Origin of the sequence: Paraburkholderia silviterrae, from assembly GCF_004353915.1 — a bacterium.
GTDB lineage: Bacteria > Pseudomonadota > Gammaproteobacteria > Burkholderiales > Burkholderiaceae > Paraburkholderia > Paraburkholderia silviterrae.
Genome location: NZ_SMRP01000015.1, coordinates 85575 through 142657 on the forward strand (window position 1 = coordinate 85575; position 57083 = coordinate 142657).

51 protein-coding genes and 1 pseudogene (1 of these 52 only partly in view) are annotated in these 57083 nt (G+C 62.7%); 31 read left to right on the forward strand and 21 right to left on the reverse strand.

Annotated features, from left to right (window positions below; all coding sequences use genetic code 11):
• Positions 1-905, forward strand: a pseudogene (locus EYW47_RS42050) (electron transfer flavoprotein-ubiquinone oxidoreductase); the annotation flags it as partial.
• Between the two features lie 76 nt (positions 906-981).
• Positions 982-2145, forward strand: coding sequence for an iron-containing alcohol dehydrogenase (locus tag EYW47_RS25595; protein ID WP_133197633.1), 1164 nt, complete (start codon positions 982-984; stop codon positions 2143-2145).
• Between the two features lie 21 nt (positions 2146-2166).
• On the opposite strand, the gene EYW47_RS25600 is transcribed toward EYW47_RS25595, so the two are convergent.
• From EYW47_RS25600 to EYW47_RS25610, 3 genes are read right to left on the reverse strand one after another with little or no spacing between them, the layout of a single operon-like run.
• Positions 2167-3180, reverse strand: coding sequence for an NAD(P)H-dependent flavin oxidoreductase (locus tag EYW47_RS25600; protein WP_133197634.1), 1014 nt, complete (start codon positions 3178-3180; stop codon positions 2167-2169).
• 9 nt (positions 3181-3189) lie between these two features.
• Positions 3190-3933, reverse strand: a complete 744-nt coding sequence (locus EYW47_RS25605; protein WP_165976674.1) for a 2-hydroxychromene-2-carboxylate isomerase — start codon at positions 3931-3933, stop codon at positions 3190-3192.
• 19 nt (positions 3934-3952) lie between these two features.
• Positions 3953-5584 (reverse strand): AMP-binding protein, encoded by a 1632-nt coding sequence (locus EYW47_RS25610; RefSeq protein ID WP_133197636.1) that lies wholly within the window; start codon positions 5582-5584, stop codon positions 3953-3955.
• Positions 5585-5983: 399 nt separating this feature from the next.
• On the opposite strand from EYW47_RS25610, the gene EYW47_RS25615 reads away from it, so the two are divergent.
• From EYW47_RS25615 to EYW47_RS25635, 5 genes are all read left to right on the forward strand, one after another.
• Positions 5984-6565 (forward strand): TetR/AcrR family transcriptional regulator, encoded by a 582-nt coding sequence (locus tag EYW47_RS25615; protein WP_133197637.1) that lies wholly within the window; start codon positions 5984-5986, stop codon positions 6563-6565.
• A gap of 621 nt (positions 6566-7186) precedes the next feature.
• Complete coding sequence (locus EYW47_RS25620) at positions 7187-8812, forward strand: amino acid adenylation domain-containing protein (RefSeq protein ID WP_133197638.1); 1626 nt, start codon at positions 7187-7189, stop codon at positions 8810-8812.
• A 47-nt stretch (positions 8813-8859) separates the two neighbouring features.
• The gene (locus EYW47_RS25625; protein WP_133197639.1) at positions 8860-9138 is read left to right on the forward strand and encodes an acyl carrier protein; all 279 of its coding nucleotides are present in this window, start codon (positions 8860-8862) and stop codon (positions 9136-9138) included.
• A 20-nt stretch (positions 9139-9158) separates the two neighbouring features.
• The gene (locus EYW47_RS25630) at positions 9159-10985 is read left to right on the forward strand and encodes an alpha/beta hydrolase (protein WP_240763915.1); all 1827 of its coding nucleotides are present in this window, start codon (positions 9159-9161) and stop codon (positions 10983-10985) included.
• Positions 10986-11184: 199 nt separating this feature from the next.
• Complete coding sequence (locus EYW47_RS25635) at positions 11185-11922, forward strand: DUF6875 domain-containing protein (protein ID WP_133197640.1); 738 nt, start codon at positions 11185-11187, stop codon at positions 11920-11922.
• A gap of 72 nt (positions 11923-11994) precedes the next feature.
• On the opposite strand, the gene EYW47_RS25640 is transcribed toward EYW47_RS25635, so the two are convergent.
• From EYW47_RS25640 to EYW47_RS25660, 5 genes are all read right to left on the reverse strand, one after another.
• Positions 11995-12429, reverse strand: a complete 435-nt coding sequence (locus tag EYW47_RS25640; RefSeq protein ID WP_133197641.1) for an SRPBCC family protein — start codon at positions 12427-12429, stop codon at positions 11995-11997.
• Positions 12430-12448: 19 nt separating this feature from the next.
• Entirely contained in the window at positions 12449-13447 is a 999-nt protein-coding gene (locus EYW47_RS25645; protein WP_133197642.1) for an aldo/keto reductase, read from the reverse strand.
• Between the two features lie 87 nt (positions 13448-13534).
• Positions 13535-14656 carry an alkene reductase gene (locus EYW47_RS25650; RefSeq protein WP_133197643.1) on the reverse strand — a complete coding sequence of 374 codons (1122 nt, stop codon included), beginning with the start codon at positions 14654-14656 and terminating at the stop codon, positions 13535-13537.
• Between the two features lie 75 nt (positions 14657-14731).
• The gene (dkgB, locus tag EYW47_RS25655; protein ID WP_133197644.1) at positions 14732-15538 is read right to left on the reverse strand and encodes a 2,5-didehydrogluconate reductase DkgB; all 807 of its coding nucleotides are present in this window, start codon (positions 15536-15538) and stop codon (positions 14732-14734) included.
• A gap of 106 nt (positions 15539-15644) precedes the next feature.
• Entirely contained in the window at positions 15645-16892 is a 1248-nt protein-coding gene (locus tag EYW47_RS25660; RefSeq protein WP_133197645.1) for an MFS transporter, read from the reverse strand.
• Positions 16893-17059: 167 nt separating this feature from the next.
• Here EYW47_RS25660 and EYW47_RS25665 point away from each other — a divergent pair, with 167 nt between their 5' ends.
• On the forward strand, positions 17060-17962 hold the full coding sequence (locus tag EYW47_RS25665) for a LysR family transcriptional regulator (protein ID WP_133197646.1): 903 nt from the start codon (positions 17060-17062) through the stop codon (positions 17960-17962).
• Positions 17963-18280: 318 nt separating this feature from the next.
• Here EYW47_RS25665 and EYW47_RS42055 read toward each other — a convergent pair whose 3' ends face one another.
• Positions 18281-18469 (reverse strand): hypothetical protein, encoded by a 189-nt coding sequence (locus EYW47_RS42055; RefSeq protein WP_240763927.1) that lies wholly within the window; start codon positions 18467-18469, stop codon positions 18281-18283.
• On the opposite strand from EYW47_RS42055, the gene rpoD reads away from it, so the two are divergent.
• The gene (gene rpoD, locus EYW47_RS25670) at positions 18383-20236 is read left to right on the forward strand and encodes an RNA polymerase sigma factor RpoD (protein ID WP_240763924.1); all 1854 of its coding nucleotides are present in this window, start codon (positions 18383-18385) and stop codon (positions 20234-20236) included. The two genes, EYW47_RS42055 and rpoD, sit on opposite strands and share 87 nt — an antisense overlap.
• Before the next feature lie 371 nt (positions 20237-20607).
• Here the strand turns inward: rpoD and EYW47_RS25680 are convergent, their stop codons facing one another.
• From EYW47_RS25680 to EYW47_RS25690, 3 genes are all read right to left on the reverse strand, one after another.
• Positions 20608-20859, reverse strand: a complete 252-nt coding sequence (locus EYW47_RS25680) for a hypothetical protein (RefSeq protein ID WP_133197648.1) — start codon at positions 20857-20859, stop codon at positions 20608-20610.
• 75 nt (positions 20860-20934) lie between these two features.
• The gene (locus EYW47_RS25685; protein WP_240763917.1) at positions 20935-21246 is read right to left on the reverse strand and encodes a hypothetical protein; all 312 of its coding nucleotides are present in this window, start codon (positions 21244-21246) and stop codon (positions 20935-20937) included.
• A gap of 626 nt (positions 21247-21872) precedes the next feature.
• A complete protein-coding gene (locus EYW47_RS25690) occupies positions 21873-22124 on the reverse strand; it encodes a DUF1488 family protein (RefSeq protein WP_133197719.1) in 252 nt (83 codons plus the stop codon).
• A gap of 539 nt (positions 22125-22663) precedes the next feature.
• Between EYW47_RS25690 and EYW47_RS25695 the strand changes: the two genes are divergently transcribed.
• Both EYW47_RS25695 and EYW47_RS25700 read left to right on the forward strand, forming a co-directional pair.
• Positions 22664-22870 (forward strand): hypothetical protein, encoded by a 207-nt coding sequence (locus EYW47_RS25695; RefSeq protein WP_133197649.1) that lies wholly within the window; start codon positions 22664-22666, stop codon positions 22868-22870.
• Positions 22871-22924: 54 nt separating this feature from the next.
• Positions 22925-23338, forward strand: coding sequence for a response regulator transcription factor (locus tag EYW47_RS25700; RefSeq protein WP_240763918.1), 414 nt, complete (start codon positions 22925-22927; stop codon positions 23336-23338).
• A gap of 61 nt (positions 23339-23399) precedes the next feature.
• On the opposite strand, the gene EYW47_RS25705 is transcribed toward EYW47_RS25700, so the two are convergent.
• From EYW47_RS25705 to EYW47_RS25720, 4 genes are all read right to left on the reverse strand, one after another.
• Complete coding sequence (locus EYW47_RS25705; protein ID WP_205710157.1) at positions 23400-23870, reverse strand: DUF892 family protein; 471 nt, start codon at positions 23868-23870, stop codon at positions 23400-23402.
• Between the two features lie 175 nt (positions 23871-24045).
• Entirely contained in the window at positions 24046-24333 is a 288-nt protein-coding gene (locus EYW47_RS25710) for a hypothetical protein (protein ID WP_133197651.1), read from the reverse strand.
• Between the two features lie 223 nt (positions 24334-24556).
• The gene (locus tag EYW47_RS25715; RefSeq protein WP_133197652.1) at positions 24557-25462 is read right to left on the reverse strand and encodes a polysaccharide deacetylase family protein; all 906 of its coding nucleotides are present in this window, start codon (positions 25460-25462) and stop codon (positions 24557-24559) included.
• 54 nt (positions 25463-25516) lie between these two features.
• Positions 25517-26992 (reverse strand): purine-cytosine permease family protein, encoded by a 1476-nt coding sequence (locus tag EYW47_RS25720; protein ID WP_133197653.1) that lies wholly within the window; start codon positions 26990-26992, stop codon positions 25517-25519.
• 369 nt (positions 26993-27361) lie between these two features.
• On the opposite strand from EYW47_RS25720, the gene EYW47_RS25725 reads away from it, so the two are divergent.
• The 9 genes from EYW47_RS25725 (at position 27362) to EYW47_RS25765 (ending at position 36435) form a co-directional block, all read left to right on the forward strand.
• Positions 27362-28285 carry a polysaccharide deacetylase family protein gene (locus tag EYW47_RS25725; RefSeq protein WP_133197654.1) on the forward strand — a complete coding sequence of 308 codons (924 nt, stop codon included), beginning with the start codon at positions 27362-27364 and terminating at the stop codon, positions 28283-28285.
• 58 nt (positions 28286-28343) lie between these two features.
• The gene (locus EYW47_RS25730; RefSeq protein ID WP_165976675.1) at positions 28344-29615 is read left to right on the forward strand and encodes an aromatic ring-hydroxylating oxygenase subunit alpha; all 1272 of its coding nucleotides are present in this window, start codon (positions 28344-28346) and stop codon (positions 29613-29615) included.
• A gap of 100 nt (positions 29616-29715) precedes the next feature.
• Positions 29716-30672, forward strand: a complete 957-nt coding sequence (locus tag EYW47_RS25735; RefSeq protein ID WP_133197656.1) for a PDR/VanB family oxidoreductase — start codon at positions 29716-29718, stop codon at positions 30670-30672.
• A 52-nt stretch (positions 30673-30724) separates the two neighbouring features.
• Positions 30725-32128, forward strand: a complete 1404-nt coding sequence (locus EYW47_RS25740; protein ID WP_133197657.1) for an APC family permease — start codon at positions 30725-30727, stop codon at positions 32126-32128.
• Between the two features lie 120 nt (positions 32129-32248).
• Entirely contained in the window at positions 32249-32986 is a 738-nt protein-coding gene (locus EYW47_RS25745; protein WP_133197658.1) for an SDR family NAD(P)-dependent oxidoreductase, read from the forward strand.
• A gap of 6 nt (positions 32987-32992) precedes the next feature.
• Positions 32993-33826 carry an IclR family transcriptional regulator gene (locus EYW47_RS25750; protein WP_133197659.1) on the forward strand — a complete coding sequence of 278 codons (834 nt, stop codon included), beginning with the start codon at positions 32993-32995 and terminating at the stop codon, positions 33824-33826.
• Positions 33827-33925: 99 nt separating this feature from the next.
• On the forward strand, positions 33926-34834 hold the full coding sequence (locus EYW47_RS25755; RefSeq protein WP_133197660.1) for an NAD-dependent epimerase/dehydratase family protein: 909 nt from the start codon (positions 33926-33928) through the stop codon (positions 34832-34834).
• 39 nt (positions 34835-34873) lie between these two features.
• Positions 34874-35656: a creatininase gene (locus EYW47_RS25760; RefSeq protein WP_133197661.1), complete on the forward strand. Its 783-nt coding sequence runs from the start codon at positions 34874-34876 to the stop codon at positions 35654-35656.
• Positions 35653-36435, forward strand: a complete 783-nt coding sequence (locus tag EYW47_RS25765) for a hypothetical protein (RefSeq protein ID WP_133197662.1) — start codon at positions 35653-35655, stop codon at positions 36433-36435. The genes EYW47_RS25760 and EYW47_RS25765 overlap by 4 nt, the downstream gene beginning before the upstream one ends.
• Positions 36436-36629: 194 nt before the next feature.
• Here the strand turns inward: EYW47_RS25765 and EYW47_RS25770 are convergent, their stop codons facing one another.
• A complete protein-coding gene (locus tag EYW47_RS25770; RefSeq protein WP_165976676.1) occupies positions 36630-37403 on the reverse strand; it encodes an IclR family transcriptional regulator in 774 nt (257 codons plus the stop codon).
• Positions 37404-37634: 231 nt separating this feature from the next.
• Here EYW47_RS25770 and speB point away from each other — a divergent pair, with 231 nt between their 5' ends.
• The gene (speB, locus tag EYW47_RS25775; RefSeq protein WP_133197664.1) at positions 37635-38612 is read left to right on the forward strand and encodes an agmatinase; all 978 of its coding nucleotides are present in this window, start codon (positions 37635-37637) and stop codon (positions 38610-38612) included.
• Between the two features lie 49 nt (positions 38613-38661).
• Here the strand turns inward: speB and EYW47_RS25780 are convergent, their stop codons facing one another.
• Positions 38662-39600 (reverse strand): LysR family transcriptional regulator, encoded by a 939-nt coding sequence (locus tag EYW47_RS25780; RefSeq protein ID WP_133197665.1) that lies wholly within the window; start codon positions 39598-39600, stop codon positions 38662-38664.
• Between the two features lie 136 nt (positions 39601-39736).
• Here EYW47_RS25780 and EYW47_RS25785 point away from each other — a divergent pair, with 136 nt between their 5' ends.
• From EYW47_RS25785 to EYW47_RS25805, 5 genes are all read left to right on the forward strand, one after another.
• Positions 39737-40873 carry a branched-chain amino acid ABC transporter substrate-binding protein gene (locus tag EYW47_RS25785; RefSeq protein ID WP_133197721.1) on the forward strand — a complete coding sequence of 379 codons (1137 nt, stop codon included), beginning with the start codon at positions 39737-39739 and terminating at the stop codon, positions 40871-40873.
• Between the two features lie 274 nt (positions 40874-41147).
• Entirely contained in the window at positions 41148-44573 is a 3426-nt protein-coding gene (locus EYW47_RS25790; RefSeq protein WP_133197666.1) for an adenylate/guanylate cyclase domain-containing protein, read from the forward strand.
• A 214-nt stretch (positions 44574-44787) separates the two neighbouring features.
• Positions 44788-45717 (forward strand): glutarate dioxygenase GlaH, encoded by a 930-nt coding sequence (gene glaH, locus EYW47_RS25795; RefSeq protein ID WP_240763919.1) that lies wholly within the window; start codon positions 44788-44790, stop codon positions 45715-45717.
• A gap of 85 nt (positions 45718-45802) precedes the next feature.
• Complete coding sequence (locus EYW47_RS25800; RefSeq protein ID WP_133197667.1) at positions 45803-47041, forward strand: alpha-hydroxy acid oxidase; 1239 nt, start codon at positions 45803-45805, stop codon at positions 47039-47041.
• A gap of 226 nt (positions 47042-47267) precedes the next feature.
• Positions 47268-48326 (forward strand): beta-keto acid cleavage family enzyme, encoded by a 1059-nt coding sequence (locus EYW47_RS25805; RefSeq protein ID WP_133197668.1) that lies wholly within the window; start codon positions 47268-47270, stop codon positions 48324-48326.
• Between the two features lie 39 nt (positions 48327-48365).
• Here EYW47_RS25805 and EYW47_RS25810 read toward each other — a convergent pair whose 3' ends face one another.
• Positions 48366-49394, reverse strand: a complete 1029-nt coding sequence (locus EYW47_RS25810; protein ID WP_133197669.1) for an AraC family transcriptional regulator — start codon at positions 49392-49394, stop codon at positions 48366-48368.
• 53 nt (positions 49395-49447) lie between these two features.
• Between EYW47_RS25810 and EYW47_RS25815 the strand changes: the two genes are divergently transcribed.
• Positions 49448-50359, forward strand: coding sequence for a LysR family transcriptional regulator (locus EYW47_RS25815; RefSeq protein ID WP_133197670.1), 912 nt, complete (start codon positions 49448-49450; stop codon positions 50357-50359).
• 400 nt (positions 50360-50759) lie between these two features.
• A complete protein-coding gene (locus EYW47_RS25820; RefSeq protein WP_133197671.1) occupies positions 50760-51941 on the forward strand; it encodes an acetyl-CoA C-acyltransferase in 1182 nt (393 codons plus the stop codon).
• A 234-nt stretch (positions 51942-52175) separates the two neighbouring features.
• On the opposite strand, the gene EYW47_RS25830 is transcribed toward EYW47_RS25820, so the two are convergent.
• A complete protein-coding gene (locus EYW47_RS25830; protein WP_133197672.1) occupies positions 52176-53081 on the reverse strand; it encodes a LysR family transcriptional regulator in 906 nt (301 codons plus the stop codon).
• Positions 53082-53152: 71 nt separating this feature from the next.
• The gene (locus EYW47_RS25835; protein WP_240763920.1) at positions 53153-54145 is read right to left on the reverse strand and encodes an AraC family transcriptional regulator; all 993 of its coding nucleotides are present in this window, start codon (positions 54143-54145) and stop codon (positions 53153-53155) included.
• A gap of 174 nt (positions 54146-54319) precedes the next feature.
• Here EYW47_RS25835 and EYW47_RS25840 point away from each other — a divergent pair, with 174 nt between their 5' ends.
• The 3 genes from EYW47_RS25840 to EYW47_RS25850 form a co-directional block, all read left to right on the forward strand.
• Positions 54320-55378: a beta-keto acid cleavage family enzyme gene (locus EYW47_RS25840; protein ID WP_133197674.1), complete on the forward strand. Its 1059-nt coding sequence runs from the start codon at positions 54320-54322 to the stop codon at positions 55376-55378.
• A gap of 98 nt (positions 55379-55476) precedes the next feature.
• Positions 55477-56646: a porin gene (locus EYW47_RS25845; protein WP_133197675.1), complete on the forward strand. Its 1170-nt coding sequence runs from the start codon at positions 55477-55479 to the stop codon at positions 56644-56646.
• A gap of 30 nt (positions 56647-56676) precedes the next feature.
• On the forward strand, positions 56677-57083 hold the start of the coding sequence (locus EYW47_RS25850) for an MFS transporter (protein WP_377784814.1). The gene runs 913 nt beyond the window's last position; 407 of the gene's 1320 nt are visible here — the first part of the coding sequence; it begins with the start codon at positions 56677-56679; its stop codon lies beyond the right edge, outside the window.

Consider the following 57083-nt stretch of genomic DNA (forward strand, 5'->3'; position numbering starts at 1 on the left):
TTCGTTCCTCTATCACACTGAAAACAACCAGGTGATGGTGGGTCTCGTCGTCGGCCTTGCGTACCAGAATCCGTATCTTTCGCCGTTCGAAGAATTCCAGCGCTACAAGACGCATCCGGTGATCCGCAAGTACCTGGAAGGCGGCAAGCGCGTGTCGTACGGCGCGCGCGCGATGACGGCGGGCGGGCTGTTGTCGCTGCCGAAGCTCGTGTTCCCGGGCGGCGCACTCGTTGGTGACAATGCAGGCTTCCTGAACGCGGCACGCATCAAGGGCAGCCACGCGGCGATCAAGGCCGGCATGCTGGCCGCCGAAGCGGCATTCGATGCGGTGCAGGCTGGCCGCCAGAGTGACGAACTCATCGCGTACCCGGAAGCGTTCAAGCAGTCGTGGCTGCACACGGAACTCTACAAGGCGCGTAACTTCAAGCAGTGGATGAGCAAGGGCCTGTACCTGGGCACGCTGATGGTGGGCATCGAGCAGAAGCTGCTGGGCGGCGGTGCCCTGGACGCTGCATCACCAGCATCGCGACCACGAGATGCTCAAGCCGGCGTCGCAGTGCAAGCCAATCGAATACCCGAAGCCCGATGGCAAGCTCACGTTCGACCGTCTCTCCTCGGTGTTCATTTCCAATACGAACCACGAAGAGAACCAGCCCGCGCATCTGACGCTGAAAGACGCAGCAGTGCCGGTCGGCATCAACCTCAAAACTTACGCAGGTCCCGAGTCGCGATTCTGCCCGGCTGGCGTTTACGAATTCGTGAAAAGCGATTCAAACGAAGATCGTCTGCAAATCAACGCGCAAAACTGCGTGCACTGCAAGACCTGTGACATCAAGGACCCGACGCAAAACATCGTCTGGGTCACACCCGAAGGTGGCGGCGGGCCGAACTATCCGAACATGTAAGCGATCAAGCCCCACCGTAGCAGCCGACCACAAATCGAGTGACCCCGCCCGGATCACCTTTATAGATCACCGCGTAATGCAGCCATTCAGCTTTCGTACTGTTCCTTCGATCGTGGTCGAGTCGGGCGCTGCGCGCCGCCTCGGCGCACTCCTCGCGCAGTCGTTTCCCGGGAAGACGCGCATATGTGTCGTGACCGATGGCTTTCTGCATCGTAGCGGCGTGCTTGACTCCGCGCTTTCGAGTTTGCGGGAGCATGGCTGGGATCTGACCATCGTCGACGACGTCGTTGCCGATCCACCCGAGCATGTCGTGCTGGAGGCAACCGGGAAGGCGCGCCATGCGCAGGTGGAAGTCGTGCTGGGACTCGGTGGCGGCTCGTCGATGGACGTCGCCAAGCTCATCTCGGTGCTCGCATCGGGCACGCAGAAGCTGCCGGAGGTCTACGGCATCGGCAATGTCACCGGCATGAGGCTGCCGCTCGTGCAGATGCCTACCACGGCGGGTACGGGCTCCGAGGTGACCGCGGTCTCGATCGTCACGACCGGCGCGACGACCAAGATGGGCGTGGTTTCGCCGCAACTGGTCGCCGACCTTGCTATCCTGGACGCAGAACTCACAGTGGGCTTGCCGCGGCACGTCACGGCGGCAACGGGCATCGACGCGATGGTGCACGCCATCGAGGCCTTTACGTCGGCGAGGCTGAAGAATCCGGTTTCGGACCTGCTGGCGACGCAGGCGCTGAGGCTGCTCACGCGGCATCTGCTACCCGCTTGCGATCGCGGCACAGACCTGGCCGCGCGTGAAGCGATGTTGCTGGGCGCGATGTACGCGGGCCAAGCGTTCGCGAATGCGCCGGTGGCGGCCGTGCATGCGCTTGCCTACCCGATAGGCGGGATTTTTCACGTGCCGCATGGGCTGTCGAACGCGCTCGTGCTGCCCCACGTCATGCGGTTCAACGCGCCCGTTGCAGCGCATCTTTATGCGCAGCTTGCGGATATCGTGGTGCCCGACCTCGCACGCCACGCAAACGACGATGCGAACGCAGAAGCGTTGATCACCTGCTTCGAGCGTTTGATTGAGGCGACCGGCATTCCCCGTCGATTACGCGAAGTGGGCATCGAGCCTGACGATCTGCCGCGCCTCGCGAGCGATGCGATGCTGCAAACGCGGCTCCTTCTGAACAACCCACGACCGTTAGACGAGCACGCTGCACTGACTATCTATCGCGCTGCTTATTGAGGGCTCTCGCAGGCCTGGCCATTACAGTCGAAGGCCCATTTTTGGCTTCTCGACGCTCGTGGCATCGAGCATCGATCGGAGTCTTGCCCCAATCAGTGTCTTGGCCTCGCCGATAATATCGTCGATCAGTGCCTTCACGGTGGGAACATCATGAATCAAGCCTGCAACCATGCCGCAGCTCCACGCGCCGGAATCCAGCAAGCCGTCGCGCATGACTTTAGGATAAACACCGGCCACCTGGTCAATGATGTCGTCGATACGAAGATCGTTTCCCTTCTCGCGCTCGATCTCCAGAAGACGTTCCACGCCTGCATTGTTGAGCACGCGCTCGGTATTTCTCAGGCCGCGCATGATCAGCCGCGTGTCCAGCTCGGTGGCGCTAACAATCGCCCTTTTTACATTCTCATGAACCGGCGCTTCCTGCGTAGCAACAAACCGGGTGCCCATGCTGATGCCTTCGGAGCCCAGCGCAAGTGCCGCCACCAGACTGCGCCCGTTAGCCATGCCACCCGAGGCAATAGTTGGAATAGCTAACTCTTCTGCAGCACGTGGCAGCAAGATCATATTCGGAATATCGTCCTCGCCTGGATGACCGCCGCATTCGAAGCCATCCACGGTGACCGCATCACATCCTATCTGCTGTGCCTTAAGGGCGTGCCGTATTGACGTGCACTTGTGAAACACCTTGATGCCTGCGTCTTTGAGGCTCGCCATGTAGGGCTCTGGATTGCGCCCCGCGGTTTCTACGATGCGCACGCCACCCTGTTTGATAGCATCGATGTATTCAGGGTACGGAGGGGCCGAGAACGTCGGAAGGAACGTGAGGTTCACGCCAAACGGTTGATCGGTCATCTCCCTGCAGCGTGCAATTTCCTTTGCAAGTAGCTCAGGCGTCTTCTGTGTCAGGGCGGTGATAATGCCCAAGCCGCCGGCGTTGGAAACCGCAGAGGCAAGTTCCGCGAGTCCGACGTAATGCATCCCTCCCTGGATGATGGGATATTGAATTCCGAAAAGCTCGGTGATACGGGTCTTCATGCTGGCTCCTCATGTCCTTTGAGTTTCATTACCGTTAATGTTCGGGGTGAGAGGCGTGAGCGCGGCTGGCACATACTGCGCCCCAGCGCAAAGGTACTGATCGAGTAGCCAAATGCGGTCCCCGCCCCAAAAGAGTTCGTTTCCTGCTGCGAATGTCGGAGAACCAAACACGCCCCGGGAGACCGCGGCTTGGGTCGCCTCGTTGACAGCGCGACGTGATTCTTTCGATTCAATGGTTTCCCGGAACCATTGCTTGTCTATGCCCACGGCCTTGCGGGCAACATCGAACAGGATATCCATGTCACCGAGGTGACGCCCCTCAGCCCAACGTGCACTCAATAGTGCTTTCGCCAGCACCGGTCGCTGTTCAATCGGTTGCGTGTACATCAACTGCTGAGCAGGTACAGGGTCAAACATGGAGAAGTCGTCGGTAAGCGGCATTCCCAGGACTTTTGCGATCCGCGAAGCGTCATGACGGGCATAAGGGCCCTTGAGCGGCGTATCAAGCAGCGGCTTCAGGCCCATTACCTTTACCACCGCAACGCCAAGCCGGAATGGTAACCAATGGAGTTTTTTACCGTGACGGTCTGCCAAAGCCTCAATCGCATTCGATGCGAGGTACGCGTAGGGCGAGACGAAATCAAAATAGAATGCGATCGAATCCATAATTTCATAGCGAAAATTCAGCGTCTTGCACGTATCCTGCGATGCCGGAAAGGTTTGCAATAGCCCGACCCAAGAGGCCGCGATCACCAGGGCGGTAGCTGAAGAATCACGGAGCGCTGTCCAGTGATTTGTCTGTACGGGCCTCTTTGAGGAACTGCTCACGCAGAACATATTTCTGGACTTTCCCCGATGCAGTCTGGGGGAAGTCGTCCACGAAACGCCAGACCCTCGGCGTTTTGTATGACGCGAGACGTGTGCGACAAAAGCTGGTGAGCTCGCTTTCTCCTTCGGCTCGTCCAGCTCTGAGCTGGACAAAGGCAGCGATGATTTCACCCCATTCGGCGTCGGGCAACCCGACCACGCAAGCCCCTGCAACGGCTGGATGGCTAAGCAAAACTTCTTCGATTTCGCGCGGGTATACGTTTTCGCCACCGCGAATAATCATCTCCTTCATTCTTCCCTGGATGGTGAGATAACCGTCGCTTGCCATCGAGCCCAAATCGCCCGTCCGAAGCCAGCCGTCGTCGGTCAGCGCCTGTCGCGTGGCCTCCGCGTTATCGAAGTAACCCCTGGTTACACAACTTCCGCGAGTCCAGATTTCACCCACCGTGCCGACCGGCACCGTTTCGCCGCTTTGTGGATTGGCCACTTTGACTTCGACCTGTGGCATGGGCCGCCCGACCGTCAACGCCCAACCCGTTCGAGACTCGTTTTCGCGCGTATGAGTGATATAGGGCGAGGCTTCCGTTTGTCCGAATCCAATGCCTACCTTGATGCGAAGGGTATGCTCGATCCTCTGTACAAGCGCCGGCGGGACAGGCGCGCCGCCGAGCGTTGCGAGTCTCCAGGAACTCAGGTCGAAGTCTGCCAATTCTGGATGGTCGAGAATACGAACGAGCATCGTTGGAACTGCGGACATCAATGTCCCGCGCTCCGATTCAATCATATCCAGCATCAACGCGGGATCGAAGGTCGGAGGAAGAACATGAGTTCCTCCCGTCTGCAACGCTCCCAACGTCACGAGGCCGCACCCGGCGGTATGAAACAGGGGCATCGGGTTGACCCAGACGTCGCCTTTACGCGCACCGATCACTTGCGCATAGATTCGCCCGTTGTTTGCCAACCCCCGATGGGTTAGCAGCGCGCCCTTGGGAAAGCCTGTGGTGCCAGATGTGTATTGAATTTGGGCTATGGCGCCAGGTTCCACGCGTGGCAACGTGGAGAGCTCTGATGAACCATTGACAAAATCTCCCCAACTCTCCAGCGAAATGATTTCCCGCAAAAGTGGCAATTCAGGTTTGATTTCCTCCACGACAGCGGCGAGTTTTCTTCCGCGATACTCGGGTTCTACGATAATTCCGCTGGCCTGTGATTGCTTGAGGACGTACTTGAGTTCCGAAGCGAGATACGCCGGGTTCACGGTGACAAGCGTAATACCCGCGAGTGCTGCACCGAGTTCGATCTGCACCCACTCCGGGCTGTTCGATGCCCACAGCGCGACGTGCTCTCCTGGGCGAAAGCGGCTTAGAAGTGCGCCCGCCACTGCACGCGATTGCGTTAGCAACTCGCCATAAGTCCAGCGACGCCTGTCGGTCCGGCTGACACCCTCAACCAGCGCGACTTCGTTTTCCCAGCGCTGTGCCGCATTCGTGAGCGCGTCCCCAATGCTGATTTCCAGGAAAGGCTCGCTTTGATCCGCGGGCCAGTACGCCAGGTTTTGTGAATCGGCATGTTCCATGTGACTGCTGTCTCCGTCTATTCATGCACCAAACGTAAGGTGAATGTAATTTAATGCGGCGCAGCATACCGCTCGCCAGGTTGCAATTTGATTACGTCCCTATCATAGGCGGCGCGCTTTCGTGCTTCTATTCGGATTTCGGCGCGCTGATTTCGGTCCGCCACGACGCCTTTATTGCTGGGCGCCGGCGCGACTTGCTGGACATCTACTCGGATATCCCTCGTCCCGAAGTTTCAGGGCACATACATAAGGCTAGAATCGACAGTGCGCAGGTCACGCCGGGTGGTGGCTGTCGCGAGCATTGTTGCCGAGGAGGAAGAGGTGCCTGTCAAAGGTCGGAAATTTGGCGCGAACGCACAGATCGCCGTGCGCCGCAGGCCAAGGCAAGGACGGTCCCTGATGACTGTTGACGCCATTCTCGAGGCTGCGCAACAGCTTCTGATAAGAGATGGTTTCGAAGCCACGAGCACGACTCGCATTGCCGAGGCAGCGGGTGTCAGTGTCGGTTCGCTTTATGAATACTTCACCAGCAAGGAAGCGCTTGTCGCGAAGCTGATCAAACGCCATTGTGACAACCTGCTTGACACCTACGCCAGAGCTTTCAAGGAAGTGGAGGGCAAGGGGATAGCGTCATTGGTCGACGCGTGGATCGATACAAGTGTGGACGCGTATGCAAAAGATCTTGCCCTGCATCGCGTCCTTCTCGATCAGATGGGCAGGGTGAGCAAGACACAGCACCTGCGACGCGTTTCTCTCGCTATTGCCGACCTTCTCGAAACCGCGCTTCGCCAATGCGGGGAGCCGATACCCCGGCCGGACCTGCGGCTCGCGGCTTTTGTCATTGAGTCATCCGGAGAGGCCCTTTTGCATAGGGCCATTCTTTACGGAGACGATCTCCTCAACGATGAGCTGCTACGCGAGTGGAAACTCATGACCCGCCTTTATCTTGCGAGTGCGGACAGTTCGCCCACGCAGACGTGACACCTCCGGGGTCCACCTCGGACGCGCGCGGGCTGGCCGTGCGATCGGACGCCTGCAGAAGCAACAATAAGAGATCGAAATGGAAAAGAAATTGAAAAATTAATCGTGCGGATCAGCGGTTCCCGCAACATGGATACCGACGAATATTACCGAATATCGGCTAGCCAAAGGGATCGAACAGGCTGGCGAGGCTAGCGATTTTCCGTCGATCACCGGCGCTTCGCGTACCTGAAAGCAAGATGCCGGTCGCGTACAGCGCGGATCCACACCTCTTTGATGTGCTCGACGGAACATTCCGTTTGTCGCATGTAAGAAATGTCGTCAGCGTGGAAGAATTGGGTTTGGCGCGTGTCGCGCCGCGGTCCCCAATATTCATGTTCATAGTGCAACGGAAATAACTTCGCATTCCAAACAAAATTATCTCACACCTTGTTACAAGACTATGCTTTTCGCATGGGGCTGACGTCCTCTATGCTTGGTCGCAAGCAATTCGCCGGTTCCGTTGTCGGCAGCGAAGGTTGTCTGTCAGGTCAGTCGATGAAAAAGGGCGGCATGTTGCTTGTTCCGCCGGTGCCTTGATTGCGGCGGGTTCCATTTTCCCGAGAACGACCGGAGTGCCAGATGTTGCATGCCTTCTTCTTCGATTCGGCCGCGGACCGACCGCACAGTCCAGCTTTGTGGGTTGATGGGCGTTCCTATACCTACGCGGAGATTGAGGCTCGGGCACGACACGTATCTTCCGGCTTGGCGGCGGTCGAGCGAGCCGGCGACGCGAGGCGTTGTCTGCTGTTTGCGCATCGGAGCGCCGCAGCCTGTTGGGGTGTGCTAGGCATCCTCGACGCCGGGTTGGCCTATGTGCCGCTTAGCCCGAAGATGCCGGCGACGCGGATCGCGGCCATTATCGAACAGTCCGGTGCGGCGTCGATGCTGGTCGATCGCCATTGCGCTGGAATGCTTGATGAGGTGCTCCCTCTCCTTGAGGCGCATCCGCAAATTTTTCTGCTTGGCGAAGAAGCAAGCGATGCCGATCAGCTTTCCTGCGCCAGCCAATTGCAGCCGCTGCCGGGTGCACCATACGAGAACCGCGGGGGCACCATGGGCGATGTTGCTTACGTGCTATTCACCTCCGGATCGACGGGCGCACCGAAGGGGGTGCCAATCACACATGCGAACGCCAACGCATATATAAACGGCCAATTGCAGTTGCAGGTGGGGGACGCTAACGCGCGTTATATCCAGTTGTGCGAACTGGTGTTCGATCCGTCCGTGCATGACATGTTCGTTTGCTGGGCGAACGGCGGCTGCCTGTACATCCCGGAGACCGTCGATCCCCTGTTCAACGCAGATTTCATCAAGCGTCACCAGATTACCCACTGGAATAGCGTGCCTTCAGTGGCTGGCTTCATGCAGCAGATGCGCAAGCTGGCGCCCGGGGCCTTTCCTAGCCTTCGTGTTTCCATGTTCGGAGGCGAGCCATTGACGCGTTCGCTGGCCCTTGCGTGGATGCGCGCGGCGCCCAACAGCCGGGTCCTGCATATGTATGGGCCGACCGAGGCAACCATCGCCTGCACCTGCTTCGAGGTGGAGCGGGCGTTCCTTGACGACGCGCGCAACGCCGTGATGCCGCTGGGCGGGGCCTTGCCGGGTGTGGAATGGATGATTGTCGATGCCGCGCTCGAACCTGTCGCCTCCGGTGAGCGGGGGGAGTTGCTGGTTGCGGGTCCCCAGATTGCGCACGGCTATCTCATCCCAGACGAAGCGGTCAATAGCCGATTTGTCGAAAAAGACTATCCTGGCCGGCGCGCGCGCCGCTGGTATCGAACACGCGACGTTGCGCGCACAACTGCGACCCATGGACTCGTGTTTCATGGTCGCCTCGATCTGCAGGTCAAGATTCGCGGAAACCGGGTTGAGCTGGAAGAAGTCGAGAATGTCGTGCAAACGTGCAGCCAGGGCACGCAGTGCGCGGTGATTCCGTGGCCGGTTGACGAAGCGGGCCGTGCCGCCGGACTGGTCGCCTTCGTGGCGAGCACCAGGGTCGAGCCGACTCGGGTTCTGCAGGCGTGCCGCCAGCACTTGCCGCCTTATGCGGTTCCGCAGCGCCTCGTTGTGGTCGATTCGCTACCGCGCAATGCGAACGGGAAGATCGACAGAACGGCGCTAGCAGGACAGTTGGTCAATGACACGATTGCCAACCGAACCGTAGAGCGGTCCGGGCAGAGTATGGCGGTCCATCTGCGTGCATGAGCACGTGGACGACATACCCAAATGCACACGGGTTATGGGAGGAATCAATGCAAGCCGCTTTGCGCAGCATCATTTCGGAGTCCGCATGCCTTGACGTGCCGGTCGCAACCTTGAGCGACACCGACAACCTCTACGACGCTGGACTGTCCTCACTTGGCACGATACGCGTGATGCTGGCGATTGAAGAGACGTTGGACATAGAGATACCGGCAGAGCTGATTACGTTCGACCTGTTTCAAAGCATCGAGTCTCTCGCCGGCATGCTCGCTTCGCTGACACAGGAGGGCCGGACGGAGTGCGCGCCGTTCGCGACCGCACAACGATAGTCAAATCAAGGAGGACAGCAATGAAGCGAGCAATGAGGCCGGCAATGAGGCCCGTTACCTTCGATGGCTGTTATGGGGCATTGCACCTGTCGGCAGGAAGCCGCGCCACGACGGCTGTCGTGCTGTGTAGCCCTTTCGGCTACGACGCGCTTTGCGCGCATCGTGGCTGGCGTGAATTTGCGGAAAGATTGGCGGCAGAGGACGGCACGGCGGTGCTGCGCTTCGATTATCCGGGAGCGGGTGATTCGCAAGGCTACGAGGAAGACCCGCAACGCTTGCGCGCATGGGTCGAAAGCATCAAGGCCGCGGCGCGATACTTGCGTGCGGCTACGGGCGCGACACGCCTGATTCTTTGTGGCTTGCGGCTTGGCGCGCTGCTCGCGGTCCTCGCCGCGGAGGAACTGGAAAATGTGGACAGCCTGGTCTTGATGGCGCCGGTCATCGCGGGCAAGCGCTACATTCGGGAGTTGCGCCTGCAGCACGAGAGCTGGATCAAGACTCCAAACGGCCGGACGGCGGCGCAAGCGGATACCGATGCGCAATCGGTGGGCGCATTTGGATTCCAGTTGTATGCCGACACACTCGGCGAACTAGCCGACGTCGACCTTGTGAGGCGCGTGCGTGTCCCCGCGCGGCGTGTGCTGGTGCAGGACGTTTGCAGCAGTGCCCCTTCGCGCCAGCTGGTGGAGCGTTACCGCGAGCAGGGGGCGAGCGCGGACATCCAGATCTTTCCCGAATTCGACAAATATCTGGTTGACTCACGATCCAGTGCGACGCCGCGACGGGCTTTCGACAGTGTGCTCGAGTGGCTTGGCTATCCGCCCAGCTCGCAGCGCAGATTTGCGCCGATATTGCTGCCGCCGGCCGCCGATGCCCAGATCGATTTTGCAGCAGGCCACGAGAAGCCCGTAGTGTTCGGGGAAGGCCAGTATGCGGGCATTTTCTGCAGGCCGCACCGCGCGAAAAATCATGCACCTGCCGTGTTGATCGTCAATACCGGCGGCGTTCATCGGGTTGGTGACGCGAGGCTTGCCGTGCTGATGGCGAGAAGGCTGGCGGGACAAGGCATCGCCTCGTTGCGCATGGACATGCGGGGTATGGGAGATAGCCTGCAACGCGGAACATCCACGACGCTTGAAGACATCTATGCCCGTCATTCGGTCTCCGACGCGGCCGCAGGCGTGGATTGGTTGACGGCGGCTGGATATGAGGGCGTGGTGACGTTCGGCGTTTGCTCAGGCGGATTCGTCGGCATTCATGCAGCCTTGGCTCATCCTCGCGTGGTGGGCTGCATGTCGATCAACTTGCCGTTTTTTTTCTGGAGCGGACCCCAAACGAAACCGAATGCTCAGCGTGTCGAATCGAGCCGCGTGTATTGGCGCTCGGTGCGCAGTCCCCGCAAATGGCTCCGGCTGCTGACCTGGCGGGCAAATGGACGGGCGATCGCCCTGGAATTGGCGCGCCGCTGGTCCGTGCGCCTGACATCACTCGCCAGCAGGCCGTTCGATGGCATATTGGGCGTCAACCCCTCTACAGGCGCTATCCGCAGGCTCTTGATGGACCTCGAGCGCAAGGGTGTGCAGACGTCGCTGGTCTACGGCTCGTCCGATGTGGGGCTTGAAGAACTGGAGATCCGTTTTGGGCGGAACGGGAATGCACTTGGCAAGTTGACGAATATAACCGTCAAGGTACTCGAGAACGTGGATCACTCGCTGTTCTCGCGCAGCGCGCGAGAAATTGTCATGGCTCATTTCGAAGAGTATTTGCGCGGGAGGGCGCTCGGCGCGAGCCGCGGTGAGGCCCTTGATGCAGCAAATCTGGACTCGAGCCCGTTATGCCGCGCGTAGGTTCAAAGCAGTCCGCTCATAGCTGTCCGAATACGACAAAGCTCAATCTCCGCATCGAAGGCGGGCAGTAGCGCGACGCAACCTGACGGCCTGGGGATGCACGTCCGGGTGGCACGTGTCCTGCCGCGTACTGACGCGTACTGATGCGTACTGCCGGCTCATCGTGCGTTCCTGTTTCTCGACGAGTGGATTATTTACCATGGCGACCAATAATGACGCGTATGAATCTCTGCGCCCGGTGTTCGATCCGGAAATTATCAAAATAGAGCGTTCGGCATGCCTGTCGACAGAAATCGAATCCTTGACCGATGAGATAACCCGAAGAATCTTTGATATGGGCCTCGCGTGGCTTAAGGGCTTTATCATGGAGCCTCATGCTGAACTGGGCCGCCGTGGCGCAGTGTGCCCTTTTGCCAGGCCAGTTCATAATGAAGACTCTCTGGTCTTCTGCGCGTGGGACGCAAATAATTTGCGATTTAACGATTTTTTGTGCGTATTGAAGAAGATCCCGGCGTCGTACTACAGACTGCTTGCCTCCATGCAAGGCAATTCGAAATTGTTTTCGATGTGCCTATTTGTGCGGGGCCTCAAGGAGGAGCAGTATGGTAGATACATTGACGAGGCGCACTCCTTGATCAAACCCGCCTTTATGGAGGCGGGATTGATGATTGGGGAGTTTCATCCTTTGAGTATGACGCAAGGCGTTCACTCGGAGACGTTCCTGCCGATGCGCAGTAGTCAGCCTGCGTTTGTTGTGCGGGCAATGTCGCCTCATGACGCACTGTTTATCGATCGGACCGATAGCTCCGCCGACGTACGTCTTCGTGAGTTGACGAATTATCAGCGATGGGTTGGAGACGCTCTGCCGGAGGCGGAGAACGCGAGAATTCGTAACCGGATCGCGGCACTAAGGTCGGCGATAGCCAGGCCAAGTTGATCGGGCGTGCCCGGTTTGCCGCTAGCAGCACTACCGTGGACGGATTGCGGGGCCAGGCGTGATGCGGATGAACTACTGGCGCGCGGACGCTTCCTCCTCGACGAGCGTCTTGAGTCGATCGAGCCCCGTGCGATACAGCACATCGTAATGCCCCACGAGCGACGCGGCCTTTTGCGCATCGAGGGGCTCGAACCGGCTCGACCAGGTGACGGTCGTGACGCCCGCTGAGCGTTGGCGCGCGCTGAGCGTCGCCGTGTAATCGGTCACCGGATCGGGGCCTTCCACGATCGAGTAGCGATAGAACGTGTGCGGCTCGCTATGCTCGAGCAGTGCCTCGACGATGATCTTGCCGTCGATCGTTTCCACATGCCGCAGCCGGCCACCGTTCGAAAGGCGCGAGGAGCGGATGAATTCGAGCCAGCCAGGCAGGCCGTTGAAATCACGGAGTCTCGCCCAGACCGATTCTACGGGAGCCTTCATATCGACAGATACGCTAACGCTTGCCATGTTCGATTGCCTCCGGGATTCACTTCTGCGGCGTCGGCGCGTTCGGGCTGATGACGCCTGCCGATTTCAGCTCGGCCCACAGCGCGGCGGGAATGGGGCTATGGGCGAGCGCGAGATTCTCCGTAATGCGCGCCGGGCGGCTCGCACCGGGAATGATGCCGGCCACCGCCGGATGCGCGAGCGAGAACGCCAGCGCCACCGCGCGGATATCCACCCCGAAGCGCGCGCAGATCGTCTTGATCCGCTCCACGCGCGCGAGCATTTCTGCTGGCGCCTTCTGGTATTCGTAGTACGAGCCTCCGGCGAGCACGCCAGAATTGTAAGGACCACCAACCACAATTCCGAGCCCACGCTGCTGCGCCGCAGGCATCAGCTTGTCGAGTGCGCTCGCGTGGTCGAGCAGCGTATAGCGGCCGGCGAGCAGGAAGCCGTCGGGGTCGGCGCGATCGAGCGCGAGTTCGCACGGCTCGACGCGGTTCACGCCGAGCCCCCATCCCTTGATGACACCTTCTTCGCGCAGTCGCGTGAGGGCCTTGGCCGCGCCTGACATGGCCGTGTCGAATACATCGCGCCATGCGTCGCCGTGAAAGTCCACCGCCGGATCATGAATCCAGACATAGTCGAGATAGTCCGTGCGCAAGCGCTTGAGGCTGTCCTCGATCGAGCGCAGCGTGCCGTCTTCGCTATAGTCGTAGACGATGCGGTTCGGCAGCCCGTGTTCGAACAGGCCGCCCTTTTCGCCCAGATCGCGCGCCGTGGTGGATTCGACCTCGTCCAGAATGAGGCGGCCCACTTTGGTGCCGAGGACATACTCGTTGCGCGGATAGCGTGAGAGCGCTTCGCCGAGGCGCAATTCCGCAAGGCCTGCGCCATAGAGCGGCGCGCCGTCGAAGTATCGAATGCCGCTATCCCAGGCGGCCTGAACCGTGGCAATGGCTTCTTGCTCAGGGATGTTGCGATACATGTTGCCGAGCGGAGCGGTTCCGAAACCGATCCGCGAAGGAATGGTGATACGCATGAGTGTTCCTTTGAATGTTCCAGCTTGAGAGGTGCCGCGCATCTGCGGCAGATGCAGAGGTACCGCAGATGTGCGTATGCACGCCGTTCAGGCGGCAGCCGCGGCGCCGTCGAGCACAGGGTAGTCGGTGAGGCCTTTCGCGCCGCCGCCGAACAGCGTCTCGCGTTGGTGTTGCGCAAGCGGCGCACCGGCGCGCAGACGCTGCACGAGGTCGGGGTTGGCGACAAACGGACGGCCAAACGCGATGAGATCGGCCCAGCCTGCGTCGATGGCGTTGCGCGCACGCTCGCCCGTGTAGCGGCCCGCGTAGATCAGCACGCCGGTATAGGCGGCGCGCAGCTTGCGCTTGAATTCGAGCGGCATGTGAGGCGCGTCGTCCCAGTCGGCTTCCGCGATATGAATATAGGCCACGCCAATCTCGCCGAGCCTTTTGGCTGCCGCGAGATAGGCCGTTTCCGGGTCGGCGTCTTCACAACCGTTGAGGGTGGTGAGCGGTGCGAGGCGGATGCCCACGCGCTGCGCGTCGCCCGTGCCTTCGATCAGCGCGCGCGTGACTTCGTCGAGAAAGCGCAGACGGTTTTCGAGCGAGCCGCCGTATTCGTCGGTACGTGTGTTCGCGTTGGAATCGATGAACTGATTGACGAGATAGCCGTTCGCCGCATGCAGCTCGACGCCGTCGAAGCCGGCCTCGATCGCATTGCTTGCCGCCGTGCGGTACTGGTTCACGATTTCGCGAATCTCGTCGACGGTCAGCGCGCGCGGTTCGGAGGCCTGAACAAAGCCCGGAACGCCGTCGTCGCCGCTGGCGATGAACACGTTCACGCCCTTGGCTTGAAGCGCCGACGACGACACCGGCTGCTGGCCGCCGATCAGGCTCGTGTGGCTCAGGCGGCCCACGTGCCAGAGCTGCGCGAAGATACGGCCACCTTTGGCATGAACCGCATCCGTCACCTTGCGCCATCCCTCGATCTGGCCGGCTGTGTGAATGCCGGGCGTCCACGCGTAGCCCTTGCCGAGCGGCGCGACATAGGTGCCTTCGCTCACGATGAGTCCGGCGTCGGCGCGTTGCGCGTAGTACTCGGCCATCAGCGCGTTGGCTTCGTCGCCGGGCTGGCTCGCGCGCGAGCGCGTCATCGGCGGCATCACGATACGGTTGGGCAGCGTCAGTGCGCCGAGTTTGAGGGGCTGGAAAAGCGGATCATGCTTCACGTTGTATTTCCTGTTCGGGTTCGCGGCGCGCACGCCGCGAACGTTCAGATTTGGCTTCGGGGTTTCAGTCCCGCTTCAATCCCACTGTGGGGCGAGACCTTCGGGGCTCACTTCGCGGCCATTGCGTTCGAGCGCCGCGATATCGGCCATGTCTTCGTCGGTCAGTTGGAGCGTCTGGGCGAGCAGGTTGCTCGCGAGGTTTTCGCGCTTCGTCGACGAAGGAATGACCGAGTAGCCAAGGCGCAGCGCCCACGCGAGCGCCACCTGGGCCGGCGTCGCCTGGCGCCGTTCAGCGATCGAGCAAATGACCGGGTCGCCGAGCACCTTGCCGTAGGCGAGGGTCATGTACGACGTGACGTGAATGCCTTCCTGCTGGAGGAAGGCCACGAGCTTGCGGCTTTGCAGATACGGGCTCAGCTCGATCTGGTTGGTCGCGATGTTCTCTTTGCCGACCACGGCGATCGCCTGCTTCGTGAGCTCGATGTTGAAGTTCGACACGCCGATCTGCTTCGTGAGGCCTTGCGACTTCGCCTCGGCGAGCGCGCTCATGAATTCCTCGAGCGAGACGCCGTTGTCGGGCGCGGGCCAGTGGACCAGTGTGAGGTCGACTTCGTCGGTGCGCAGTTTCTTGAGGCTGTCCTTGAGGCTGGGGATCAGCTTGTTGCGCGAGTAGTTGTCGACCCAGATCTTCGTGGTCAGGAACAGGTCCTTGCGGGCGATGCCCGAGGCGGCGATCGCTTCGCCCACTTCGGCTTCGTTGCCGTAGATCTGTGCGGTGTCGATCGCGCGGTAGCCGGCTTCCAGGCCATTGCGCACGGAATCGATGACGACCTGGCCTTGCAGGCGGAAGGTTCCGAGGCCGAATGCGGGCATGTTGCTCATGATGTTCTCCGGGGCAGTGATGGAAAGGCGATCTCGATGGAGGCATTGTGCCCACTTCGATCTATGCGAAAAACAGCGATAAATGCGAAATACAATTGAACTTAAATCAAATATTGGTTGGCGGGAGATCGCGTGCCGAACGGTCCGGGCCACGTTCGGACTGCTGACGCTGCATGGCCATCTGCACGAACACGAGCGCGAGACCCGAAGCGGCGATCATGGCGCCCACAATGGGCACCGCGGCATAGCTAAAGCCCGCTGAAATCGCCGCGCCGCCGGCCGCCGCACCCACGGCATTGCCGAGATTGAAGGCGCCCACGTTGACCGAGGAGGCGAGCCCAGGGGCCTCCGAAGCGGCACGCATCACGCGCATCTGCAAGGGCGGCACGACGGCGAAGGTGGCGATGCCCCAGACCACGACGGCAATCGCGGTGCCGATGTGATTCTTCGCGAGCAGCGGGAACGTGAGCATGATGGCGACGAGCAGGACCAGGAAGACGATCAGGCTGCCATTGAGCGAACGGTCCGCGAGCCGTCCTCCCGCCACGTTGCCGATCGAGAAACCCACGCCCACGAGCACGAGCATGGCCGTCACGAAGGCGGGCGACGCGCCGGCGAGGTGTTCGAGTGTCGGCGCGATATAGGTGTAGAGCGTGAACATCGCACCGGCGCCGAGCACGGTCGTGGCCATCGCCATCAACACCACCGGGCGGGTGAGCACCTTCAACTCGCCGCGCACGTGCGGCACTTTCCCGGCTTCGCCCTTCGGCAGCGCCACGCGCAGGATCAGCATGGTGATGACCCCGAGCGCCGCGGTCGCGGCGAACGACATGCGCCAGCCGATTGTCTGGCCGAGCCACGTCGCGGCGGGCACGCCGCCAATGTTCGCGATCGTCAGGCCCATGAACATGGTGGCGACCGCGCTGGCCTGCTTGTGACGGGGCACGACGCTCGCCGCGACGAGCGAGCCCAGCCCGAAGAACGCGCCGTGATTGAGGCTCGTGACGAGGCGCGCGAGCAGCAGCGTCGTGTAGTTCGACGAGACGGCCGAGAGCAGGTTGCCGATGGTGAAGATGCTCATCAGCGCGATGAGCGCCGTTCTGCGCGACCAGCGCGAGAAGGCGAGCGTCATCAGCGGCGCGCCGACCATCACGCCAATGGCGTAGGTGGTGATCAGCATGCCGGCGCTCGGGATGGAGACGTGCACGCCCTGGGCGATGACGGGCAGTAGCCCCATCGGCGAAAATTCAGTAGTGCCAATGCTGAATGCACCCATGGCAAGCGCGAGCAACGAAAGCCACGCGCTAGCGGATTGATCCAACTGATCCGGCTTCGATAATTGAGCCTGGCTCATGCTGTTTGCTCCGTCATGTCTTGATGTAAATGGGGAAGGACTTCACTGGCGATTTCGCCGGACGTCTCGTCGGTCCTGGCTTCGAAGAAGACGGGACGAAGTGTGCGCCCTTTACTTTTGATTAAAAACTGGCTTATAAACGAATATGTTTTGATTTGAAGTCAAAAATGAAAGTCACGTTAGACGAGCTGCAGGCCTTTGTGAGCGTAGTCGACAGCGGTTCCATCACGGCCGCTGCGCAGCAACTCGGCCTGACGATTTCGGCCACGAGCCGGACTCTGGGAAGGCTTGAGGACAAGCTCAAGACCACGCTCCTGCGCCGCACGACACGCCGCCTGGAGTTGACCGAGGAGGGGCGGGCGTTCCTGAACGACGCGCGGGCGATCATCGCTTCGGTGGAGGGCGCGGAGGAGCAGATGGCCGCGCGCCGCGAGCGGCCATCGGGCCGGCTGCGCGTGGATGCCGCCACGCCGTTCATGCTCCATGTGATCGTGCCCCTCGTGCAGGGTTACCGCGAGCGCTATCCGCAGGTCGAGCTGGAGCTCAATAGCAACGAAGGGATCATCGATCTGCTCGAGCGGCGCACGGACGTGGCCATCCGGATCGGCGCGCTGAAGGACTCCACGCTGCACGGCAAGCCCGTGGGCCGCAGCCGCGTGCGCATTCTCGCGAGCCCCGCGTATCTGGAAGCCCATGGGCACCCCAGGCGCGTGGAGGACCTCGCGAAGCATGCATTGCTGGGCTTCAATCAGCCCGAGGCGCTCAATGTCTGGCCGCTATCGGGGCCGGACAACGAGCCGTATCGCATCGCCCCGGCCGTCTGGTCGTCGAGTGGCGAGACGCTGCGGCAGCTCGCGCTGGCGGGCGCCGGCATCGTGTGTCTTTCCGACTTCATGACGGCGCGCGACCGGCGCGAGGGGGCGCTCGTGCAGGTGTTCACGCGCCAGACTCAGGATGTCCGGCAGCCGATCAATGCGGTTTACTACCGCAATACCGCGATTTCGGCGCGCATTGCCTCGTTTGTCGATTATCTGATCGAGGCCGTGCGCGGGACGGAGTTCGAGCGCTAGCGGGAAGCACGTGCCCGCGTGGGGGCGTGGCCTTGCGGTTGCCCCTATCTGATGACGTGACCAGGCCGTATCCGTCGGATGTTGCGTCGCACAACACTTTCTGGTATCATTTAGGATTCCCCAATCTGCGCACACCGGATTCCGCCGGAGGCATCCCGCCCTCGATTGTCCGTGCGTTCTTCCACGATTGCGTTCGCGCCCCGACTGGCAGCTTGATCTGCCGTCACGCCTGCGTCGATCGTCGGCCAACCTGTTGAGGAGAACGTATTGGCAAATCCATTGCACGACGATTCAGCACCCCGCGTGGTCGCGGTTAATTCAAAGGCCAGCCGCCGCGCGCCCAAGGCAAAGCCCCGGGCCGTCGAAATACCGCTGGATGTCGAGTCGATGGCACGGCAGGACGAGGAGCGTCAACGCCAGATGCGCGCGCTGATCGCGCTGGGCCGCGAGCGCGGTTATCTCACGCACGTGGACATCAACGATCACCTGGCCGACGACTTTACGCAAACGGCTGCGATGGAGACGATCGTCAGCACGTTCAGCGACATGGGCGTGGCCGTGTATGAGCAGGCGCCGGACGCGGAGACGCTGCTGCTGAGCGGCGCCGTGCCCGCCGTGTCATCCGACGACCAGGCGGCAGAGGAAGTGGAAGCAGCACTGTCGACCGTCGATTCCGAATTCGGCCGCACGACAGATCCGGTCCGGATGTACATGCGCGAAATGGGCGCGAGAGAACTGCTGACCCGCGCCGGCGAAATCGAAATCGCGAAACGCATCGAGCACGGCCAGCAGGACATGATTCAGGCGATCGCCGCATGTCCGTCGGTCGTGGCCGCCATGCTTGGCGAGGTGGACCGCATTGTTGCCGGCGAACTGCGTATCGACGAACTGGTCGCGGGCATCAGCGACCACGTGAGCGAAAGCGACAGCGACAGCGAAATGATGCTGGACGCGGAAGAAGCGGCGGAGCAAGCCTGCGCGGATGCCGATGACCCGGACGGTGACGACGTTCAAACGCAGGCCGAGGATCCGGAGGCAGCAAACACGGCCCGCGTCGAACAACTCACCAGCGACAGTCTCGCGGTTTTCGCGCGCGTGCGTGCGCTGCTCGCGCAGCTGCCGGCCAGCCCCGCTACGAGCAAGGCACGTTGCGCAGCCGTTGCGCGGGTGCGCTCGGAAATCCAGCGCGAGCTGGCGCCGATCCGCTTTACGGCCAAAGCCATCGACCGGCTGTGTGCCAGTGTGCACGAGCAGATTGCGGAGGTTCGCGCGATCGAGCGCAGCATCCTGGAGATCGCCGTCAACCGTTGCGGCATGCCACGCGAGTCGTTTGTCGAGTCGTTCCCGGGCCACGAGACCGACCTTGAATGGACCAGCCGCATGGCGGCGGCTTCGCGGCAGTTCGGCGCGGCGCTCGAGCGACATCTGCCGGCCATTCAGGCCGGGCAGCAGAAACTCGCCGACATCGAGGCCAGGGTCTCGTTGCCGCTCCAGCCGCTCAAGGAGATCAACCGCAGGATGAGCGCCGCGGAGTTGAAAATGCGGCAGGCCAAGCGTGAGATGATCGAAGCGAATCTGCGGCTGGTCATCTCCATCGCCAAGAAATACGTGAACCGCGGCATGCCGTTCCTGGATCTGATCCAGGAGGGCAATATCGGCCTGATGAAGGCCGTGGACAAGTTCGAATACCGGCGCGGCTGGAAGTTTTCGACCTATGCCACCTGGTGGGTCCGGCAGGCTGTCACGCGTGCACTCGCCGATCAGGCGAGGACCATTCGTGTGCCGGTCCACATGATCGAGGCGATCAACAGGCTGAACCGGATTTCGCGCGAAATCCTGCAGCAGACGGGACAGGAAGCGCATCCCGCCGTGCTCGCCGAGCGTATGGAGATGTCCGAGGAAAAAGTGCGCAGCATCCTCAGGATCGCAAGGCAACCTGTGTCGCTTGAAACCCCGATGGGCGAGGATGCCGACACGACGCTCGGTGACATGATCGAGGATATCTCCGCGGGTTCACCGGCTGATGCGGCGATCCACGCGAACATGCGTGCCGCAATCGATGAGGCGCTCAGCGGGTTGTCGCCGCGCGAGGCCAAGGTCCTGCGGATGCGTTTCGGACTCGATACGATCTCCGAGCGCACGCTTGGAGAGGTCGGCGAGCAGTTTGCGGTGACTCGCGAGCGGATCCGCCAGATCGAGAGCAAGGCGATGCGCACGCTGAGGGAACCCAGCCGCGCCGAGAAGTTGCGGCCCTTTCTGGACACGCGGTCTTGATTGCCCGATGCGGGATGTCGATGAAATGCGCGTTGATCGCCAAGGGCTTATCTTTTCTGGTCGGGTAGCGGATTCGTATCTGCGCTGAAACGACGGACGATAGTCGCCGCCCTTGCACGGAGGCGATTATCGAGTCCTTGTGCCAATAGCTCGAGGAACACAGCGAGGTCATCGCAGCCGTATCGCTTCCGAAAATCGCTGACCACGTCAGTGATGGCGGTGTGCTCGCCAACGGCCGACAGCGTACTGGCAATATGCGAGCCTCCCCGCGCAAGCTCGGCCATATACTGCCGCCGGCATCCTGCCACTCGTTTCGCTCTCGAAGCTGCCTTTCCCGTTGTCATCGTGTACCTCATCGCTTTGACATGCCGTCAGCTGTCGCAGTCCGCGGCGACCGTGCCCAGCAGCACGTCGACCGCGGCTTGTCCCGCCACCTCGGCAATGAGGTAGGCCCAACGCCGTGTATAGGGACCATGGTGAAGCGGAATTCTTCCGCCGCGCGCGCCCACAATGTGAAGGTTGTGGCCGCCCTTGATCTGAAACGTCGCTTCGTAGAGGTCTTGTGCAGACTGGCTGAGTTCGACGTGGATTTCGAATCCGCGGTACTCGATCATTCGGTACATAGGACGCTCCATGGATGAATGATTCGGTGTGTCTCGTCAGCTCGCACTCGGCAAGACCAACGTACGCTGTCGCGTTCAGAGAGACGCCAGCAACCGGAGTTGATGTTCACTCTCGGCGCCACACACCAGCGCATACGCCTGCACATCCATGCGTTCAGGAAGCGAAATGGACTCCGAGCCGGAAAAGTCATTCCACGCGTCGCCCGCGATCGAGGTCGGCGTTACCCGGGCTTTCGCGAACGCGCGCAGCAGTTGGCTCGCTTCGCGACGCAGGATGCGGTGATCGACATCCAGAACATACGGTGGACAGTCAGTGCGAAGCACGAGGTAGTACGGAGTCGCGTTGTGTTCATTTTTCAAGGCGGTGGTACCCGTGTGGAAGAACATGTTCAGGCCTTCCGCTCTGGCGATGCGCAGGGCTCTCCGCTCACAAGCTGGGTCTGTGTGGAGCGGACCCGCACAGCAGCGTCAGGTCTCGCGCAGTGAGCGCAAGCCGCCGCGCGTTGCCCCGAAAAATTGCTGCGAGCAGACTGTGCGCAAGCGATGTCCTTACGCACAGGCATTGAGAAACGTCCAGGACGGCGACAAGCGTGTTGTCGCGATCAGGCGGGGAGGAAGACCAGTGCAGCTGGGCAGCGCCTCGTGAACTGGCCCTTGTGAAAATGAAATGCCGAAGCAAGGCGGAAGAAGGCCCTGGCACACGCAATTGACTATGAAGCGCGTTTGGGCATCGATACGATCAACCTACGCTCCAGATGCCGAACCGTCAAGCTGTTTTGGCCGGGGCTGGAGGGCGGGGCGTAGTCGCTGGCTTGTTAGTGGACCTGGTGTTCATCTGCATGGTGCCAGCCATGCCTGCATGCGTGCTGGCGCGCATGGAATCGCGGCACACGCGTTCAGCAAAGGCTTCGTCACTGGTTGCACAGGCAAATGCAATTACGGTGCTGGACATCCTTGGTGTTGAATCGCCGTAGATGATGCTCCCACGGTTCCCGCTCCAATGGCCTCATTACTCACGAAATGGTGTACCGGTTCTGTGGGCCGCCGTTATAGAGGGTTCGCGCCAGCTCCAGAATCCGGTCCCGGTTGCGGTCGAAGGTAGCGAGCAAAGAGGACTCGTCAGAAAGCAATTCGGGGTTTAGCTTAATTAGCATCGCGTTGTCGACCAGAAAGGCAATCTCGCGCGCTTTGTCGTAGCCCCAGAAGCACACGCAGCGTCTGGAAGCGTCGTAGATTCGACTGGGATTGGGAAAGCTGAGTGCCACGCCGCCTGTTTTCAATCTACTCTCCGGGACGGATTCACATGAGCGGCGGAATCGAATGTCTGCCGTAGCGATCGAGCAATCTGTGGGGGATGTCGAACTGTCGGCAGCAGCATATTGCCCGTATTGAGCATGCGCTCATTACCCTGGCGATGCAAGGGAGATCGTGAGATCGCTGAGTCCGGCGACCGTCGACAGGGTATGGGCTGCCGGCGCCAAAGCGGGAGAAGGGCGCCCGTGTAAATACCCCCCGCGACGCCTACAATTGAACTACGGATAGTGGTCGTGCGATCCGGCAGGAGAGTTCCATGTCACAGTCAATGATTGGTTTTGTAGTGGGTCTGGTCGTCCTCTCAGTTCTCGTGTTTGCGTTGGCCCGTCGGTACAGAGTCGAACATCCAGGGGAGGGCATGATTCAATGGATGGACTCACATCATATGAGGTGGATGCATCGCAAACACTAGTCGCTTCACGTCATCAAGGGGAAAAGCACGCTCGCGATGAGCCGCACCGCGCGTTGCACGCATCGGAAGGAGATCGCCATGAATAGGCCCTATCTCGGCGTGGAAGCGATCCTCGAACAGTTTCGCTCAGGTGCTGAGGCGTCTTCCTGTCAGCCGGCGGCCACCCATTGCCTGCAGTGGCTGGCGGAGTTCCTTGCGCGCGAGCACGCAACGATGAATGCAGAGGACTGGGACGCGCTGGTTCACGTGGGCGGACTGCTTTGGCGGGCGGGGAGAAAGATGTAGCGGGCCGGACACGGCAACAATCCGATAGTCTGCCTTGGCCGCCGGGAGCGGTACTTGCGCCGCTTTAAAGTTATCCCCGTTCTGGCCACGGATGTGGAAACGATCCTGCTGGTTGACGATGACGCAAGAATTCTTGCTCCCCTGCAGGTACTGCTGGAAGCAGCAGGATACCGTGTCCTGCTTGCCCTGAATGGGGCGGCCGCCGTGCGCGTGACGGATCTTGAACATCCGGATCTGATTGTTACTGACTGGATGATGCCGGTGCTCGACGGGGTTGCCTTTTGCCGGCGTCTCAAGGCAAATGGGGCCACGGCCCGCATCCCAGTCGTCATGCTCACTGCCGCGGTTCCGCCTGCGCCCACGGAGCCTCTCTGGAACGCGTTGCTGAGAAAACCGGCATCGCTAGAGGGCCTCATAGCGGTGATCCATGAGCTCCTGTCGCTCCGAAGGAGCGCAATGCCCCCTTGAGCACGTCAGCGGCCCCTGAGGGCCCCTCGGGACCATGACGTCTCCCTTCCGCACATCGTGATCACGCGGGCCGTGGTTCTTCGTTCGACGACGTGCACACCTCAAGCCATGCCGCCATCGACGATTTGTCTGACTGAACGCCTTCGCAAACAAACCTCGTTTCGAACAAGCCGCTGGCCTCGGCGGTTGCAATCACGGAAGAATAGAGCGTTATTTCCTGAAGCATGCGTGCGCGCAAATGGGTCAAATCGCGAGGCACATCACCCGTGGACCGCTCTTCGGGGCTTGGCACCCTCGAAACATCGTTCGTCTTCGGCTGCGGGACCTCGGTTTTCTCCTCGATCCGTGCAAGGCACTCGGCGAGCAGTCGTTGATGTTCGAGCGTTTTCGCCAGAAACGCTTCAATCACGGCGGATATTTGCGCGCTGTCCGGGTGATGTTCGAGAAACTCCGCGAGTAGCTGCGCTGCGCCTTGTCCGCACATATAGGCATCGCGCAGCAGACACAGCAACTCCTCTCGTTGTGTGTTCACGATGAGTCGCCGTATAGTAAATGCGATGAGATGCATAAATCATCGTCATGGCGATTAACAAGGATGGCGAATAAATTCATGGAACTTCCTTGACGTTGCCGATCCTTTTCCGTTCGGCTAACGGATAAAGGGATCGAGTTACGAAGTCAGCCAATGCCGCACGCCAGTTGCGCTTTCACATGTCGATGACCGAAACTCCGCTCACCTTGCCGTCGATGATGTCCTTTCCCTGCTGCTGGGCGGCACGTCTTGCCATACCGAAGTCGGAGAATGCGTTGGCTTGGTTCAGCCTGAAAACACGGCTTTCGGAAGAGGTCGCTATCGCGCCGGGGCGGCAGATTCGTACTGCAACGTCATACCCTTCGGCGTAACGGGAATGTCCGTCGAAGCGGCTGAACGTGCGGGCGAAGACAAGGGGATGAAGTTCGTACCCCTTGTAGAGAAGAAGCGGTTGTGTCGCCATGATGGTCACTCCACAGGGGGTGGTTCACTATACCCTGAAAGGAGCAGCGCGGGGCGGCGCAGCGAGTGTTACCAGAACTGAATTGACCGAAGCTGCCCTCTGGCGTATCGAGGCTCATCTGCATGCCGCGCCATGCAGCGGATCCAGGATTTCGGCTTCGTCGCTCGCCCCCCGCAATGTGCACCACCGCCCCGTGACCGACTATTGCTGGTCGTTGCAGCCCTCACTTTGCGCGTGCGACATCGAGTGGGCCGCCATATTGCGGAATGGTCTCGCGCATGGGCACCCATTCTCCGTTCGCGACGACGCGATTCACGTGAGCCGCAATCTCCTCCATCGGCGCGAACCAGACGTCTCCTCTTGCGACAAGGCCTTCAATGAATTGCGCCATTGCATCCCATCGGGCAAGACGACCCGTTGCGAACGGATGGAGCACGGGCACCCACAGGCCGCCATACTTGAAGCACGCGTCGAACTCCTCGATGAACGCCTGCAGTCCAGCGTGCGGCGCCCGCACCGGCATCGTGTAGTCGAGGTCGATCGAATGCACATATTGGGGCCAGTCGTCGAGTCCCCAGTGCGACGGCAGTTCGACGAGCGTGCGGCCGCTTTTGCGGCTTTCGATCAGATAGGGGATGTCGGCACCCATCAGCGACGCGTCATACGAGAAACCACGCTCGAGTAGCAGATCGATCGAGTGATTGGAGAAGTTATAGAGCGGCGCGCGCCAGCCGCGTGGCCGCTTGCCGGTCGCGCGCACGATCACGTCGATACCGCGATCGAGCCAATACGCTTCATCGTCCGCGTCGCGCGTGGCGGGATTTTCATGCAGATAGCCGTGATGGCCGACTTCGTTGCCGCCTTCAAGCATCGCTTCGACCGCTGCGGGATAAGTCTCGATGCACCACGACGGCACGAAGAAGGTCTGCCGGATGCCGAGGCGCTTGTACGTGTTGACGATGCGCGGCACCGCGATGTTCGGCCCGTAGCGCAGCATCGAAATGGCCGATACGCGCGTGTGAGCGTCCGCCGGATGCTCGAGATGAATCAGGCTGTCGGCATCCATGTCGAAGGTCAGGCATGCCGCGCAGCGCGCACCGTTGGGCCAGGGAATCGGATTGTCGATCATGTTGCGTTTATCCATTAAAGGAAATTTTTATGGAAGGGTGGGCACGCGGCCCGCTCAGACGAGGGGTGCCTGCGTGTCGGTGGACGCGCGCTCCGTGGGCGACGCCCAGCGAAGGGCGGGGTGTTGGCGCGCCAGCAGGTAGTAGGTCGCGCCGGCGAAAAGCAGGCCGAATTCGAAACTCAGGTCGCCCCAGCCGAGATAGTCGCGCATGAGCGGGCTGACATAGGTCGTCGAGTTCGAGAAGAGCACGGATGCTGCCGTTCCGGCCACCAGCGCTATTACGCCTGGCCAGAAGATGCCGTGGCGGTACCAGTAAGCGCCGCTTCCCCATTGCATCCATGCGTCGGTGCGGTAGCGCCCATTGCGCAGGAAGTAGTCGACGATGACGATGGCGGCCCAGGGTGCAGTCCAGAAGACCATGTAGTTCAGGAAGCCCTGATAGAGATCGTAGAACTGCCCGTAGTACACGGTCACTACGCGGACGACGAGCGTAAATACCGCAATGATCGTCAGCGACGTCACCCGATTGATCGGAATGCGCAGCGCAAGCAGTCCCAGTCCCGCGGTGTATCCATTCGGTACGTTGACGGCGATGCCGCCTAGGATGATTGCGCCCAGCAGCGGCACGGTAAACCAGGTCGGAAGAAATCTCGAGAGCTGGCTGACGGGATCGTCGCCCAATGCGCCGCCGAGCGCGGTCGAGCAGAGCACGCCGATCACTTCGCAGAACACGAGCGCGACGAACTGGCCGCCGCCCGAGGCCAGCATGAGTTTTTTCCAGCTGGTTTCGGACGGGAAGTAGCGGCTGTAGTCGGAAGCGAAATTGCACCAGCTGATTGGATAGGCGAACACGATGCCCATCGCGATCAGCCACGTGCCGAACGATGCGCCGTTTTGGCGGCCCGCCAACGCCACCGCGAAGTCCACGTGCGGCGCGACGAACGCCGCCAGCGCGCCGAACAGCACGGCCAGCACGACCGCAATCCACTTCTCTGCCGCAATGATCGTCGCATGGCCGAAGATCGCCAGCAGGATCTCCGCGGCCAGGATGATCGCGAGCGAGACCCATATGACGCCGTGCCCGTGCCAGCCGGTCAGCTTCAGGAGCGTTTCGAGCGCCTGGGTCGCCACAATGGAGTTGATCGAGAACCAGCTCAGCGCGGAGACGAGACTCAGCGACTTCGGCAGGAACGACCCGAGCTGGCCGAACGCGCTGCGCGAGGTCATGATGCCGGAGGTGCCGGTGCGCGGACCCATGATGGTCGTCAGCCCCAGCACCGCGCAGCCGAGCACGTTGCCGACGAGAATGGCGCCCAGCGCCTGCCAGACGGAAAGTCCCAGGGCGAGCACCAGCGCCCCCGTGACGACGACCACATAGTTGATGTTGGCGCCAAGCCACATCTTGAACAACTCGGCCGGCGTGCCGTGGCGGTCGGCCGGGGGAATCGGTTCGATGGCATGTTGCTCGATGCTCCAGGCTTTGTCTGCCCGCACTTCGGCATCGGGATGATGGCGATTCTCGCGTTGCATTGCGTACCCCTCATGTGGTCGCCGTTTGGTGCAAACGACGCGTGTGGCGCTGCGCCTCGCAATGTGCGCCAGACCTGAAGCGATGCGAGACGAAAGACCATTCTGCGTCGCAAGGAATTTTGAAAAAATAGATATTGACCGAAGTGAACTTCGGTGAGGGCCGAAGCGGCTCGCCATGAGCGCGATCGGCGACGGGTTGCGTGGGCCGGCCTCGCAGGACGGCGTTTCATGCGGCGTGGTGGCCGCGATTCCTGGCCCTCGCGTGGCGGGCGATAAATTTCGCAAGAATTCCGCTACGTGGAATCTGCATATTGAACCGTGCAATTTGGGCACGCACACTTGCCTCACGAACTCGACGAGGAGGCGCAGATGATCAAGAACCCGATTCCATGGCCGAATGGCGCGCGCTGCGCGGCATGCCTGACCTTCGACATGGATGCCGACAGCCTGATCCACCTCGCCCATCCGGCCGACGGACACAAGCGCGTAGCGGGTCTTTCGATGCTGCAATACGGGCCATGCGTAGCTGTGCCAAGGATCGTGGAGTCGTACAAGCGGCTGGACATTCGCCAGACCTTCTTCATTCCGGGCTGGTGCATCGAACGGTATCCGGAGGCGGTGGCGCTGATCGTCGAGCACGGCCATGAGATCGGTCACCACGGCTACCTCCACGAGAATCCGCTTGGGCAGTCCCGCGAGGAGCAGGCTTACTGGCTCGATCTGGGTATCGACATCATCAAGCGGGCGACGGGCGCCAGCCCGCGTGGCTGGCGGGCGCCCCTGTCGAACTTCTCGGACGATTCACTCGATCTGCTGCTGTCGCGTGGCTTCAAATACGACACGTCCCTGATGGGCGACGACATCCCGTACCAGCTCGAAAGCCGCACGACCGGCAAACGGCTCGTGGAGTTGCCGGTGCATTGGGGAATCGACGACTGGCCCCAGTATGTGCAGTCGTTCGACCTCGACTACATGATGCCGATCCGCTCGCCCAGAAACGGATTCGAGATCTTTGCGCAGGAATTCGACGCGGCCTACAAGCACGGCGGGATCTGGACGCCGGTGCTGCATCCGTTCGTGGTGGGCCGGCTCGCGCGCTGGGATGTTTTCGTCGAGTTCCTCGAACGCGTGCTCGACCGGGGCGGCGTCTGGTTCGCGCCGATGGAAGAGATTGCAGCGCATGTCGAGCGCGTCCATCGCGAGCAGCGATATTCCACGCGCGTCGACCTCATTCCGCAATATACGAAACCCATCGACGTGGCAACGTATCCGCCTGACGATACCCGCAAGTGATTCATCTGGTCATCCCGTCCCGCCGGGGCGGAGCCGATTAAATTTAAAGGAGTGCAAAATGAAGGAAAGCTGCATTCATGTGGTCAATGCAAGGGGAGCTGCCGGGGATGAGCGCGAGGCGTTCCTCGGCGAAACCATCGCGGATATCGCCAGAACTGCCAGCCTTCCGCTCCAGCGCTCGCAAACGCTGCCCCGCGAGGCCTATGTCGATCAGCGCTACTTCGAGCACGAGGCCGACAAGGTGCTGTCGTCGGGCTGGTTGTGCGTTGCGCACGTGTCGCAGCTCAAGACCCCCGGCAGCTTTGCGGCGGTCGATGTCCTGAACGAGCCAATCGTCGTCACGCGCGATCAGGCCGGTGCGATTCACGCGCTGTCGCGCGTCTGTCCGCATCGCGGTACGGACATCCTTCACGAATGCTTCGACGTCGCGCGCGAAGGCGTGACGAAGCGTCTGGTTTGCCCGTATCACGCGTGGTCGTTCACGCTGGACGGGAAGTTGAGCGCATGTCCGGAAATGCACGAGGCGGAGGGGTTCGACAAGGCCGACTGGAAGCTCGCCGAGATCCGTAGCGAAGTGTGGCAAGGGTTCGTGTTCGTCAATCTGGACGGCAAGGCGCCGCCGCTTGCCGAGCAGTACGAACCGTTCGCCCGGATCGTCGCGCCGTGGAACACCGCGGACATGGAGGTCGTGATCGAGCTGGACTGGACCTGCGACTTCAACTGGAAAGTGCTCTGTGAAAACTGGATGGAGTCCTACCACCACATGGGCATCCACCATGACACGCTGCAGTTGACGATGCCGGCGCGCACGACGTGGACGGATGTTTCGTATCCGAACTTCATCCGCTGCCATTTGCCGTTCCGGGAAGAGGAGATCGAGCGCGTGAAGGCGGAGCGGGCGGGCGGCCCGCGCTTGCCCGGCTTCAAGCCGATCGAGGGACTGTCGCTCGAGCAGGAGACGGAGTGGGGTTTGTACCTCGGCATGCCGACCTTCATGTTCTTGACGATGCGCGATCGCGTGCTCTGGTACCGGGTCGAGCCGATCTCCGCACAGCGCAGCCGCGTCAAGACGATGACGCTGGTTTCGAAGGAGGCCATGCAGGATCCCGGCTACGAAGAGGCGCTCGTCACCGAGCGCAAGATGCTCTCCGACTTTCACAGTCAGGACATGCAGGTGAACACCGCGGTGCAGCGCGGGATGAATTCGTCGCGTGCCGTGCGTGGCCGATTGAGCCATCTCGAGGAACCCGTATGGCGCATCCAGCGCTATATCGCGGCACGTCTGCACGATACCTACCCGCCGAACGAGGCGCAGGCGCGTGTGGCGTAGTTGGCGGGATGACGGCGGCGCAGCGGTGCAGCGGCGCAGTGAGATAGCGAGCCGCGCCGCCGCCGGGGCGACGCGAGAAAAGAGCGCAAGCGAGGTGGACATGGAGACGATGGAATTGCTCGTGATCCGGCGTGAGGAGCAGGCGCCGGGGATCATCAGCCTGGAACTGGCCAGGCCCGACGGGAGACCGCTGCCGCACTTCGACGCCGGCGCGCATATCGATCTGCATCTTGGCCCCGGGCTCGTGCGGCAGTACTCCCTGTGCAATGCGCCGGGTGAACGGGAGGTCTACGAGATCGGCGTATTGCGCGAGCCGAACTCGCGTGGCGGATCGCTCACGGTCCACGAGCGCGCGTTGCCAGGCGAGCGCATGACGGTCGGCGGGCCCCGCAATCTCTTTGAGCTCGGCGACGCAGGGCACTATGTGCTGGTCGGGGCGGGGATTGGGATTACGCCGATTCTCGCCATGGCGGAGGCGCTTGCCGCCAGTGGCCGCTCGTTCGAGGCGCACTATTTCGTGCGCGCCGAATCGCATATTGCGTTCCGGCGCAGGATTACCTCGACGCCGCTCGCGCGCCATTTCCACGTGCACGTGAACGGTCCCGACGGCACCGACATGGCCGCCGTCGACACGATGCTCGCACGGCCGGCCGGCGACCGGCAGCTCTATGTCTGCGGGCCAAACGGATTCATCGAGATGCTGCGCGAGGCGGCCGCGGTGCGCGGCTGGAATGACGACGACATCCGCTTCGAGCGGTTTGCCGCGCCGCCGGTGAACGGCGCGACGAACCGGCCATTCACCGTGACCCTGGCGCGTTCCAGACAGACCTTCGAGATCGCGCCGGACCAGACGGTCCTGTCCGTGCTGGAAGGCGCCGGCGTGGACATCCCGTTCTCCTGCGAACAGGGCGTTTGCGGCGCTTGCGTGACGACGGTGCTCGCAGGCGAGATCGATCACCGGGACAGCTATCTCAGTGCGGCGGAGAAGGCGGGCGGGCGCCTCTTCATGCCGTGCTGCTCCCGCGCCCGATCTGATTGTCTCGTGCTTGACATTTGATCCGGCAGACGCCGGTTTCGCAAACGTGTTCTTGGCAATTCAGGAGATCGAAATGGAAAACGAGTTATCGAATCAACCGGCCGTATCAGCCATCGATGCCGTCGAAACGATCGCGCACGCAGGGCATGTGCTCAAGGAGCGGCTGTCGACCGGACACGTCGTCGGGCTGGCGATGGCCGACGTATCGCCCACCATGGCCGTCATGCTGCTTTCGGCGGCCGTGTTTACCGCGGGCGGGACGTTCGCGGCGGGCGTCAACATCATCATGATGGGCATCGTCGTCCTCATTGCGCTGTGCCTGGCCGAGCTGGCGTCGATGTTTCCGTCCGCTGGCGGGATGTACACGCTCGTCAAGGAGGTCTTGCCCGCGCCGGTCTGCTGGATCACCAAGTTCAACTACCTGCTGCAGGGCGTCATCATCCCCGCCTCGATCGGGCTCGGCATCGCGCAGTTCGCGCGCGATCTCTGGCCGGGGCTGCCGGTTCCGGACACGGTCATCGCATGCGCTTCCCTCGCGCTTGCCGCCTACGTCGGGACCACGCGGGTGGAAATCGGCGCGTGGCTGACCGTCGTGATGGTGTTCGTCGAGTTGACGGTGCTCGGCATCGTGACGGTGGCGGGGTTCACGCACGTGCACCAGAGCCTGCGCGATATCGTGTTTCATCCGGTGACGCTGAACGCCGCCAGCAACGGCACGGTCGCCGTCGGCATGGTCGCCATGTTTGCGACCCTCGCGCCCGCATTCAACGTGATCAACGGATACGACGCTTCGCTCGGGTTCGCGGAGGAACTCAAGGGGGGCCGCAAGAATATCGGCAAGGCCGTCGTCCTGTCGGCCGTCATCGCCTCGATCACGATCATCATTCCGCTGCTCGCGGCGATCGTCGCTGCGCCCGATCTCGTCGCTTTCCTGAAAGCGCCATCGCCGGTCCTGTACTCCGTGGAAAGCGTGATGGGACCGTGGGCCAAGTACATCGTCGATTTCGGCGTCATCATCGCGCTGTTCAACGGTGCGCTTTCGCTGATGATGTACTTCGGCCGAGCAACGTATGCGACGGGCCGCGACCAGGCATGGCCAGCAAGCGTGAACCGGTGCATCGGCACGCTCAATCGTCACGCGGTGCCCGCAGGGGCCGTCGTGGCGCTCGCGCTGCCCGCCTGCGTGCTGTGCTTCTTCAGCCATCTGGACTGGCTGCTCAACTTCTCGGGAACCATGACGGCCGCCGTGTACTTCTGCGTCGGGATCGCGGCACTGCACGCACGCAAATCGCACGTGCACGTCGAGCGCCCTTTCCGCATGAAGCTCTGGCCGATTCCGCCCGTCGTGGTGATCGGCTTCACGGGCTTCGCGCTCTATTCGCAGGAATCGCAGTATCTGGTGGGAGAGGGCGTCATGATCGCCGCCGGCATTGCGTGCTGGCTGCTGTCGGCGCGATGGAAGCGCAGCATGGCTTGAGGCGGGACCGGCGGCGCACGCCGGTGTGCACGCGGCTGACGTGGCTTATGCGGCTGCACCGGCACCGAAGCGCCGCCCATGTATGAGAACGGGAAATCGACGAACGTTTGGAGCACGACGATGAAGAAGAATGTGGTGGCGGTGACAGGAGCAGGACGCGGCATCGGCCTCGCAACGGCGAAGCGTTTTGCACGCCAGGGCGCATTGCTGGCCCTCAACTACGAGAATTCGAAGGACGCGCTGGAAGAGGTTGCCGCGCTCGCACGCGAATTCGGCGGCGACGCGCTGCTGTTTCAGGCGGACGTCGCGAATCATCGGGAGGTCGAAGCATTCATCGCGGAAGCCGAGGCGCGGTTCGGCCGTCTCGATGTGCTGGTGAACAACGCAGGAATCCTGCATTCGGTCGCGACCGCGGACGAATCGTGGGAGCGCTTCGAGCGCACGATGGCGGTCAATCTCGGCGGGACGTTCGCGGCGATCCGCGCGGCGCTTCCCGGCATGGTGAGCCGCCGTAGCGGCCGGATCGTGAACGTTGGGTCGGAGCTCGGCTTGATCGGCTTCGCCAGTTACGCGTCGTACTGCGCGTCGAAAGGCGCCGTCATCGCGCTGACGAAAGCCGTCGCGAAGGAAGTCGCGCCCGCGAATGTTCTCGTCAACTGTGTCGCGCCGGGGCCTGTCGAGACGCACATGCTCGTCCATGACACCGTCGAGTTCAACGACGCGACCCGCGAGCAGGTTCCCCTCAAGCGATTCGGGCAGCCCGACGAAATTGCGGCGGTCATCGAATTTCTCGCCGGCCCCGGTGGCAGCTTCATGGTCGGGCAGGTCGTCAGCCCGAACGGTGGCACGGCCATTTGATACGGATTGGACACGGTCGCGGCGAACGGAACGGGAGGCGATGTGACTGCGAAGATTGCCGGAGTGCAGGCGCTGTTGCGCGGATTGACGATTCTGGATGTGCTGGCCGATTCGCCCGACGGGCTTGCGAGCCTTGCGGATATCGCGGCGCGCACCGGGCTGTCGCCCAGCACGGCTCATCGCTTGCTGTCGACGCTGGTCGAGCGCGGCTACGCCGGGCGCGAACCCGGCTCGAAGGGGTACGTGATCGGACATCGCGTCGTGCATTTCTCGACGTCGGTCAGGCGGCGCACGTCGGATCTGCGGCGCCTCGTGCGCTCGCATCTCGAGGCCATCACGGCCGAGACGGGGGAGACCAGCAATCTGGTCGTGCTGGACGGAAAAAACGTCGTCTACATCGATCAGGTCGAAGGCACGCACGCGCTGCGCATGGTACCCGGCATCGGGTCGATTTTTCCCGCGTACACCTCGGCGTCGGCGAAAGCCATCCTGGCGTACCAGGTCGACGATGCCCAGCTTGACGCGGTCTTCACGGCGGAGCCGCGGATCAAGCTCGCGGCGCATACGCTTGCAGACCGGCGCGACTTCGTCGCGGCGCTCACGGCTGTCGTGAAGCACGGGTACGCGGTGGAGGAAAGCGAACTGGCGGAAGGGGTCAGTTGCATTGCCGCGCCCATACGCGGCAGAAACGGCGTTGCGCTAGGCGCGATCAGCGTACCGGGGCCGACGCAGCGCGTGCTCGAACCGGCACCGGAGCGCCTTGGCGTCTTGCTGAAAAAACACGCGCTACACGTGTCACAGGCGCTGGGGTTCAGACAGCTTTCCTGCGCGGCCGGTTGACGGACAGCCGCACAGGTTGCCGCATTTGCGGCACATACCCGTCGAATGGCGGCCAACGATACGCTGGCCGCAAGCAGAGACACCACTTGGAGAGAGAATATGAGCGTGACGATGGTGACAGGCGGTTTGGGCTACGTGGGCCGCAATATCGTGTCCCAACTGACGGATGCGGGGCACCAGGTCGTGTCTTTCAATCGGGACTACGCGGAGATCAACCGCGAGAATCTCGTCTGCGTGCAGGGCGAGCTCTATGACATTCCCTGCATCGTGAAAACGATCCAGAAATATGGCGTGACGGCCGTCATTCATACCGCCGCCATGTCGCATCCGGATTTGTCGATCGAGTTGCCGCTGACGACGGTCGCGGCCAATATCGACGGCACCGTGCATTTGCTCGAGGCGATGCGGCTCGCCGGCATCCGGCGTCTCGTCAACTTCTCCTCGGAGACCGTCTATGGGCACATCGAAGGCGAAGTCACCGAAGATTCGAAGCTGTCGCCGACGACGCCCTACGGCGTGACGAAAGTGGCCACCGAGCTGTTCGGCAAGGTCTACAACGACCTGTATGGCATGGAGGTGGTGTCGCTGCGCGTGTCCGAAGTGTACGGCCCCGGCAACAAGATGCCGCAAATCACGCGGGACATCGTGAAAGCCGTGCTGGCCGGCAAGCCGTTCACGATGGAGACCGGTGCGGACCATCAGTTCCAGCTGATTCACATCGAGGACGTGGCGCGAGCCGCCATTCTCGCGAGCCGCGCGGCCGATCTGAAAGGTTGCGTCTACAACATTACGGGAGGCGAGCGCTGCTCGATGCGCGAGATGGTCGCGCTCGTGAAGAAGCAGCTGCCCGGCGCGGACATCCGGATCGGGCCGGGATTCTGGCACCTCGATCGCCAGGGGCCGTGGAATATCGAAGCCGCCGCGCGCGAGCTCGATTACCGGCCATCACGGTCGCTGGAGGCGGGGTTCAGCCACTACATCGACTGGCTGCGCGGCCACGATTACTGAGGCATTTCCGCAAGACAGTTAGCATTCCGGAGAAAATGCATGACGACCAACATGATGGCGGAAATGACGTGGGTCGAATACCAGCGCCGCGTCAAGACCGGGCCGCTCATGGTATTGCTGCCGCTCGGCGCGCTCGAGCAGCACGGACACCATTTGCCGATGGGAACCGATCATTTGCTGCCGCTCGCGATCTGCAAGGCGATCGCGGAGCGTATCCCGGCGGTCGTGGCGCCGCCGGTGGCGTACGGATACAAGTCGCAGCCGCGCATGGGCGGCGGCAACCACTTTCCGGGGACGACGAGTCTCGACGGCTCAACGCTGACGGCGATCGTGCGTGACGTCATCAGGGAGTTCGCGCGTCACGGCGTGCGTCGCGTGGCCGTGGTGAACGGACATTGCGAAAACGCGTTTTTCGCGATCGAGGGGATCGAGCTGGCGTTGCGCGAGCTGCGCGCCGCAGGGATAAACGACTTGAAGGTCGTGCGCCTCGACTACTGGGAGTTCACCACGGCGGCGACGCTCGACAGGTGCTTTCCGCAAGGCTTCCCGGGTTACGCGCTGGAGCATGCGGCGGTGCTGGAGACGTCGATGGGGCTGCAGGTGTTTCCGGAGCTGGTGCGCATGGACTGCCTCGTCGACGACCCCGCAGCGGTTTTCCCGCCCTACGACGTACACCCGGCAAGACAGGAGTGGGTGCCGCCTTCAGGCGTGCTGTCGCCGGCGAAGGGCGCCACGCGTGAGAAAGGGCGCGTGCTCTTCGACGAATACGTCGAGCGGATCGCCGACGCGCTGAGCAAGGAAATAGAGGAGGCACAACGATGAATCAGCCGATTGCGCAGCGCTATGTGGGCGTATGGCGGCGCTCGAAGCTCCGGCGCGGCACGTCCCCGTGGGATTTGACGACGCGGGTGTACTGGCTCCAGACGCCGAGGTGGCACGCGGATATCCGCGTGCCGGCCAATCGTCCCGACTTCTCAGGAGTGCGGAGCATCCGCGAATGCAGCGACGCGCAACTGGCCGCGCTGCTCGAGCAGGAGGCATTTTGCGGCGTGACGACCGTCGAGGGGGAAGTGTGCCGTTGGCTTCGTCAGATCGATTACCGCCTGCGCGACACGGACGATTTCGGCCGCATGGTGTTCGCCGGCAACGATGTCGAGGAAATCGGCATTGCAACCGACTACTACGAGTTGTGGCATCGGCTGCCCGATAGCGTTGGCCCGAGCTTCGCGCTTACGCGGATCGGCGACGATGCCGAGCGCCGCAAGGCGTACTTGTGCGTGGCGGGCGAGTATTTCGTCTACATGCGCGATCGCGCGCTGCCGACTTCGCCTGCGGTGCGCATACGCAGCAAGATCGCGCTCGGCTCGGCGCAGCGCGACGAGATCGAGGCTTTCCTCGATTTCGAAGCGTCGTTTGGCCGAATCGTGAACGGGCGGGGCATCGTCGAGCTCTCGACGTTGCCCTGGCGCGAAGGCGCGCTCGCCTTCGAGACGGGCCGGCTGGCAGCGGAAATCAATGTGCCGCTCGCGGGCGAAAGCCGGTGGCGTTTGATCGAAGGGTCCGGCGATTTTCCTCTGGTCGGGATCGATGTCGAGGCGTGAGCGCAAGAGCGGCCAAAGCCGCCTACACGCATCGCGCCCGGCCGCGCGGTGGCGCCGCGCGGCCCGCCGGGTCCTGTCGTGGGTGGCCGCCGCGCTGGCCGCCCGCGCAATGGCGCGAGGGCTGGCCGGCGCTTCGAAACCGCCGCGCGCAGGTGCCACGCGCAGCTAAGCGCAGCGGGGCACACGCGCAGGCTTCAGCGCGGCCGGTATCCGAGTGCCCTCGACACCATGAGGGCCTGCTCCCTGATGAGGTTGCCGATGCGCTCGGCGTTCGGCGACAACACGCGGGGTGTCGGCCCCGGCACGCTGATGGCGGCGATCGAGACGCCATCCTGGCCGCGTATGGGGGCAGCAATGCAGCTCACGCCATCTTCGAGCTCATCCTGCTCCAGGGCGTAGCCGCGCGCGACGGTCGCCTTCAAGTCGCGCGCGAAGGTTCCGCGGTCCGTGATCGTCTGGCCGGCGAGTGGCTTGAGCGGAGCCTTCTCGAAGATCAGGTCGAGCGCGCGCCCATCGCGCTGCCATGCAAGGATCGCTTTTGCCGACGCCGACGTGTAAGCGGGAAACGTCGCGCCGACACCGGGCACCATCCGCAGCGGATGCGTGCCTTCCACCTGATCGACATAGACCGCGACGGTCCGGTCCAGCACCACGAGATTGCTGGTCTCGCCAGTTTGCCGCGTGATGGCTTCGAGCCTCGGGTGCGCGAGCTCGCGCAGGGCGGAAGTCCTTCGCTTCAGTGTCGGGGAAAAACGCAGCAGCCGGTTGCCGAGCACGTATGAGCGCGACTCGCCGTCCCGGCCGACGTACCCGTTGTCGACGAGCGTCGTGAGCAGCCGGTGAACGGTGCTGGGCGACAGGCCGGTGAGCCGCGTGACGTCGGACAGGCTGGCCTTGCCGTCCTGTGCGTCCGCGAGAACGTCGAGGATCTCGAGGCCGCGCAGCAAGGACTGCACATTGCTGTTCATCTGGTCTCCGATGCAGGTGAAGGGCGCGGGCAAAGCCGCGAGCACGGTGGGGCAACGTTGCAAGTGTCGGCGTTCGGGGCGCGCAATTCAATAGCGAATGCACGTTTCGCGAGGCCAGGAATCCCTTCCGGCTTGGTTCGGAAATCTCCGAAGTACGCTTCTGCAATGTCCTGTTTTACCGGCCTGACTCCTTGCCTAAACTCGACCTTGACAACACTGGAGGCAAGCAACATGGGCGGGAACCGGTATGACAATGGGCGACTCGATTTGCCGTTCGTCGGCATCTGCACCTTCGCGAAATCGCCGCTGTGCCTGGATTGGGACGCGATCGACGCCGACGTCGCGGTGATGGGCGCTCCGTTCGACTGCGGCACGCAGTGGCGCGCGGGCGCGCGCTTCGGTCCGCGCTCGATTCGGGAAGCGTCGACGCTGTTTTCGTTCGGCCACAGCGGCGCATACGACTTCGAGGACGACGTCGTCTACCTGCCGAGCGACGAGGTGCGCATCGTCGACATTGGCGACGCCGACATGGTCCACACCGACACGGAACAGAGCCACGCGAACATCGAGTACGGCGTGCGCAAGATCCTGGCCGCCGGTGCGCTGCCGGTCGTGATGGGCGGCGATCACTCGATCAATATTCCCTGCGTCAACGCGTTCGAAGGGCAGGCGCCCTTTCACATCGTGCACATCGACGCCCATCTCGACTTCGTCGACGAGCGGCACGGCGTGCGTCACGGTCACGGCAATCCGCTGCGCCGTGCCGCGGAGAAAAGCGTGGTGTCGGGCATGACGCAGATCGGCATCCGCAACGTGTCGTCGACGGCGCGCGACGGCTACGAACAGGCGCGGCAGATGGGCTCGGACATCATTTCGGTCCGGCAGCTTCGCCGCCTAGGCATCCAGGGCGTGCTCGATCGCATCCCGAAAGGCGTTCGCTACTACCTGACCATCGACATCGACGGCTTCGACCCGTCGATCGCGCCGGGAACGGGCACGCCGAGTCACGGCGGGCTGCTGTACTACGAGGGACTCGAGCTGGTCGCCGGACTCGCGGAGCAGGGCGACGTCGTGGGTATCGATCTCGTTGAAGTGGCGCCTGATTACGATCACTCGGGATCGACGTCGGTCCTCGCGGCCCAGTTGCTGCTCAACACGATCGGCCGGGTGATGCATCAGCGCAAGCTCAAGCGCAGCCGCTTGCGCTGAGCGGGCCTGGCGGACCGCGCGGGTCGTGTCGCGCGCGGTGCAGCCGGGCTCAGGTGGCCGCTTTCCTGCGCGTGCGGGCGCGGTGCCCGCCAAGCTCGGCGGCGGCCTCGAGCAGATGCTCATAGAACGACTGCACGACGCGCGCGGGCTGGACGCCTTTGCGCATGATGATGCTGAATTCCAGATGCGTGACGTAGTGTTCGGGGTCGACGCGCAGTAGCAGGCCGCTGTCGACCCAGGGCCGCGCGTAGTGAGGGGGCAAAAAGCCGATGTAGTTGCCGGACAGGATCAGCATCGCGCGGCCTTCGACGTTGTCGACGAGCGCGGACGCATGCGACATGCGCAGCAGCTTCAGCTCCTGGGTGCCGAGATAGGCGCGCGCGGCGAGGCGGTACTGGCTCAGCGCACCGATCGGAATGCGTTCGTGTGCGTGCTCGCTGAGCGGATGCGTCGCCGCGCAATAGAGCCCCTGCTCCTCGCGGTAGAGGGGCGTGTAGTTGAGCCCGGCGATCTGCGTCGGGAACGGGCCGACCGCCAGATGCAGGCGGCCGTCGAGCACGTGCCGCTCCATGTCGCCCGGCGTCTCGATCTGCACTTGCAGACGGACATCGGGCGCGGCGCGGCCGAAATGGCGAATCGCGACCGGCAGTGGCGAGTGCTGATCCGTGAGGATCGCCTCGACCATTCCGAAGTGCAGCGCGCCCTGAAGTTGATTGCGCAGCGCGCCGGCTTCCATCTGGAACGTGTCGACGGCGCCTAGCAGCCGCTGGGCCGCCTCGTGCAGCTGGATGCCGTCGTCGGTGAGGCGAAAGCCGCCGCGCCCGCGTTCGCACAGGCGAATGCCGAGCCGCGTTTCGAGCTGCGCCATGTACTCGCTGATGCTGGACGCGCCGATGTTCAGGATCGGTTGCGCGGCCGCGAAGCCGCCGCATTGCACGATCGTTTCGAAGATGCGCAGCAGTTTGAGATCGGTGTCCTGGAGCTTCATGGTCGGTGCGTTCAGTTAGTTCGGAAAGTGTCGAAGCATATTGGGGACATTGAGCATTCTATTGAGGAAATGGCCTGGCCAGAATTGTTTTCGCGCTGGCGAAGACAGCAACCTGCGACTGAAGGGGGAAACGATGATGAACAGACGTCAAACATGCATGAAGCTGATGGCGGCCGGGGTACTCGGGCTGGCGTCGCTTTACGCCGTTGCAGGCGACGAGCAGGTTGTCAGGATCGGCCTTACCGGACCCTTGACCGGCTCGCAGGCGGCAATCGGCAAGGACGACGAGAACGGCGTGCGGCTCGCGATCGAACGCCTGAACGCACGCGGTCTCGTGATCGGCGGCAAGAAAACGCACTTCGAGCTGGATTCGCAGGACGACGCCGGCGATCCGCGCACCGGCATGACGGTCGCGCAGAATCTCCTCGATGCGAACGTCAAGGTCATCTTCGGGCCGTTCAACTCGGGCGTCGCGATTCCGATCTCGAACCTCGTGAACAACGCGAGCATCGTGATGGCGACCGTCGCATCGAATCCGTCGATCACGCAGCACGGCTATCCGTTCGTATTCCGGATTTCCGCCAGCGACACGCAACTGGGCAGCCGGATGGGCGACTTCGCGGCGCGGCAGCTCAAGGTGACGCGCGTCGCCGTGGTCGACGATCGCACCGCATACGGGCAGGGGGTCGCCGACGAATTCGTCCGCTCGGCGAAGGCCAACGGAATCCAGATCGTCGATCGTGAATACACGACCGACAAGGCGACGGACTTCATGTCGATTCTCACGCGCATCAAGGGTGCCAATGCGCAGGCCATCTTCTATGGCGGCTATTACGCTCAGGCGGGCGCGCTGCGCCGGCAGATGAAGCGGCTCGGCATGAACGGCTACCTGATGGGGGGCGACGCGATCTGCAACGCGGAACTCGGCAAGCTCGGCGGTGATGCGGTCGACGAGCGCGTGTATTGTCCGCAGGGCGGGCCGGTGCTCGCGCAAACGCCTGAAGGCCGGCAATTCATGGAGGACTACCGCAAGCGCTTCGCGACCGACCCGCTGACGTACAGCGCGGCGCTTTACGACGGGATGAACCTCGTTGCGCAGGCAATGGAGAAGGCCAACTCGATCGACCCGGAGAAGTATCGCGCCGCGCTCGTCGATACCAATTTTCAGGGCATTTCAGGACACTACCAGTTCGACGGGAATCGGGATTTGCTTCATTCGCCGATCACGATTTACACATATCGTGAGGGCGTCCCTTCGCCCACGAAGCAGTAGGCTGATCTCGCGTGGCCAGATTCCTGACCGGGATCGATATGCCCGTCGACGGCGGGCGCTCGGTGTAGCGGCGTAGCCGGAGTCGGAGCGCCTCGCGAGCAGCGAGGCGCGTGTCAATCCGGAGATCGGCGTCCGCAATCTTGCACCTGGCGATGCGGGCTTCCGACTGGACGGAAATCCGAATCTGCTAGGGCGCTGCCCGCCCGCCTTTCGGCTTGTCTCAGGCATTGAATCGGCGTGTAATGAACCATGCCCGAGAGACCCGAGAGGCGGTATGCGCTGCACGACTTGCGGCTTCGAGAATCCGGCGGACGCAAACTTCTGTGAGGAATGCGGAGCCGGTTTGCCCCCGGTCTGCCCGGTATGCGGTCGCGTGTCGACGCGTACCGCAAAGTTCTGTGCCGGATGTGGCGCATCAATGAATGCTGCATCCCTGCTGGGCCCCACGGAGCAGGCCAGCACATCCGTCCCTATTCAATACACGCCTCGGCACCTGGTCGAGCGGATCCTGGCCGAGCAGGCGACCATGGAAGCCCGGGGCTCGACGCCCGGCGAACGCAAGACGATCACCGCGCTCTTTGCCGACATGGCGGGCTCGACCGCGTTGATCCGCGACCTCGACCCCGAGGATGCCCAGCGTCTGATCGACCCCGTGATCGCGCTCATGATGGAGGCGGTACACCACTACGAGGGCTACGTTGCCAAGTCCCTCGGCGACGGCATCCTGGCCCTGTTCGGCGCCCCGCTGGCCCACGAGGACCATGCTCAACGAGCCGTCTACGCTGCGCTGCGCATGCAGGAAGCGATGCGTCACCACAGCGATCGCGTGCGACTGGAATTCGGCATCGCGCTGCAGATTCGGGTCGGCATTCATACCGGCGAGGTCGTCGTGCGCTCGATCCGCAAGGACGACTTGCATGCCGACTACGATCCCGTGGGGCACACGGTCCATATCGCATCGCGCATGGAAAGTACCGCTACGCCTGCGACGACACTGGTGAGCGAGTCCACCCATAAGCTGACCGAGGGCTATTTTGTGTTCAAGGCGCTGGGGACCACCCGCGTCAAGGGCCTGCAGGACCCGCTCCTCGTCTATGAAGTCGTCGGCCCCGGGCCATTGCGCACGCGTCTGCAAGTGGCGGCGCACCGGGGATTGGCTCGCTTCGTCGGTCGCGACCCGGAACTGTCCGAACTGGAATCGTCCTGGGGGCGTGCGCGCGCCGGGCACGGGCAGATCGTCGGCGTGGTAGGGGAGGCCGGGGTCGGTAAATCGCGGCTTTTCCTTGAGTTCAAGGTCCGCACGCAACCGGGCAGCGCACTGGCGCTCGAAACGTTCTCTGTCTCGCACGGCAAGGCCTTTGCCTATTTACCGCTGATCGAGTTGCTGAAGAACTACTTCCAGATCACCCCCCGCGACGACGAGCGCACCTGCCGCGAGAAGGTCATCGGCAAAGTGCTGACGCTCGACCGCACGCTCGAGGAGCTTCTGCCCTATGTGCTGTATCTCCTCGGCATGGAGGAGCAGGAGTCGGCCCTGCTTGCCATGGATCCTCAAATCCGGCGGGAGCGCACCTTCGAAGCGATCACGCGCCTGCTGGTGCGCGAAAGCGTCAATCAGCCCGTGCAGGTGCTGTTCGATGACCTGCAGTGGCTGGACCGCGAAACCGAGGCGTTTCTCAATGCGCTCATCGAGCGCGTGCCCGACGCCAGGATACTGTTGCTGCTGAATTTCCGGCCGGAGTATCGGCCGGGCTGGAGTCACAAGGGCGATTACACGCAGTTGCGTCTCGATCCTCTGGGGCAGGTCGAATCCGAAGCACTGCTCGTCACATTGTTGGGCGCAGACGGCGCGCTTGCGCGTCTCAAGCAGTTGATTCTGGATAAAACCGACGGGAACCCGTTCTTCATTGAAGAGGTGGTCCAGACGCTCGTCGAGGAAAAAGTCCTGCTAGGCGAGCCCGGACGATACCGCATCGAAGCGGCACCCGACACCATCCAGATCCCGACCACCGTGAAGGGTGTGCTCGCCGCTCGCGTGGATCGCCTCGATCCTGCGGAGAAGGCGCTATTGCAAACGCTCGCCGTGATCGGCACGGAGTTTACGTGGAGCCTCGTGCGGCACGTCGCAGGGCAGCCGGAAGATCGCCTGCGCTATCTGCTGGCCAAACTTCAAGCCAGCGATTTCATTTACGAGCGGCCAGCGTTTCCAGAGGTCGAGTACGCCTTCAAGCATTCGCTCACGCAGGAAGTGGCAGGCCAAGCGTTGTTGACTGAGCAGCGTAGCGCGCTGCACGAGCGAACCGCGCAAGCGATCGAGGTGCTGTATCGCCCGCAACTGGACAGCCATTGCAGCGATCTGGCCCATCACTATAGCTTGAGTGGCAACCTTCCCAAGGCGGTGGAATATCTCCTCAGCGCCGGGAGCCAGGCGCTCGAGCGATCGGCACATCTGGAAGCCATTCCACATTTGAATCGTGCGCTCGAACTACTCAAGCGGCTGCCCGATACGCCCGAGCGCGCGGGCCAGGAACTGGCGTTGCGCATTGCGCTCGGTCCGGCCTTGATTGCGGCGCAAGGTTACGCGTCCTCCGAGGTGCAAGCGACTTTTAGCCGGGCGCTTGCGCTGTGCGAGCAGGGCGGAGAAACCCGGCAGATATTTCAGGCCAAGTTGGGTTTGCGCACGTTTTATTCCATGCGTGCAGAGCATCAGACTGCCTGCGAGCTCAGTGAAGGACTGCTTAGTCTGGCCGAGCGTGCGCGGGACCCGGAGCTGCTGGGGCAGGCCAGTTTCGTCCTGGGTGCCAGTTCGTTCCATCTCGGCGACCCGGTCAAGGCACGGGCCCATCTGGAGCGCGGGCTTGCCGCCATTGACCGTGAACACCATAGCGCCACGACCTTTCTCCTTGGACAAGACCCCGTGGTGCACGGACTCGTCGCTGCGGCCCGGACCCTGTGGTACCTCGGCTATCCCGACCAGGCCGCCAGGCGCGTCCAGGAAGCATTGACGTTGGCACGCAAGCTGTCCAACCCCTATAGCATGGCGCTCGCCCTTGCTCTTGCCGCCGAAGTGCACCAGTGCCGACGTGAGGCGCAACTCGCAGGGGAGTTCGCGCAAGCGGCCATGACGCTTTCGCGCGAGCAAGGGTTTCCATTCTGGTCGGCATGGGGAGACATCGTGCAGGGCTGGGCGCTGGCTGACCAGGGCGGCGCGGCGGAAGGCATCGAGCAGATCCGCCGTGGCCTGAGCGCTTGCCAGGCCACGGGCGCGGAGCTGACACGCCCTTACCAGCTGGCGCTGCTCGCCCAGGCATACATCAAAGCGGGGCAAGCGCCGGCGGCGCTGGAGACGCTGACTGAAGCATTGACGATCGCCAATCGGACGAGGGAACGGTATTACCTCGCCGAATTGCATCGGCTCAAAGGCGAACTGCTTTTACAGCTTGCACGCGAGCCGTCCACCGAGGCTTCGTACTACCAGGGGGCAGAGGCCTGCTTCCTCGACGCCATTTCGATTGCAAGCGCGCAAGGCGCAAGGTCGCTCGAATTGCGCGCGGCGTCGAGTTTCGCACGGCTGCAAAGAGACCGGGGGCACAAGGAGCCTGCCCGGCAGAGACTTTCTGCGATCCTGTTCGCCTTCGAGGAGGGCTTTGACACGGCCGACTGGCAAGAGGCCAAAGCACTCTTCGACGCGCTGGCGTAACAGAAAAACTTGCCTGAACGTGCTCACGTCAGCGCCATGACGACGTCGATCCGCTGCTCTGGCGAGTGCAGGTCCTCCACCACCCCATGAAGTCCCTCAGCTAACGGGCATCGATCGTTTAATCGCAATTTACGCATAAACATTCGCTCTATGCCTCTGGATGCTATCAAAAAAGCACGCTGAAATGGAGTCATTCGTCTCAACGGAGAACACCATGGAACTCATGCTCGCCGACACGCTTCCCGCCACGCGCCAGTCGTCGTTTCGCCTGTCGCCGCATCCGGACCATCATCGCATCGTCCACGTGAGCGCTGAGCGCGACGCGCTTGCCCAATTTCTGAAAGACGCCCGCAATATCGACGTCCAGAATCTCGAGTACGTGCCGTACATGCGCTATCACCTGGCCGACTTGCTGATCAAGCGCGTCGGCAATGCGTTCGCGCGAACCCTGGTCGACCTGGTCAAGGACCGCAACCACGGCGGTTTCACCATCGGTCTTCAGGGCCTCTCGCAGGTCGATTCGGACTACGTCAAGTTTGGTACGGCGATCGGCCACATCCTTGGGCCCAGCAACCACGACTCGATGTCGGGCACCTATTACGCGCGCTTCGTGGTCAGGCATACCGACGATAGCGACTCCTATCTGCGCCAGGCCTATCGTCTGTTCACGATGCACACCGACGGCACGTTCGTCACCGAGGCGACCGACTGGCTGCTGATGATGAAGTTTGCCGAGCGCAACGCGGTCGGCGGCGAGTCGCGCTTCCTGCATCTCGATGACTGGGACGAGCGCGAGCGCTTCGTGAACCACAAGTTCGCCACGAGGCCCTTCCTGTACAAGGCGCCGGGCTCCAAGAACGTCAGCGAGAGGGTCGAGCGCCCCGTGTTCTTTCAAAGCGAATTCGGTTTGTCGCTGTCGTTCATCGACCAGTTCGTGCAGCCCGCCAACCGGGAAGAGGCCGCCTGGCTGTATGAACTTTCGGCGTCGATGGAAGCTTCGGCGGGCACGAAGGAAGTCGCCCTGCCGGCCGGGGATCTCGTCGTCCTGAACAATTATTTCTATGTCCACGGCCGCGCGCCGTTCGAACGCGACGAAGCGCTCTTCCGCGAATTGATGCGGCAGCGAGGCACGTTCGTACAATGACGGCGCCGTCGCCCGATCCGGCAGGCTGCCAGCGTGCCGGGCCCGGGTGGTCGGCCTTTTGAAGCATCAGATTGTGGAGAGACAGATGAAAGAACCCCTCGGCGCCGCCGACGTCCAGCCGCTCCCGCGTGCCGGGCAGAGCAGCCAGGCCGCGTACGGCATGAAGCAGGATGCTCCGGCACGGCTTCGCAAGATTCTTTCATTGGCCGACTTCGAGGCGGCGGCGCGGGGCTTCCTGCCGCGCCCGCTGTTCGGCTACATTTCCGGCGCCGCCGAGGACGAGTTGTCCCGCGCGGCGAACCGAACCGCGTTCGAGCGCCTGAAATTCCGGCCGAGGGTGCTGGTCGACGTCGCGCGACGGTCGCAGCAAACGACGATCTTCGGCCACCGCTACGCGTCGCCGTTCGGGATCGCGCCGGTCGGGATCAGCGCGATCTCCGCATACCGGGGCGACATCGCGCTGGCCGAGGCCGCGCAGGGCGAGAACATCCCCGCGATCATGAGCGGCACCTCGCTGATCCCGATGGAGACCGTTCGCGCGGCCGCGCCGGACACATGGTTCCAGGCCTATCTGCCAGGCGACGCCACACGCCGCGACGCGCTGATCGAGCGGGTCGAATCCGCCGGCTTCGCGACCCTCGTGATCACGGTCGACATACCCGTATGGGCGAACCGCGAGAACAACGTCCGCACCGGCTTCTCGTTGCCGCTGCGCCCGTCGCTGCGCCTGGCGATGGACGGCCTCGTGCGGCCCCGGTGGCTTTGCGGCACGTTCCTGCGCACGTTGATCAACCACGGGATGCCTCACTTCGAGAACTCGTTCGCGACGCGGGGCGCGCCGATGCTGTCGGCTTCGGCGATCCGCGACACCACGGGCCGTGACCACCTCTCCTGGGCGGACATCGCCCGGATTCGCGAGCGCTGGCGCGGGAACCTGGTGATCAAGGGCATCCTGCACGTCGACGACGCGCGGCGTGCGGCGTCCATCGGCGCGGACGGCATCATCGTCTCGAACCACGGCGGACGCCAGCTCGATGGCGCGGTCGAACCCTTGCAGGTGCTGCCGGAGATCTGCGATGCGGTCGGCAACGATTTGGTCGTGATGATGGATAGCGGCGTGCGGCGTGGCGCCGATGTGCTGAAGGCGCTCGCGCTGGGCGCCCGTTTCGTGTTCGTCGGGCGCCCGTTCATGTATGCCGCGGCCGTTGGCGGCGCAGCGGGCGTGCGGCATGCGATCGGCCTCCTGCGGGACGAAGTCGACAGGAACATGGCGATGCTCGGCACGCGTTCGGTCGACGAGATCACCCGTGATGCGCTCGCATGAGGACACGGACGGCACCGTTGCGCCGCCCGGGCGTGTCCCGGCAAAGCGCCAGGGCATGTCCCAACAAAGCAAGCGACTGTCCCAGATAAGCAAGCGGGGATCGCAGCGACTCCGGATACTGGTGGGCATGGATCGAAGCCTGACGCGCCGTGCAAGACGGCGCGCCGGCCTCGTCGACGACCGCTCCTGCTGAATCGACAGCAGCCACTCCCCCTGGAGACGCATCATGAATTTTCTCGACGGCCACCTCTTCCCCGAGAACCAGCAGCCCCTGATTATCACGGCCGCGCCCTATGCACCGGGCTGGTTGCCCAGCGACTTCCCCGAGGACATCCCGGTCACCATGGAAGCGCAGATCCAGAAGGCGGTGGACTGCTATAACGCGGGCGCCACGGTGCTGCACCTCCACGTGCGCGAGCTGGACGGCAAGGGCAGCAAGCGCCTGTCCAAGTTCAACGAACTGATTGCCGGCGTGCGCAAGGCGGTGCCGGAGATGATCATTCAGGTGGGCGGCTCGATCTCGTTCGCGCCCGAGAACGAAGGCCAGGCGGCGAAGTGGCTCTCCGACGACACCCGTCACATGCTGGCCGAGCTCGAACCCACGCCGGACCAGGTGACGGTGACGGTCAACACGTCCCAGATGAACGTCACCGATCAGGCGGAAGACGCGGACTTCAAGGGCACCTCGCGCGAGAATCCGACGCTCTTTAACGCGTACAAGGAAATGACCGTGCCCGCGCAGCCGGGCTGGGTCGAGGAGCACGTGCGCCGCCTTACGGCCAAGGGCATCCAGAGCGCGTTCCAGTGCTACAACCTCAACAGCTTCGAGTCGGTGGAGCGGCTGATGCGCCGCGGCTTCTACAAGGGCCCGCTGGTCATGAACTGGGTGGCGATCGCCGGCGGCATGGATACGCCGAACATCTACAGCCTCGGCAACTTCATCCGCTCGGTGCCCGACGGCGCGGTGGTCACGGTGGAGAGCAACGTGCGCAACGTGCTGCCGGTCAACATGATGGGCATTGCGATGGGCCTGCACGTGCGCTGCGGCACGGAAGACTGCCTGTGGAACCAGAAGCGCACCGAAAAGATGAGCACCGTGAAGCAGATCGAGCAACTCGTGCGCATCTCGCGCGAGTTCGGCCGCGACATCGCGACCGCGAAAGAGGCGCGCGAGATCAGCAAGATTGGCGTGTTCTACGACACGGTCGAGGAATCGCTGCAGGCGAACGGCTTCGCACCGAACCGCAACGGCGGCACCCAGGGCTTCCTGCGCAAGACGGCCTGATCACGCCTGTTACTAGCGTGAACAGGCCCTGGGAGCCTGTCACCCGGCCGGTGCGCTCTGGCCGGCCGATTGCTTGCGCCAGTCCGAGACGCTGCAGCCGACGGCGGCACGGAACCAGTGGCTGAAACTGCTGTGAGCGGAAAAGCCCAGCAGCACGGCCACCTCGCCGCCCGGCATGTCGCTCTCGAGCAAGTGGCGCATCGCCAGTTCCAGGCGCACCTGGTTGAGCATGGCCGAGAACGTCAGGCCTTCTTCGCTGAGGTGACGGTGCAGCGTGCGGCGATCGATGCGCAGATGCCGTGCGACCAGTTGCGCCGTGCATCGTCCGCCGGGGAGCAGGGCGAGGATCACTTCCCGGCATGCGTCGCGCACGCTTTCGCCACGGCGGCGCAACGCGGTCTCCAGATAATCCCGCGCGAAATACGCGGCCCCCGGATCGTCGCGCGTGCGCGGCATCGAGAGGTCGGCCGCCGCGCAGACGAGGCCGTTGAATGGCTGGTTGAACATCGGATTGCGGCCGAAGAAGGTCCGGTAAGACGCCATGTCGGCTGGCGGGCGGTGCGTGAAGCAAACCTGCCGCGGCCGCCATTGCGGGCCGATCAGTTCGCGCAGGATGCGCATTTTCACGCCGACCGCGAGCTCCATCGCCTGACGTGTGCCGAGGCCGGCTCGCGGCAGCAGCTCCTCGCGGATCACGACGACCTGGCCGGCGTCCTCGATGCGCGTGATCAGCGTGGCGCTCAGCAGCTTCTCGTAGCGGCACAGGGTATCGAGCGCCTGCCGCGGGGTCGGCTCTTCCTTGAGCACCAGCGAGATCGGCCCGAGGTTGGAAAGCGTGCGCCGCGCCGCGAGACGCAGCGCGAAATCCTCCACGCCGGTGTCGCGCGCGCTGACCTCGAGCAGTTCGCGCACGGTGTGGCTGGGGATGAGCGCCTCGGGATTATCGAGCACGCGTGCCGATATGCCGACCGCGCGCAGGAACGCGTAGGGATCGCGCCCGAGCGACTCGACCAGTTCGACGTAGCCGTTCAGGCTGGCACTGCGTATCAGTTTGTCGACATGTTGCATGGCCGCCATTATGTCTCGCTGTAATCCGGATGACAAAACCCGCATACCTGTCCATGGACCTGAACCTGATTGGGCTGTTCGTCGAGATCGTGGAAGCGCGCAGCCTCAGCGCGGCCGCACGAAAGCTCGGCATGACGCGCGCGAACGTGAGCCAGCGGCTGAAATTGCTGGAGCGCGAAACGGGCGCCCAACTGCTGCGCCGCTCGACGCGCAGCTTTGAACTGACGCAGGCCGGGAGCACGCTGTATGACTCCGGCCAGCGCATCATGGACGAGCTGGGCACGGCCCGCGCGTCGATCGACAGCCTCGGCCGGACATTGCGCGGCCGGGTGCGAATCAGCGTGCCGACCGGCTTTGGCAGGCTGTTCGCCGGTGCGAAGTTGCTTGAATTCGCGCGGGCGAATCCGGGCATCGCGCTCACTGTCACGTTCAACAACGCGATCGAAGACATGATCGCCGCCGAGGTGGATGTGGCGCTCAGGATTACCTCGACGCCGCCGCTGGACTGCGTCGCGCGCAAGATCTGCGCGTTCGACTGGAGCCTGTGCGCGTCGGCCGATTATCTGCGCGAGCAGGGTCCGATCGAGCGCCCGGCCGACCTCGAAAAACACGCGCTCATCTGCGCGCCGTATGGCGGCCGGCGTGTGCCGATCGAACTCGTGCACCGGGAGGATGCCGAGGACATCCACACGATCACGGTCCCGCCCGCGCTGGAATCGTCGGACTACCCGTTCCTTGCGGAGGCGGTGCGCGAGGGCATGGGGATCGGCGTGCTGCCGGACTATGTGATCCGCCTGCCGATGAACCGGGATTTGCTGCCGGTTTTGCAGCCCTGGCGCGTCGTCGGCCGGCAAAGCACGCTGTACATCGTCACGTTGCCCAACCGCTATCCGTCGCCCGCCACGCAAGCGCTGATCGACTTCCTCCACGACAAGGTCCTCGAACTGGCCCAAACCTGGACCTGACGCGCTCGCCCGGCGCAATCGAACGCAAGGCGAATTCGGTGACAGGGCGGCCAGCACCGGCAATCGCGCATCGCGCCGCCACACTGTCAAGCCTCTATTAACAGTCCGTCAATCCGCAATGTGATTGTCAAGAAATAAGCTGCGCCCGACAATGTGCTGAACGATGGATCAGTACAGGCAGACGTGACGACGATGGACCCGGAGCTGCTTGATGCACCGACCGGCACCGGGGCATGCGGCAGGCGAGCTGTCGTGACGGACGTCCGCTCCTGTTGTTCCGGTGGTCATCGCCGCTGATTCTCTATTTCATCGATCGACGCGCGAACGTTGCGCGCCTCGATCACGCCGCTTTCACGTCGCTTGCCTCTTTCATCCCACTTTCCACTCAGGATTCCTGATTATGCGCGAAGCCGTCATTGTCTCTACCGCACGCACACCGCTGACCAAGGCGCATCGCGGCGAATTCAACATCACGCCCGGCCCGGCACTCGCTTCGTTCGCGATGCGCGCCGCGGTGGAGCGCTCGGGCATCGATCCCGAATCGATCGAGGATGCGATCCTCGGCTGCGGCTATCCCGAGGGCATCACCGGCCGCAACGTCGCACGCCAGGCCGTGATCCGGGCCGGGCTGCCGGTCTCGATTGCCGGCACGACCGTCAACCGTTTCTGCGCATCGGGCCTGCAGGCGATTGCGATCGCCGCGGGCCGCATCGTCGTCGACGGCGCGCCGGCCATGATCGCGGGCGGCGTCGAAAGCATCTCGGGCATCCGCCGGGACCAGCATCGCGCGAGCGACCTCGATCCGTGGCTCGTCGAGCACAAGCCGTCGCTCTACATGGAGATGATCGATACCGCCGACATCGTCGCGCAGCGCTACGGGATCAGCCGGGAAGCGCAAGACCGCTTTGCGGTGGCGAGCCAGAACAAGACCGAAGCGGCGCAGCTCGCGGGCCGCTTTGTCGAGGAGATCGTGCCGGTCACCACGACGATGGCCATCACCGACAAGCAAACCGGTGAGGTGAGCCAGCGCGAGGTCACGATCGATGTCGACACCTGCAACCGCCGTGGCACCACCTATGAAGCGCTTGCGAAGCTGGCGCCGGTCAAGGGGACGGAGAAGTTCGTCACGGCGGGCAATGCATCGCAACTGTCGGACGGTGCTTCGGCATGCGTACTGATGGAGGCGAAGCAAGCCGAGCGCAGCAACATCGCGCCGCTAGGCGCGTTCCGCGGCCTCGCAATGGCGGGCTGCGAGCCGGACGAGATGGGCATCGGCCCCGTGTTCGCGGTGCCCAGGCTGCTCGCCCGCCACGGTCTCACGATGGACGACATCGGCCTCTGGGAACTCAACGAGGCATTCGCCTCGCAGGCGATCTACTGCCAGCAGCGCCTGGGCATTCCCGAGGAGCGGCTGAACGTGAACGGCGGCGCGATCTCGGTCGGCCATCCGTTCGGCATGACGGGCGCGCGCCTTGCGGGGCACGTGCTCCTCGAAGGCCGGCGTCGTGGCGCGAAGTACGCGGTCGTCACGATGTGCATTTCCGGCGGCATGGGTGCCGCTGCCCTGTTCGAAATCTACTGAACGAAGCCCGGTCGTGGACCTGAACTTGATGTCGGCGGCGCAGCAATGAGCGAAGCGCTCGCACGGCGTGCGCCCGCCGGTGCGGCGCGCGCCGCCGCAACCCGGCGAAGGCACGACAGACGTGCTGCATTCGCTGCTCGGGCTGTCCGATGAACGGATCTCGCAACTGAAGGCGGATGGCGTCGTTTGACATCGCATCCGCAATTCGAATGGGATCGTGGCGATCGATGAGGATCAAGCCGGTGCGTCGCTGGAACGTGCGAGTGACGCTCTAACGAAAGCGCGTACGGCAGGGGAGAGCCCCTGCCGTCTGCTTGCCAGCGCGAGGTGGACGGGAAACTCGAAATCCGTGATGGCCTTGTAGCAAAGGCCGGGCTGCGTGAAGTGGGACATCGATTCGGGCACCACAGCGACGCCGTAGCCCGCGCACGCCAGACTGAGCCCGGAGATGAAGTCCCGGACGCGATAGTCGAGGAAGGCCGAGAAACCGCCAGCGGCACCCAACGCGGAGAGCACCTCGCCGAATCCTTCGTCCTCGTCGAATTGAGGCGAAATGAAGCTCTGGTCCTTCAGGTCGCGCGCAGTGAGCTTGCGACGCATCGCCAGTGGATGCGTGTCGGACATCGCCACCATGAGGCGCTCGGTGTGGACGATCGTGGCCACAATACCCAGCGGATATTGGCGCCGTGGCCGCACGATGCCGACATCGATTTCGCCGCCGGCCAGCGCTTCGAATTGGCGTGGCGTTTCCATCGGCACGACGTCGATGCGCACATTCGGATGCGATGGACGAAAATCGCGCAGCATGCCGGCTAGCGCGCCGCTGGACACGCTCGACGCTACGTAGCCGATCCGGACGATGCCCGCCAGGCCTCTGGCCGCCAGCCGGCCGATCTGGTCCGCGCGTTCGATGTGCCGCAATGCGGCTGCGGCTTCGGCATGGAAGAGACGTCCGGCATCCGTGAGCGTGACCGGCTGACGCTTGTTGCGGTTCAGCAGGCGAACGCCGAGGTCTCGTTCGAGTCGTTGAATCTGGGCGCTCAAGGCCGACTGGGCGACATTCAAGCGATCCGCCGCGCGCGCGAAGTGCAACTCCTCGACCACGGCGGTGAAGTATCTGAGTTGACGAGCGTCGATCATTTAATCGGAGAGTGTGCTTAAAGACTTGGAATCGTGGCAAAAATACTATCGTACAAACGCCGGTTAAAGCCCTACTGAGTTTCCCGCCATTTCGAAACCGTCTTTCCAAACTGTTTCCTGAACCAGAAGGCAAAAGCGCTTGAACTGGAAAAGCCGAGCAGATCCGCCAGTTCGGCGAGCGAGCGGTCGCTATCGCGGATTTGTCGCGAGGCGAGCTCGCACCGGACATCCTGAAGCAACGACGAAAATGAGGTGGTCTCGGCGGCCAGACGCCGATGCAAAGTACGGCGATCCACGCCGAGATGTCTCGCCACCCGGTCGGCCGTGCAGCGGCCATTGGGCAGCATCGCGGCAATGACCTGACGAATGGTATGCGTGTCGCTGTCATTCGCGCTCGTCAAAGCCTGATCCAGAAAGCGGCGTGCATAGAGCGCCATCTGGGAGCCGCTGGCAGGCCGAAACGCCGCCAGGTCCTTTGCGTGGCACACGATGCCATTGAAGTCCGAGTTGAATTCGACTGCGGAGCCGAAGAAGGCCTTATGGCATGTCGCGCCATTCGGCGGGCGGTGCTCGAAACAGACGCTTCGCGGCCGCCAGTTCGGCCCCAGCAGCTCCTCGATGCTGCGATAGAGGACGCCGACGGCCATCTCGATGGACTGCCGCACGGAATTTTTGTCGTCGACCAGAATGTGCTCGCGGATCAATACGGCGTCGCCATAGTCCTCAATGCGGGTCAGCAGGGAGGCATTGATCAGGCGTATGTACCGGCACAGGCTCTCTAGCGCCTCTCGGGCCGTAGGCGCTTCGCTCATGACCGCGCTGATGGGACCCAGGTTGGACAGGCGCCGGCTCCTCGCCAGCCGCAAGCCGAAATCCTCCACATTTGCCGCCGCAGCGCTGCTTTCCAGCAGCTCACGGACCGCATTGCTGCTGATGGGCGCATCCGGATCGACCAGATCGCGTGCACTCAATCCGACTCTGCGCAGCATGCGCGCAGGATCGAGTCCGAGATGGCGTGCGAGATCGCTATAGCCAGTCAGGCTCGCGCTTCGGATCGTGAGCATGGATCGCTGCATGACGGTGTCCCAATTTAGACATCTAATGTCCCAAATAATACATTACGGTCGCTTTCGCGGCGATATTCTTCTGGTGTGAATCGGATGGCGTCGGCGACAAGACGCTACGAGCCCAGTTCAAATCATCTCTATTCCCTACCTGGTATTCACAGGAGACACGCCATGAATTTTCTCGACGGACACTTGTTCCCCGAAAACCAGCAGCCGCTGATCATCACGGCCGCGCCCTATGCGCCGTCGTGGCTGCCGTCGGACTTCCCCGGGGAGATTCCGGTCACGATGGAGGAGCAGGTCCAGAAGGCGGTGGACTGCTACAACGCGGGCGCAACGGTGCTGCACCTGCACGTGCGCGAACTGGACGGCAAGGGCAGCAAGCGTCTGTCGAAGTTCAACGAGCTGATCGCCGGGGTGCGCGCGCGCGTGCCGGAGATGATCATCCAGGTGGGCGGCTCCATCAGTTTCGCGCCGGAAACCGAGGGCGCGGCCGCCAAGTGGCTGTCCGACGACACGCGCCACATGCTGGCCGAACTGGACCCCAAGCCCGACCAGGTGACGGTGACGATCAACACCTCGCAGATGAATGTCCTGGAGCAATTCGATGCGCGCGACATCATCGGCACCTCGATGGAAGACCCGGCGGTGTTCAACGCTTACAAGGAGATGACGGTGCCCGCGCAGCCCGGCTGGGCCGAGGAGCATATCCGCCGTCTCACGGCCGCCGGCATTCAGAGTGCGTTCCAGTGCTACAACATCAACAGCTTCGACTCGGTGGAGCGCCTGATGCGCCGCGGCATCTACAAGGGTCCGCTGGTGATGAACTGGGTCGCCATCGGCGGCGGCATGGATGTGCCCAACGTCTACAGCCTGGCCAACTTCGTGCGCGCGGTGCCCGATGGCGCGGTGCTGACGGTGGAAAGCTCCGTGCTCAATGTGCTGCCGGTGAACATGATGGGTATCGCGATGGGCCTCCACGTGCGCACGGGTACTGAGGACAACCTGTGGAACCAGTCGCGCACGGCCAAGATCGGCACGGTCGCGCAGATCAAGCAACTGGTGGACATCGCCCGCGTATTCGGCCGGCCGATTGCCACGGCCAAACAGGCGCGTGAGATCAGCAAGATCGGCGTGTTCTACGACACGGTGGAAGAAACCCTGGCCGCCAACGGCTTCGCGCCCAACCGCAACGGCGGGCAACAAGGCTATCTGCGCAAGATCGCCTGACCGGCAATGATGGGCGATGGCGCGCACGTGCGCCATCGCCGTCGGCCTGCGCATAAATTAAGGTTATCTAATTAAATAAAATAGGTGGAGACAAAAAAATGAAAAAATACGCAGGCGGGATTTCGTTATTGCTTTCGCTTTCCGCGGCGCATGCGCAGAGCAGCGTTGCGCTATACGGCGTGGTTGACGATGCGTTGACTTTCAACTCGAACGCGGGCGGACAACGCCAATATTTCCTGACCAGTGGCGCGAAGACCGCGAATCGCTGGGGCTTGACCGGGACCGAAGATTTGGGCGGCGGCCTCAAGGCGATCTTCTCCATCGAAAGCGGATTTACCAACAATACCGGTGCATCGCTGCAGGGCGGCGCCATTTTTGGCCGCCAGGCCTATGTGGGTATTGCCAGCAATGCCGGCACGCTGACCCTTGGCCGCCAATACTCGAGCGGCTACTGGTATGTCGGGGGACCGCTGACCGCGGGCGGAGGCTGGGCTTTCAGCGGCTCGGGCTATGGCGCACATCCCGGCGACGTCGATAATCTCGACAGCTTCAATCGCGTGAACAATGCCGTGATCTACACGACGCCCAAGATCCATGGATTTACCGGCTCGGCCATGTACAGCTTTGGCGGCGTTCCGGGCTCGACGGCCGAGCATCAGATCTGGGCGCTCGGTGCTGGGTACGTGAACGGCGCCATCACGTTGGGCATGGGCTATCAGGTGGCCAACCAGCCCAACTTCTCGTTCTACGGCAATAACCCGTCGTCGAGCGCAACCGGCAACAACCTGTGGAGTCCGGTGAACGCGGGTTACGCATCGGCGGGGGCGCAAAAAATATTCGCCGCCGGTGCCGCGTATACGCTCGGCAGCGCGACGATTGCCGCTGTCTATAGCAACACGCGCTATACCGACCTCGGCGCAACGACGGTCGCAGGATTGACGGCGACCGAAGCGGGCTACCGTGGGGGCGAGACGTTCAACATCGGCGAACTCAATTTCAAATATTTGTTGACTCCGGCGCTCCTGCTCGGCGCGTCGTACGCTTACACCCATTCTTCCGGTGTCAACGCCGCTCGCTACCAGCAAGTCGATCTCGGCTTTGACTACTTCGTATCGAAGCGTACCGATTTTTACGGTGGGACGATCTACCAGCATGCGGCCGGAACGAATTCGCTGGGTTTGCCTGCAGTCGCGGAAATCGGCCCCGTGACCCCGTCGTCGAACAACCACCAGATCGTGGCGATCCTGGGGATGGGCCACAGGTTCTAAAGGCGCGAAACACCCTCGAAGGAGACAAGCATGCATATCCCGCGCGCCGATTCCCTGCCAAAGCATGATCTGGCCATGCGCACCTTGCCCCGCCCCCACCCGTATACGTGGGTGGTGCTCGTGCTCACCATCGGCCTGATGCTTTCCGACTATATGTCGAGGCAGGTGCTCAACGCCGTCTTCCCGGCGCTCAAGGCGGTCTGGAACCTCTCCGACGCGCAGCTCGGGTCGTTCAACAGCGTGGTTGCGCTGATGGTCGGCGTGCTCACGCTGCCGCTCTCGATACTCGCGGACCGCTGGGGACGGGTCCGTAGCATCGTCCTGATGGCGGCACTCTGGAGTCTCGCGACGCTCGGCTGCGCGCTCTCCACGAGCTACGGCAACATGTTGCTCGCACGTGCGCTGGTCGGGCTGGGCGAGGCGTCCTATGGCGCCGT

What these genes read in the sequence shown, in the direction of transcription:
- speB (WP_133197664.1), top strand. Translation starts at nt 37,635, where the DNA reads ATGGGCGGGAACCGGTATGACAATGGGCGACTCGATTTGCCGTTCGTC.
- EYW47_RS25665 (WP_133197646.1), top strand. Translation starts at nt 17,060, where the DNA reads ATGAAAGTCACGTTAGACGAGCTGCAGGCCTTTGTGAGCGTAGTCGAC.
- EYW47_RS25620 (WP_133197638.1), top strand. Translation starts at nt 7,187, where the DNA reads ATGTTGCATGCCTTCTTCTTCGATTCGGCCGCGGACCGACCGCACAGT.
- EYW47_RS25805 (WP_133197668.1), top strand. Translation starts at nt 47,268, where the DNA reads ATGAATTTTCTCGACGGCCACCTCTTCCCCGAGAACCAGCAGCCCCTG.
- EYW47_RS25695 (WP_133197649.1), top strand. Translation starts at nt 22,664, where the DNA reads ATGAATAGGCCCTATCTCGGCGTGGAAGCGATCCTCGAACAGTTTCGC.
- EYW47_RS25680 (WP_133197648.1), bottom strand. Translation starts at nt 20,859, where the DNA reads ATGTACCGAATGATCGAGTACCGCGGATTCGAAATCCACGTCGAACTC.
- EYW47_RS25745 (WP_133197658.1), top strand. Translation starts at nt 32,249, where the DNA reads ATGAAGAAGAATGTGGTGGCGGTGACAGGAGCAGGACGCGGCATCGGC.
- EYW47_RS25755 (WP_133197660.1), top strand. Translation starts at nt 33,926, where the DNA reads ATGAGCGTGACGATGGTGACAGGCGGTTTGGGCTACGTGGGCCGCAAT.
- dkgB (WP_133197644.1), bottom strand. Translation starts at nt 15,538, where the DNA reads ATGAGCAACATGCCCGCATTCGGCCTCGGAACCTTCCGCCTGCAAGGC.
- EYW47_RS25830 (WP_133197672.1), bottom strand. Translation starts at nt 53,081, where the DNA reads ATGATCGACGCTCGTCAACTCAGATACTTCACCGCCGTGGTCGAGGAG.
- EYW47_RS25790 (WP_133197666.1), top strand. Translation starts at nt 41,148, where the DNA reads ATGCGCTGCACGACTTGCGGCTTCGAGAATCCGGCGGACGCAAACTTC.
- rpoD (WP_240763924.1), top strand. Translation starts at nt 18,383, where the DNA reads ATGCGCGCGCTGATCGCGCTGGGCCGCGAGCGCGGTTATCTCACGCAC.
- EYW47_RS25725 (WP_133197654.1), top strand. Translation starts at nt 27,362, where the DNA reads ATGATCAAGAACCCGATTCCATGGCCGAATGGCGCGCGCTGCGCGGCA.
- EYW47_RS25735 (WP_133197656.1), top strand. Translation starts at nt 29,716, where the DNA reads ATGGAGACGATGGAATTGCTCGTGATCCGGCGTGAGGAGCAGGCGCCG.
- EYW47_RS25600 (WP_133197634.1), bottom strand. Translation starts at nt 3,180, where the DNA reads ATGAAGACCCGTATCACCGAGCTTTTCGGAATTCAATATCCCATCATC.
- EYW47_RS25720 (WP_133197653.1), bottom strand. Translation starts at nt 26,992, where the DNA reads ATGCAACGCGAGAATCGCCATCATCCCGATGCCGAAGTGCGGGCAGAC.
- EYW47_RS25645 (WP_133197642.1), bottom strand. Translation starts at nt 13,447, where the DNA reads ATGCGTATCACCATTCCTTCGCGGATCGGTTTCGGAACCGCTCCGCTC.
- EYW47_RS25710 (WP_133197651.1), bottom strand. Translation starts at nt 24,333, where the DNA reads ATGGCGACACAACCGCTTCTTCTCTACAAGGGGTACGAACTTCATCCC.
- EYW47_RS25785 (WP_133197721.1), top strand. Translation starts at nt 39,737, where the DNA reads ATGAACAGACGTCAAACATGCATGAAGCTGATGGCGGCCGGGGTACTC.
- EYW47_RS25730 (WP_165976675.1), top strand. Translation starts at nt 28,344, where the DNA reads ATGAAGGAAAGCTGCATTCATGTGGTCAATGCAAGGGGAGCTGCCGGG.
- EYW47_RS25615 (WP_133197637.1), top strand. Translation starts at nt 5,984, where the DNA reads ATGACTGTTGACGCCATTCTCGAGGCTGCGCAACAGCTTCTGATAAGA.
- EYW47_RS25780 (WP_133197665.1), bottom strand. Translation starts at nt 39,600, where the DNA reads ATGAAGCTCCAGGACACCGATCTCAAACTGCTGCGCATCTTCGAAACG.
- EYW47_RS25835 (WP_240763920.1), bottom strand. Translation starts at nt 54,145, where the DNA reads ATGCTCACGATCCGAAGCGCGAGCCTGACTGGCTATAGCGATCTCGCA.
- EYW47_RS25740 (WP_133197657.1), top strand. Translation starts at nt 30,725, where the DNA reads ATGGAAAACGAGTTATCGAATCAACCGGCCGTATCAGCCATCGATGCC.
- glaH (WP_240763919.1), top strand. Translation starts at nt 44,788, where the DNA reads ATGGAACTCATGCTCGCCGACACGCTTCCCGCCACGCGCCAGTCGTCG.
- EYW47_RS25765 (WP_133197662.1), top strand. Translation starts at nt 35,653, where the DNA reads ATGAATCAGCCGATTGCGCAGCGCTATGTGGGCGTATGGCGGCGCTCG.
- EYW47_RS25660 (WP_133197645.1), bottom strand. Translation starts at nt 16,892, where the DNA reads ATGAGCCAGGCTCAATTATCGAAGCCGGATCAGTTGGATCAATCCGCT.
- EYW47_RS25760 (WP_133197661.1), top strand. Translation starts at nt 34,874, where the DNA reads ATGACGACCAACATGATGGCGGAAATGACGTGGGTCGAATACCAGCGC.
- EYW47_RS25845 (WP_133197675.1), top strand. Translation starts at nt 55,477, where the DNA reads ATGAAAAAATACGCAGGCGGGATTTCGTTATTGCTTTCGCTTTCCGCG.
- EYW47_RS25840 (WP_133197674.1), top strand. Translation starts at nt 54,320, where the DNA reads ATGAATTTTCTCGACGGACACTTGTTCCCCGAAAACCAGCAGCCGCTG.
- EYW47_RS25625 (WP_133197639.1), top strand. Translation starts at nt 8,860, where the DNA reads ATGCAAGCCGCTTTGCGCAGCATCATTTCGGAGTCCGCATGCCTTGAC.
- EYW47_RS25810 (WP_133197669.1), bottom strand. Translation starts at nt 49,394, where the DNA reads ATGCAACATGTCGACAAACTGATACGCAGTGCCAGCCTGAACGGCTAC.
- EYW47_RS25715 (WP_133197652.1), bottom strand. Translation starts at nt 25,462, where the DNA reads ATGATCGACAATCCGATTCCCTGGCCCAACGGTGCGCGCTGCGCGGCA.
- EYW47_RS25820 (WP_133197671.1), top strand. Translation starts at nt 50,760, where the DNA reads ATGCGCGAAGCCGTCATTGTCTCTACCGCACGCACACCGCTGACCAAG.
- EYW47_RS25610 (WP_133197636.1), bottom strand. Translation starts at nt 5,584, where the DNA reads ATGGAACATGCCGATTCACAAAACCTGGCGTACTGGCCCGCGGATCAA.
- EYW47_RS25635 (WP_133197640.1), top strand. Translation starts at nt 11,185, where the DNA reads ATGGCGACCAATAATGACGCGTATGAATCTCTGCGCCCGGTGTTCGAT.
- EYW47_RS25630 (WP_240763915.1), top strand. Translation starts at nt 9,159, where the DNA reads ATGAAGCGAGCAATGAGGCCGGCAATGAGGCCCGTTACCTTCGATGGC.
- EYW47_RS25595 (WP_133197633.1), top strand. Translation starts at nt 982, where the DNA reads ATGCAGCCATTCAGCTTTCGTACTGTTCCTTCGATCGTGGTCGAGTCG.
- EYW47_RS25640 (WP_133197641.1), bottom strand. Translation starts at nt 12,429, where the DNA reads ATGGCAAGCGTTAGCGTATCTGTCGATATGAAGGCTCCCGTAGAATCG.
- EYW47_RS25800 (WP_133197667.1), top strand. Translation starts at nt 45,803, where the DNA reads ATGAAAGAACCCCTCGGCGCCGCCGACGTCCAGCCGCTCCCGCGTGCC.
- EYW47_RS25685 (WP_240763917.1), bottom strand. Translation starts at nt 21,246, where the DNA reads ATGTTCTTCCACACGGGTACCACCGCCTTGAAAAATGAACACAACGCG.
- EYW47_RS25770 (WP_165976676.1), bottom strand. Translation starts at nt 37,403, where the DNA reads ATGAACAGCAATGTGCAGTCCTTGCTGCGCGGCCTCGAGATCCTCGAC.
- EYW47_RS25815 (WP_133197670.1), top strand. Translation starts at nt 49,448, where the DNA reads ATGGACCTGAACCTGATTGGGCTGTTCGTCGAGATCGTGGAAGCGCGC.